Origin of the sequence: Chryseobacterium sp. JM1 (assembly GCF_000737715.1) — a bacterium.
In the GTDB taxonomy this organism is placed as follows: domain Bacteria; phylum Bacteroidota; class Bacteroidia; order Flavobacteriales; family Weeksellaceae; genus Chryseobacterium.
Genome location: NZ_JPRN01000002.1, coordinates 230,686 through 288,356, shown reverse-complemented (window position 1 = coordinate 288,356; position 57,671 = coordinate 230,686). Strand labels below are relative to the sequence as shown.

49 protein-coding genes (2 of these 49 only partly in view) are annotated in these 57,671 nt (G+C 38.7%); 21 read left to right on the top strand and 28 right to left on the bottom strand.

From position 1 onward, the window contains the following. The 7 genes from IW22_RS03490 to IW22_RS03460 all read left to right on the top strand — a co-directional run. Positions 1-1,002 carry the 3' portion of an OmpP1/FadL family transporter gene (locus IW22_RS03490; protein ID WP_034724174.1) on the top strand. Its footprint begins 237 nt before the window's first position, so the window shows 1,002 of its 1,239 coding nt (coding positions 238-1,239); the start codon falls outside the window, past its left edge; its stop codon occupies positions 1,000-1,002. A gap of 10 nt (positions 1,003-1,012) precedes the next feature. Beyond that, a complete protein-coding gene (locus IW22_RS03485) occupies positions 1,013-2,575 on the top strand; it encodes a lipase (RefSeq protein ID WP_034724172.1) in 1,563 nt (520 codons plus the stop codon). Positions 2,576-2,659: 84 nt separating this feature from the next. Then, the gene (locus IW22_RS03480) at positions 2,660-3,598 is read left to right on the top strand and encodes a ribose-phosphate pyrophosphokinase (protein ID WP_034724171.1); all 939 of its coding nucleotides are present in this window, start codon (positions 2,660-2,662) and stop codon (positions 3,596-3,598) included. 56 nt (positions 3,599-3,654) lie between these two features. After that, positions 3,655-4,296, top strand: coding sequence for a 50S ribosomal protein L25/general stress protein Ctc (locus IW22_RS03475; protein ID WP_034724170.1), 642 nt, complete (start codon positions 3,655-3,657; stop codon positions 4,294-4,296). A 227-nt stretch (positions 4,297-4,523) separates the two neighbouring features. After that, positions 4,524-5,744 carry a cysteine desulfurase gene (locus IW22_RS03470; RefSeq protein ID WP_034724169.1) on the top strand — a complete coding sequence of 407 codons (1,221 nt, stop codon included), beginning with the start codon at positions 4,524-4,526 and terminating at the stop codon, positions 5,742-5,744. 133 nt (positions 5,745-5,877) lie between these two features. Further along, positions 5,878-6,696, top strand: a complete 819-nt coding sequence (locus tag IW22_RS03465) for a T9SS-dependent choice-of-anchor J family protein (protein WP_034724168.1) — start codon at positions 5,878-5,880, stop codon at positions 6,694-6,696. A 156-nt stretch (positions 6,697-6,852) separates the two neighbouring features. Then, on the top strand, positions 6,853-7,485 hold the full coding sequence (locus IW22_RS03460; protein ID WP_034724167.1) for an NAD(P)H-dependent oxidoreductase: 633 nt from the start codon (positions 6,853-6,855) through the stop codon (positions 7,483-7,485). A 137-nt stretch (positions 7,486-7,622) separates the two neighbouring features. On the opposite strand, the gene hemE is transcribed toward IW22_RS03460, so the two are convergent. The 6 genes from hemE to hemA form a co-directional block, all read right to left on the bottom strand. Continuing rightward, complete coding sequence (hemE, locus tag IW22_RS03455; RefSeq protein ID WP_034724166.1) at positions 7,623-8,654, bottom strand: uroporphyrinogen decarboxylase; 1,032 nt, start codon at positions 8,652-8,654, stop codon at positions 7,623-7,625. Between the two features lie 67 nt (positions 8,655-8,721). After that, complete coding sequence (locus IW22_RS03450) at positions 8,722-9,393, bottom strand: uroporphyrinogen-III synthase (protein ID WP_034724164.1); 672 nt, start codon at positions 9,391-9,393, stop codon at positions 8,722-8,724. Then, the gene (locus IW22_RS03445; RefSeq protein WP_034724162.1) at positions 9,393-10,049 is read right to left on the bottom strand and encodes an N-acetylmuramoyl-L-alanine amidase; all 657 of its coding nucleotides are present in this window, start codon (positions 10,047-10,049) and stop codon (positions 9,393-9,395) included. Before IW22_RS03445 ends, IW22_RS03450 begins: the two co-directional genes overlap by 1 nt. A gap of 10 nt (positions 10,050-10,059) precedes the next feature. Continuing rightward, the gene (locus IW22_RS03440; protein WP_034724160.1) at positions 10,060-10,641 is read right to left on the bottom strand and encodes a DUF1287 domain-containing protein; all 582 of its coding nucleotides are present in this window, start codon (positions 10,639-10,641) and stop codon (positions 10,060-10,062) included. Positions 10,642-10,779: 138 nt separating this feature from the next. After that, the gene (gene hemC, locus IW22_RS03435) at positions 10,780-11,688 is read right to left on the bottom strand and encodes a hydroxymethylbilane synthase (RefSeq protein ID WP_034724158.1); all 909 of its coding nucleotides are present in this window, start codon (positions 11,686-11,688) and stop codon (positions 10,780-10,782) included. Continuing rightward, positions 11,675-12,949, bottom strand: coding sequence for a glutamyl-tRNA reductase (gene hemA / locus IW22_RS03430; RefSeq protein WP_034724156.1), 1,275 nt, complete (start codon positions 12,947-12,949; stop codon positions 11,675-11,677). Before hemA ends, hemC begins: the two co-directional genes overlap by 14 nt. A 399-nt stretch (positions 12,950-13,348) precedes the next feature. Between hemA and IW22_RS03425 the strand changes: the two genes are divergently transcribed. The 6 genes from IW22_RS03425 to IW22_RS03400 all read left to right on the top strand — a co-directional run bounded on the left by IW22_RS03425 (position 13,349) and on the right by IW22_RS03400 (position 19,637). Next, positions 13,349-14,374: a rod shape-determining protein gene (locus IW22_RS03425; protein ID WP_034700899.1), complete on the top strand. Its 1,026-nt coding sequence runs from the start codon at positions 13,349-13,351 to the stop codon at positions 14,372-14,374. Positions 14,375-14,402: 28 nt separating this feature from the next. Further along, positions 14,403-15,257, top strand: a complete 855-nt coding sequence (mreC, locus tag IW22_RS03420; RefSeq protein ID WP_034724154.1) for a rod shape-determining protein MreC — start codon at positions 14,403-14,405, stop codon at positions 15,255-15,257. After that, complete coding sequence (locus IW22_RS03415) at positions 15,250-15,756, top strand: hypothetical protein (RefSeq protein WP_034724152.1); 507 nt, start codon at positions 15,250-15,252, stop codon at positions 15,754-15,756. Before mreC ends, IW22_RS03415 begins: the two co-directional genes overlap by 8 nt. Next, positions 15,753-17,759 (top strand): penicillin-binding transpeptidase domain-containing protein, encoded by a 2,007-nt coding sequence (locus IW22_RS03410; protein WP_034724151.1) that lies wholly within the window; start codon positions 15,753-15,755, stop codon positions 17,757-17,759. Before IW22_RS03415 ends, IW22_RS03410 begins: the two co-directional genes overlap by 4 nt. Then, positions 17,756-18,985, top strand: coding sequence for a rod shape-determining protein RodA (gene rodA, locus IW22_RS03405; protein WP_034724149.1), 1,230 nt, complete (start codon positions 17,756-17,758; stop codon positions 18,983-18,985). Before IW22_RS03410 ends, rodA begins: the two co-directional genes overlap by 4 nt. 73 nt (positions 18,986-19,058) lie before the next feature. Beyond that, positions 19,059-19,637: a pentapeptide repeat-containing protein gene (locus tag IW22_RS03400; RefSeq protein WP_034724148.1), complete on the top strand. Its 579-nt coding sequence runs from the start codon at positions 19,059-19,061 to the stop codon at positions 19,635-19,637. Positions 19,638-20,095: 458 nt separating this feature from the next. Here the strand turns inward: IW22_RS03400 and IW22_RS03395 are convergent, their stop codons facing one another. The 7 genes from IW22_RS03395 to IW22_RS03365 form a co-directional block, all read right to left on the bottom strand. Then, the gene (locus tag IW22_RS03395) at positions 20,096-20,806 is read right to left on the bottom strand and encodes a C40 family peptidase (RefSeq protein ID WP_034724147.1); all 711 of its coding nucleotides are present in this window, start codon (positions 20,804-20,806) and stop codon (positions 20,096-20,098) included. A gap of 294 nt (positions 20,807-21,100) precedes the next feature. Further along, on the bottom strand, positions 21,101-22,207 hold the full coding sequence (locus IW22_RS03390) for an efflux RND transporter periplasmic adaptor subunit (protein ID WP_034724146.1): 1,107 nt from the start codon (positions 22,205-22,207) through the stop codon (positions 21,101-21,103). A 30-nt stretch (positions 22,208-22,237) separates the two neighbouring features. Further along, positions 22,238-25,507, bottom strand: coding sequence for an efflux RND transporter permease subunit (locus IW22_RS03385; RefSeq protein ID WP_034724144.1), 3,270 nt, complete (start codon positions 25,505-25,507; stop codon positions 22,238-22,240). 31 nt (positions 25,508-25,538) lie between these two features. Beyond that, positions 25,539-26,930: a TolC family protein gene (locus IW22_RS03380; RefSeq protein ID WP_034724143.1), complete on the bottom strand. Its 1,392-nt coding sequence runs from the start codon at positions 26,928-26,930 to the stop codon at positions 25,539-25,541. An 81-nt stretch (positions 26,931-27,011) separates the two neighbouring features. Then, positions 27,012-28,367, bottom strand: coding sequence for a sensor histidine kinase (locus IW22_RS03375; RefSeq protein WP_081873881.1), 1,356 nt, complete (start codon positions 28,365-28,367; stop codon positions 27,012-27,014). Next, the gene (locus IW22_RS03370; RefSeq protein WP_034724141.1) at positions 28,364-29,056 is read right to left on the bottom strand and encodes a response regulator transcription factor; all 693 of its coding nucleotides are present in this window, start codon (positions 29,054-29,056) and stop codon (positions 28,364-28,366) included. Before IW22_RS03370 ends, IW22_RS03375 begins: the two co-directional genes overlap by 4 nt. A 188-nt stretch (positions 29,057-29,244) precedes the next feature. Continuing rightward, entirely contained in the window at positions 29,245-31,440 is a 2,196-nt protein-coding gene (locus tag IW22_RS03365) for a glutamine synthetase III (protein ID WP_034724140.1), read from the bottom strand. A 292-nt stretch (positions 31,441-31,732) separates the two neighbouring features. Here IW22_RS03365 and IW22_RS03360 point away from each other — a divergent pair, with 292 nt between their 5' ends. The 3 genes from IW22_RS03360 (at position 31,733) to IW22_RS03350 (ending at position 36,260) form a co-directional block, all read left to right on the top strand. Continuing rightward, positions 31,733-33,424 carry a DUF6909 family protein gene (locus IW22_RS03360; RefSeq protein WP_034724139.1) on the top strand — a complete coding sequence of 564 codons (1,692 nt, stop codon included), beginning with the start codon at positions 31,733-31,735 and terminating at the stop codon, positions 33,422-33,424. 240 nt (positions 33,425-33,664) lie between these two features. Beyond that, positions 33,665-34,135: a hypothetical protein gene (locus IW22_RS03355; RefSeq protein ID WP_034724138.1), complete on the top strand. Its 471-nt coding sequence runs from the start codon at positions 33,665-33,667 to the stop codon at positions 34,133-34,135. Between the two features lie 283 nt (positions 34,136-34,418). Beyond that, the gene (locus IW22_RS03350) at positions 34,419-36,260 is read left to right on the top strand and encodes a M1 family metallopeptidase (RefSeq protein WP_034724135.1); all 1,842 of its coding nucleotides are present in this window, start codon (positions 34,419-34,421) and stop codon (positions 36,258-36,260) included. A 173-nt stretch (positions 36,261-36,433) separates the two neighbouring features. Here the strand turns inward: IW22_RS03350 and IW22_RS03345 are convergent, their stop codons facing one another. Next, positions 36,434-37,036 (bottom strand): hypothetical protein, encoded by a 603-nt coding sequence (locus IW22_RS03345; RefSeq protein WP_034724133.1) that lies wholly within the window; start codon positions 37,034-37,036, stop codon positions 36,434-36,436. Positions 37,037-37,265: 229 nt separating this feature from the next. Here IW22_RS03345 and IW22_RS03340 point away from each other — a divergent pair, with 229 nt between their 5' ends. From IW22_RS03340 to IW22_RS03325, 4 genes are all read left to right on the top strand, one after another. Further along, positions 37,266-38,024, top strand: coding sequence for a type III pantothenate kinase (locus IW22_RS03340; protein ID WP_034724131.1), 759 nt, complete (start codon positions 37,266-37,268; stop codon positions 38,022-38,024). A gap of 76 nt (positions 38,025-38,100) precedes the next feature. Further along, complete coding sequence (locus IW22_RS03335; RefSeq protein WP_034724128.1) at positions 38,101-38,640, top strand: GNAT family N-acetyltransferase; 540 nt, start codon at positions 38,101-38,103, stop codon at positions 38,638-38,640. Positions 38,641-38,687: 47 nt separating this feature from the next. After that, positions 38,688-39,266: a hypothetical protein gene (locus tag IW22_RS03330; protein WP_131401680.1), complete on the top strand. Its 579-nt coding sequence runs from the start codon at positions 38,688-38,690 to the stop codon at positions 39,264-39,266. Continuing rightward, positions 39,256-40,407: a hypothetical protein gene (locus tag IW22_RS03325; RefSeq protein ID WP_034724124.1), complete on the top strand. Its 1,152-nt coding sequence runs from the start codon at positions 39,256-39,258 to the stop codon at positions 40,405-40,407. Before IW22_RS03330 ends, IW22_RS03325 begins: the two co-directional genes overlap by 11 nt. A 146-nt stretch (positions 40,408-40,553) precedes the next feature. Here the strand turns inward: IW22_RS03325 and IW22_RS03320 are convergent, their stop codons facing one another. From IW22_RS03320 to IW22_RS03255, 14 genes are all read right to left on the bottom strand, one after another. Further along, positions 40,554-40,985: a nucleoside deaminase gene (locus tag IW22_RS03320; protein ID WP_034724123.1), complete on the bottom strand. Its 432-nt coding sequence runs from the start codon at positions 40,983-40,985 to the stop codon at positions 40,554-40,556. After that, entirely contained in the window at positions 40,985-41,611 is a 627-nt protein-coding gene (locus IW22_RS03315; protein ID WP_228383989.1) for an energy transducer TonB, read from the bottom strand. Before IW22_RS03315 ends, IW22_RS03320 begins: the two co-directional genes overlap by 1 nt. Positions 41,612-41,666: 55 nt before the next feature. Further along, a complete protein-coding gene (locus IW22_RS03310; RefSeq protein ID WP_034724122.1) occupies positions 41,667-42,587 on the bottom strand; it encodes a helix-turn-helix transcriptional regulator in 921 nt (306 codons plus the stop codon). Positions 42,588-42,696: 109 nt separating this feature from the next. Beyond that, positions 42,697-43,251: a hypothetical protein gene (locus tag IW22_RS03305; protein ID WP_131401679.1), complete on the bottom strand. Its 555-nt coding sequence runs from the start codon at positions 43,249-43,251 to the stop codon at positions 42,697-42,699. A 1-nt stretch (position 43,252) separates the two neighbouring features. After that, positions 43,253-45,436: a hypothetical protein gene (locus IW22_RS03300; RefSeq protein WP_051891009.1), complete on the bottom strand. Its 2,184-nt coding sequence runs from the start codon at positions 45,434-45,436 to the stop codon at positions 43,253-43,255. 86 nt (positions 45,437-45,522) lie between these two features. Continuing rightward, positions 45,523-47,127 (bottom strand): hypothetical protein, encoded by a 1,605-nt coding sequence (locus IW22_RS03295; protein ID WP_034724120.1) that lies wholly within the window; start codon positions 47,125-47,127, stop codon positions 45,523-45,525. A 33-nt stretch (positions 47,128-47,160) separates the two neighbouring features. Then, positions 47,161-50,814: a hypothetical protein gene (locus IW22_RS24585; RefSeq protein WP_228383988.1), complete on the bottom strand. Its 3,654-nt coding sequence runs from the start codon at positions 50,812-50,814 to the stop codon at positions 47,161-47,163. A 26-nt stretch (positions 50,815-50,840) separates the two neighbouring features. Next, entirely contained in the window at positions 50,841-52,538 is a 1,698-nt protein-coding gene (locus IW22_RS03285) for a hypothetical protein (RefSeq protein WP_034724119.1), read from the bottom strand. Between the two features lie 25 nt (positions 52,539-52,563). Next, positions 52,564-53,205, bottom strand: coding sequence for a leucine-rich repeat domain-containing protein (locus IW22_RS03280; protein WP_034724118.1), 642 nt, complete (start codon positions 53,203-53,205; stop codon positions 52,564-52,566). Then, positions 53,202-53,846 carry a leucine-rich repeat domain-containing protein gene (locus IW22_RS03275; RefSeq protein ID WP_034724117.1) on the bottom strand — a complete coding sequence of 215 codons (645 nt, stop codon included), beginning with the start codon at positions 53,844-53,846 and terminating at the stop codon, positions 53,202-53,204. Before IW22_RS03275 ends, IW22_RS03280 begins: the two co-directional genes overlap by 4 nt. Beyond that, positions 53,846-54,487: a leucine-rich repeat domain-containing protein gene (locus IW22_RS03270; RefSeq protein WP_034724116.1), complete on the bottom strand. Its 642-nt coding sequence runs from the start codon at positions 54,485-54,487 to the stop codon at positions 53,846-53,848. Before IW22_RS03270 ends, IW22_RS03275 begins: the two co-directional genes overlap by 1 nt. A gap of 305 nt (positions 54,488-54,792) precedes the next feature. Further along, positions 54,793-54,963 carry a hypothetical protein gene (locus IW22_RS24310; protein WP_165571862.1) on the bottom strand — a complete coding sequence of 57 codons (171 nt, stop codon included), beginning with the start codon at positions 54,961-54,963 and terminating at the stop codon, positions 54,793-54,795. A gap of 232 nt (positions 54,964-55,195) precedes the next feature. Continuing rightward, positions 55,196-56,233 carry a patatin-like phospholipase family protein gene (locus IW22_RS03260; RefSeq protein ID WP_034724114.1) on the bottom strand — a complete coding sequence of 346 codons (1,038 nt, stop codon included), beginning with the start codon at positions 56,231-56,233 and terminating at the stop codon, positions 55,196-55,198. 191 nt (positions 56,234-56,424) lie between these two features. Continuing rightward, positions 56,425-56,925, bottom strand: coding sequence for a M15 family metallopeptidase (locus tag IW22_RS03255; protein WP_034724112.1), 501 nt, complete (start codon positions 56,923-56,925; stop codon positions 56,425-56,427). 267 nt (positions 56,926-57,192) lie between these two features. On the opposite strand from IW22_RS03255, the gene IW22_RS03250 reads away from it, so the two are divergent. Continuing rightward, a protein-coding gene (locus tag IW22_RS03250) for a Na+/H+ antiporter (RefSeq protein ID WP_034724110.1) crosses the window boundary here: on the top strand, positions 57,193-57,671 show its beginning. Its footprint extends 1,105 nt past the window's final position; the window shows 479 of its 1,584 coding nt (coding positions 1-479); it begins with the start codon at positions 57,193-57,195; the stop codon falls past the right edge of the window.

Below are 57,671 nucleotides of genomic sequence, written 5' to 3'. Positions count from 1 at the left end.
ACACTACAGAGTACATCCACAGATAATCCTATAGGGACTCCGTTATATGCTGCAGTGGCTTATAGACCTATAGAGAACCTTTCCGTTGGTTTCAGTTTCAGTACCCCTTTCGGAAGTACGATTGAGTGGCCAAGCGACTGGGAAGGAAGAGAACTGGTGCAGAAGCTGGAACTGAAAAGTTTCTATTTCCAACCGATGGTCTCTGTAAAACTGGCTCCTTGGGTGTCTTTTGGGGCAAGTTATATTTATGCTAAAGGTAAAGTAGACTGGGACAAAGCCGTAACACAGTTTGGCGGCGAGTTGAACATTAAAGACGAAAAAGCCAGCGGAAGCGGGTATGGATTCGGTTTCTATTTCAGACCAGATCCAAAATTAGATGTAAGTATCGCTTACCGTTCCCCTATAGATATGAAGGCGAAAAAAGGAACCGCTACGTTCCAGTTCCCTTCAGCAGCTATTTATCCTCTGTTAGGTCTTGATCCAAGTACAGGACAGGATAAATTTACAGCAACACTTCCTTTGGTAGAAGAATATACAATTGGTTTAACGTATAAAGTGACCCCAAAATGGTTGATTTCAGCTGACTTTAACTACCATGGATGGGAGAGATACAGCAAACTTACTTTAGATTTTGCTAATGCCCCAGTAGGGAATCAGCCAGATCCTACCGTATTGGTTGCTCCTAAAAACTTCAGAAATTCCAAAACATTCAGATTGGGTACTCAGTATGCATTCACAGATATGATCTTCGGACGTTTGGGTGCTTATTATGATGAGTCTCCCTATACGGATGATCACTTTATTCCGGAAACTCCTTCATTCAATACCTATGTAATTACAGGAGGTGTTGGGTTTAAATTGAAGCAGTTTGGAGTGGATTTAGCAGGTGGATATGCACTGCCTCAAGCCAGAGATGTAAGAAATGCAGCCATTGGATTTAACGGACAGGCAAAAGCTCAGGCATTCTACTTTGGTTTAGGTTTATCGTACAACCCTTTTTAATTGAAAGACTATGAAAAAAATTATAATATCAACACTTGCCGTTTCCGCACTTCTTTTGACAACAAGCTGTGAGAATGATTTTGATACTGATGTAAAAGATATCCAGGTGACAAGCGGAGAAGCCAACTTTTCCAATTATGTTGCTTTGGGGAACTCTTTAACTTCCGGTTACAGAGATGGAGCACTTTACAGCAGTGGACAAAATGAATCCTATCCAAGTATCATCGCTATGCAGATGAAACTGGCTGGCGGTGGTGCATTTAAGCAACCTTTGATGCCTAATGATGTAGGTGGATTTATTGGACTGCCAGGTTTTCCTGGTAAACTGAATCTTACGGTGACTTCCAGCGGAAGTTTAAGTCCGGTTCCAAGCAGCCCTGCTGCGGCGTTGGATGATGTGAGCGCCGGCAGACCTTACCAGAATATGGGGGTTCCGGGAGCGAAGTCTTTCCACTTGGTCGCGCCAGGTTACGGAAGTTTGGCTAATGTTCCTTTAGGAGCTGCCAATCCATATTTTGTGAGATTTGCTTCTTCTGCAGGAACTTCTGTTTTAGAGGATGCCAAAGCTCAAAAACCAACATTCTTCTCTCTTTGGATTGGAAATAATGATGTATTATCTTATGCTACGAACGGAGGAACGAATTCTCAGACTGTAGGAACCGTTACGACTTATACGCCGGCGGTAGTTCAGACTGGAAATGTAAATCCATTAACTTATAAATCAAACGATATTTCTGATCCTAATCTTGTAGCAGGATCTATTAAAGGTGTGCTGGATGGTCTTAAAAGTGTAGGAACCACAAAAGGAGTGATTGGAAATATTCCTTACGTTACTTCTATTCCTTTCTTTACAACAGTTCCTTACAATCCTTTAACACCTACAACATTAGGAGCGAATTTAGCGACACTTAACGCAAGTTTATACGGGCCATTGAAGCAGGCGCTTACGGCTTTCGGAGCTGGAGACAGAATTAATTTACTTTCTTCTACTTCTTCCAACCCTGTTTTAATCAAGGATGTTGCACTTACGGATCTGGGGGCACAGCTTACTGCTGCTTTGACTCCTTCTTTAGGAGCGCCTACAGCAGCGGCGTTTGGGCTAATCTTCGGACAGGCGAGACAGGCTACAGCAGATGATTATGTCCTTCTTACAACAAGTTCTTTAATTGGAACTGTTGCGCCAGGAGCACCGGCACCTGTGAATGTGTATGGAATTTCTTATCCACTGCAAAATCAGCATGTATTAACAAAAACAGAAGCTTCTTATGTGAAGACGGCAGTAGATGCTTACAATGCATCTATCAAATCACTGGCTGATTCTTATGGACTGGCTTTTGTAGACGGTAATGCTAAAATGATTGAGCTTAATGGAAAGTCTGGAATTACCTTCGATGGGGTAAAGTATACGGCTAAATTTGTAACCGGAGGAGCTTTCTCTCTTGATGGGGTTCACCTTACAGGAAGAGGCTACGCAGTGATTGCGAATGAATTTATCAAATCGATCAACGCGAAGTATAAATCTACGTTACCACAGGTAGATCCTAATAAATATTCAGGAGTGAAATTCCCGTAATCATACAGGAAAATAAAAACTTAGAAACCACAAGAGTAATTCTTGTGGTTTTTTTTTAAATTTGCAAATCTTTAAAAAGTAAAAATGGCCGATCAGTTAAGTTATCTATTTTGTACAAGAACCAGTAAGGACTTGGCAGAAAAAATTGCCCAACATTATGGGAAAGAGTTAGGAAAAATCAACTTTCAGGAGTTCAGCGACGGGGAATTCGAGCCTGTTCTGGATGAATCTGTAAGAGGAGGAAGAGTTTTCCTAATCGGATCTACCTTCCCGCCAGCAGACAATCTTTTAGAACTTCTATTGATGATTGATGCAGCGAAAAGAGCTTCCGCAAAAAGCATTACTGTTGTAATCCCTTATTTCGGACTTGCAAGACAGGACAGAAAAGACAAGCCAAGAGCTCCGATAGGTGCAAAACTGGTTGCTAATCTATTGACAGCAGCTGGAGCAACAAGAATCATGACGATGGATCTTCACGCAGATCAGATTCAGGGATTCTTTGAAATTCCGGTAGATCACCTTTATGCTTCTAGTATTTTCGTAGATTATATTAGAGCATTAAACCTGGATAATCTTACCATCGCTTCTCCGGATATGGGAGGTGCGAAAAGAGCGAAAAACTATGCAGGTCACCTAGGGGCTGAAGTAGTAATTGCGTACAAAGAAAGAAAAAAAGCAAATGTGGTAGAAGAGATGTTCCTTATCGGAGATGTAGAAGGGAAAAATGTAATCCTTATCGATGACATGATCGATACAGCGGGAACACTTTGCAAAGCTGCAGATATTTTAGTGGAAAAAGGAGCGAAATCAGTAAGAGCGATGGCTACTCACGGAGTACTTTCCGGAAAAGCATACGAGAATATTGAGAACTCTAAATTGCTGGAAGTTATTGTAACTGACTCAATTCCTGTTAAAAATAATTTGTCATCTAAAATAAAAGTGCTATCTTGCGCCCCATTATTTGCGGACGTTATGAAGATGGTTCATGAGCATCAATCAATCAGTAGTAAGTTTATTATCTAATTGATTTTTAGCGGGTTGCAAAATTAAACTGAACAAATTTTTAAATTTTTTATAAAATGAAATCTATTACAATTCAAGGTACAAAAAGAGAAAGCGTGGGCAAAAAGTCTACAAAAGCTTTACGTGATGCTGAATTAGTTCCTTGTGTTGTTTATGGAGGTGAAACACCATTGAACTTCTCTGCAGAAGAAAGAGCGTTCAAAGGTTTAGTATATACTCCTGAAGCACACACGGTATCTATTGAACTAGACGGAAAAACAATTCCAGCGGTTCTTCAGGATATTCAGTTCCACCCAATTACGGACAAAATTTTACACGCAGACTTCTACCAATTATCTGACGATAAGCCAGTAGTTATGGAAGTTCCTGTAAGAATTACCGGACGTTCTAAAGGTGTTGTGGCTGGTGGTGTTTTACGTCAGTCTTTCAGAAAATTAAAAGTGAAAGCTATTCCTGCTAACTTACCGGACGAGATCGTTGTAGATGTAACTCCATTAAGAATTGGTAACAAACTTTATGTAGGAGGAATCAAAGCTGAAGGATATTCTTTTGTACACCCTGACAATGCAGTTGTAGTAGCTGTTAAGATGTCTAGAAATGCAATGAAAGGTGGTGCAGCAGTAGAAGATGATGAAGATGAAGAAGTTGCAACTGAAGAAGGTGCAGCTCCGGCAGCAGAAGAAGCTACAGCAGAATAATATTTGCTTACTCAACAAACCATATAAAACCTGTCAATTTATTGGCAGGTTTTTTTTATGTACAGAGGATAAAGAGCAAAAGAAATAAACCTTCTTTGCGATCTTATCCATCGAATCTTTCTATCACCTGACAAGTATCACCCGCTCATCCGATACTTCCTTTCAGAAAAAAAGCCGTAAATTTGAAGTGTTCTAAATAAGAGCCATCTAATTTAAAATTTTAATAAATGTTTGACATTCAAGAAATAAGAAGTCAGTTTACGATATTAAACCGCGAAGTGAATGGTAAGCCTTTGGTTTACTTAGATAATGCAGCAACATCTCAGAAACCTGATTCTGTTTTGAAGATATGGAATGAATATTATACGCAGCTTAATGCCAATGTTCACAGAGGAATCCATACATTAAGTCAGCTGGCTACTGAAGAAATGGAGCTTTCCAGAAGGAAAATCCAGAAGTTCATCAATGCCAAGCATGATTTTGAAGTTATTTTTACAAAAGGAACTACAGAAGGTCTGAACCTCATCGCCTATATTTTAACACAGAAGCTTAAAAAAGACGACGAGATCATTATTTCCTATCTGGAACATCACTCCAACATCGTTCCATGGCAGCTGCTTTGCGAAAGAACCGGAGCAAAACTGAGAGTGATCCCAATAGATGAAAATGGTATCCTTCAACTGAACTACCTGGATGAGTTTTTAAGCGAAAAAACCAAAGTGGTGGCTGTAAACCAGGTTTCCAATGCTTTGGGAATTGTAAATCCTATTGAAGAAATCATCGCAAAAACAAGAAAGAATTCAGATGCTTATATTGTGATCGACGGGGCGCAGTCTGCTCCTCACTTCGAGATCGATGTACAGAAAATGGACTGTGATTTCTTTGTGTTTTCAGGTCATAAAATGTATGCACCGATGGGAACCGGTATTCTTTACGGAAAACAGGAGCTTCTGGAGGAACTTCCGCCTTTCCATGGAGGAGGAGAGATGATCGCAACCTGCTCTTTCGATGGAACTACTTACGCAGGACTTCCTTTTAAATACGAAGCCGGAACCCCGAATGTAGGAGGGAATATTGCACTGGGTGCTGCCGTAGATTTTATTGAAAAAATCGGAAGACAGAATATTCAGAATCATGAAAATGCTTTGCTTGAATATGCTCAGAGACAGTTATTAGAACTGGAAAATATAAAAATCTACGGAGAAAAAGCCAAAAGAGTAGGCGTGGTTTCCTTTAATTTAGAAGGAACAGGTATTTCTTCCGATGTAGGAATGATCCTGGATAAAATGGGTATCGCTGTAAGAACCGGACATCACTGTACACAGCCGATCATGGACTTCTTCAATATAGCAGGAACCGTAAGAGCGAGTTTTGCCGTTTACAATACTTTTGATGAAGTTGACAAGCTTGTGGAAGGTGTCAAAAAAGCTCAGAAAATGTTGGGATAAAAAACATAAAAAGCAGTTAATCAACTGCTTTTTTTAATTTAATACAGCGTTTAACGGTAAAATATTATGTTAAATGTTTATTTTGTGATGAATATTAATTAGTAATTTTATTGAAACTAATAATTAATATATCATGAAAAAACAAATACTCTTTTTTCTGATCGCCTGTGGATTTTATCATGCACAGGTATTTTCTGAGAACTTTAACGGAGTGGGATTGCCTCCGGGATGGACAACAAATAACCCAAATACAGTATACAATTGGGGCGTAGGGACAACGAGTGGTTTTGCTTCATTTCCCAACGGGGCCGCTTTTTTTGATGATGATGATGCGGGGCCCAGCGGGGTCAACAGCAATGCGAGATTAGTATCTCCTGTTATCAATCTTTCCGGCGTTTCAAACCCCAGACTTTCATTTAAATATGCTAATAAGATTTATACCCTTAATACGACGTTAAAGGTTGAAGTTTTTAATGGCACTTCATGGATACAGGTATTTACAGCTTCGGGAGAATCAGGAACCTGGACGATTGACTTAAATACCCTGACTTACATTATTACAGGGTATAGTGTAGCAACCAGTATCAATTTGACTCCGTATGCCAATGCCAACTTTCAGATGAGATTTGTATATGATGATGCAGGAGATTATTCATTTGGAGTGGTAGTGGATGATGTTGCCATTACAGCAGGAGTGTTGGGAACTTCCGAAGTTGCTCTTGCAGATGCAATGCAGGTCTATCCAAATCCGGTAAAAGATGATTTGTATATTCAATCGGATCTAATGAAATCTGATGCTGAGGTCACCATACTTGATATTTCTGGCAGAAAGGTCAAAAGCTTCACTGGAAAGTATGAAAAATACGATCTCTCCGATCTGCCAAAAGGAAACTATCTCATTCAGATCAATAACAAAAGGGAAATCATAAATAAAAAGATTAGAAAAGAATAAACCTTTCTGTAAATTTTAATTCACTAGTAACTTCCAGCTTCCCTCTCCGACCTTCCATTCTTAGTTCTATAGATTCTGCCAATTGCTTAAATAGCAATTTTTGTGTACCAGCGTCTTGCTTCTTGAAGTAATTTTGTCTGGTCTAAATTTAACGTAATGGAATTAATAGAAAAATTGAACTGGAGATTTGCTACCAAAGCAATGAACGGTCAGAAAGTACCACAGGAAAAAGTGGATAAAATATTAGAAGCCGCAAGACTGGCACCTACATCCAGCGGACTTCAACCTTTTGAGATCATTGTGATCACGAATCAGGAGGTGAAGGAGCAGATCAAGCCTCATGCATGGAATCAGCCGCAGATCACAGACTGTTCGCATCTTTTGGTGTTTGCAGCATGGGATAATTATACGGAAGAAAGAATCAATGCAATGTTTGATCTGACCAACAAAATCAGGGGTTTTGAAAACGAAGGCTGGGAAAACTACAGACAGATGCTGTTGGGAACTTATCCTCAGAGATCTGCTGAAGAAAACTTTACGCATGCCGCAAAACAGGCTTATATTTCATTCGGTGCAGCCATTATCGCAGCAGCGTTTGAAGAAGTAGATTCTACACCAATGGAAGGTTTTTCTCCTGACGCGGTAGATGAAATTTTAAACTTAAAAGAAAAAGGCTTAAAGAGTGTCCTGCTTCTGCCTATCGGTTACAGAAACTCTGAATCAGACTGGTTGGTGAATCTTACGAAAGTGAGAAAATCTAAAGAAGATTTTATTACCGAAGTGAATTAATGACTCAGTTTTTTCTTATAAAAAATCCCTTTCAAAACAATTGAAAGGGATTTTGTTTTTTGATTAATTACTTAATCATATTTCTGTCTAAACCTCATAGGTTTCAAAAACCTATGAGGTTTAATGTCATTTAATTATTAGTTATTCGGTTTCCAGTCCACAACTGCTCTGATGAACGCCTCTGCATTTTCCACAGGAATATTAGGTAAGATTCCATGACCAAGATTCGCGATATATCTGTCTTTTCCGAAACGGTTGATCATTTCAGTCACCATCTTCTTGATGGTTTCCGGTGTAGAATGTAATCTTGCAGGGTCAAAATTCCCCTGAAGCGTCATGGTATGATTCGTTAATGTTCTTGCGAATTCAGGAGTAATGGTCCAGTCCACACCCAAAGCAGATGCTTTAGACATCGTCATATCTTCCAGCGCAAACCAGCATCCTTTCCCGAATACCACCACATGGGTAAGAGGGCTTAAAGCTTCAACGATCTGGTTGATGTACTGCCATGAGAATTCCTGATAATCTGTAGGAGAAAGCATTCCACCCCATGAATCAAAAACCTGTACTGCAGAAACTCCTTTTTCCACTTTTCTTTTTAAATAGGCGATCGTAGTATCCGTGATCTTCTGAAGCAGTAAATGAGCCGCTTCAGGCTGCTGGAAACAGAATGATTTTGCAATATCAAAAGCTTTACTTCCTTTCCCTTCAATACAGTAACATAGGATCGTCCATGGAGAACCCGCGAAACCGATCAACGGAATTTCGTTGTCTAATTTAATTAAGGTAAGTTCAATGGCATCAAAAACGTATCCTAAAGTATCATCCACATCAGGAACAATCACATTCTGAACCTGTTCCATTGTTCTGATCGGATTGTCCAGCCACGGACCTACATTTTCTTTCATTTTAAAATCAATTCCCATGGCTTGAGGAACCACTAAAATGTCAGAAAACAGGATGGCTGCATCCAAAGGAAACCTACGGATAGGCTGTACAGTAATCTCAGAAGCCAGCTCAGGCGTCTGACATCTTGTAAAGAAGTCATATTTATCCCTAAGAGCTATGAATTCAGGTAGATATCTTCCGGCCTGTCTCATCATCCATACCGGTGGTCTTTCTACCGTTTCTCCGCGGAGTGCTTTTAAATATAAGTCGTTTTTAATCATAATTTATTTAAACTAATATGTCCGTTCCCGGCACTTATTATTTTTACCAGCCAAACTTGCGGCTGCTTCAAAGTTCTTTTTTTATCAGCTCAAAGATAGAAGCCAGATTATTTTCTTCCGAGGTGAAGATTTCCGCTGTGGTGTGCTTTCGCAGTTCATTGGACGTGGTTTCACCAATGGAAAAAATCTTCATTCCTTCTAAAGAGTTGAGTTTTGCAAAACTACGAACTCCGCTTGGACTAAAAAAAACTGTAGCATGATATTTTTCAGGTACCAAAGGATGGAGTTCTTCAGTGTTGTAAACCGTGATCTTTTTGTAGCGGATATTCTGCAGCGGAAGATCTTTATCCAGAACATCGATGGCCAGATTGCCACAGAAGTGAAGGAACTGTTCGTGCTGGCAGTTTCCGATGATAAATCTCGAAAGTGTTTCTGCATTTTTCAGAACCTTGAAAGTCCCGAAACCGTATTTTCTAAGTTCACGTTTCGTTTTTTCACCGACACAATATATTTTGTTATAATTTTTTGCGGTAAAATCTTCGTTAGGTTTAAACTGATTGGTGAAGAAAGACCTCACGCCATTTACACTGGTAAAGATCAGTGAATGGTTCTTTAAATCGAATGCGGAAATTCTTATAGGTTCTGTTCTGATCACCTCAATACATTCAGCCGAAATATCCGATCCTAATTCTTTGGACAGCAATGTGGCATCTATGGTTTTGGTGAATAGAATGTTCATTAGGGTTTATCTTTTAAATGTAAATCATCAACAAGCAATCGTACTTTCTTCATAAAATCATTACCCGGATCTTCTTTTGCAGTGAAATAATTCGGGTCGGTTTCTTTCCAGAGTTTAGATCCTCTAAAGATACCATATTCTGAATGACCTATCAGATATTCTATATTGTATTTTTTAGTTAAGTGCTTAATTAATTGTGCGTTCGCCAAAACCTGCTTTTCTGTCAGCGGCTGTTTTTTGCTTCCTATGTTTTCAATACCGATGGCGCAGTAATTAAGTCCGATGGTATGTCTTGCAAACATATTAGGCTCCATAAGCTGATAAATCGTACCGTCTCTGTCTACAATATACTGGGAGGAAACATTCAATGTGCTTTGTTTTTTTAAAACATTTCGGGCAGATTCCAGATGAGTCTTGTTGAAATATTTGTAATTCGTTTCTACAGTTCCGCCTGCGGTATAGTGAAGAACAATGATTTTGGGCGAGATGACGGGCGAATTCTGAGTGATGTTATAATGACTTTTAAGATACTCAAGGCTTAGTTTTACTCTTTCAGGAGAATAATCAATAGGTTTATTGATGATTTTAAATTCACCGGTCTGCGCTTTCGTATAGCACGCGATCAATACAAAGAAAGCATAAATAAGGTTTTTCATACAATGGTACTTATTTCTGGTATTGATAATGTCCTGTAATGGTATATTTAAAAAGGACATCTTCCACAACCTGTCCGCCTCCTATATTATGCACAATCAGAAACCTTTTTCCGTCGGCAGATTTTTTATTGACAACAATTCCGATGTGTGTTAAATTTCCCGGTAGAAGCCATGTAACAATATCTCCCGGAACATATAATGCAGGATTGGTTTCAATAGATTTTGCTGTCCCGAATTTAGAAAAGAACACAGCAAGATTCGGAACCCTGCGGTGATCAATATTCGTGTCAGGCTTTTTTAAGCCCCAGATTTTAGGATATTTTGAGAAATTTTTCGCCATATCTTCATGCACTTCCTTTTGAAGATCGATCCCCATTTTTCTGTAAGCTCTTATCACGACATCTGTGCAGACACCTTTATCTGCTGGTACATCTCCATTAGGATATTTAAGGACAAAGTAAGTGGGATCATAGGTAACCGTTTTATCGACCAATCCCAAAGCGGAATCGGATAGCTGAAGTGCAAATTTATTCTGTGCACTTGCCATACACGTGCAACAGGTGAATGCCAATAAAAACAGATACTTTTTCATAGTTCCGCACTTAAGAATTTTATCATCATTATGACAGTGTTATGATTGCTGTCATGCTTAAATATCAAAGATATTCTTAAACCTTCTTTAAACTGAATAGTCTAAATGCCTTAATGTTAAAAAAAATGTAAATAGGTTTTAATAGGAATTCTTGATTTCAGTCATCAGCTCTTTTCCTCCGTTTTCAAGAACGATCTTAGCGAATTTTTCTCCAAAATTCTCAGTTTCGTTGTACTCGAAGTTTTCGTCGGTAGCGATGCAGTTTTTACCATCAAGAGAACATAAAGCCGCTTTGAAACGAACCTGGTTTTCGATGATCTCTGCATAAGCGCCGATTGGAGCGGTACATCCGCCTTCCAGTGTGCTCAGGAAGTTTCTTTCGATTTCTACACAGATCTGGGTTTTCTTATGGTTGATCTGGCTCAGGATTTCGTTGATTTCCGGTTTGTCAGAATGTCCTGCCACGGCGATTACTCCCTGGGAAGCTGCCGGGATCATTAGCGGAAGCATCTCATAATCGATGTCCATTTTCATTCTTTTAATTCCTGCCAGAGATAAAATCGTAGCATCAAAATCTCCGTCCTCCAGTTTCTGAAGGCGGGTCTGGATATTTCCACGGATGTCTGAAAATTCAGCATGAGGATAATTCTTCAGCCAGAATGCTCTTCTTCTCAGACTGCTGGTCGCCAGTTTCAGTTCGTGGAATTCTTTATTTCTTGAAGATTCTTTTCTGATCAGTACGTCCTGCGGGAAATCTCTTTCCAGATAAGCAATGATCTCAATGTTTTGAGGAAGCTGCGTAGGGACGTCTTTTAAAGAGTGTACAGCGATGTCAATCTCGTCATTCAGTAAAGCCACATCAAGGTCTCTTGTGAAAACCCCGGTGATTCCTAAAGAATAAAGCGGTTGATTTAAATTCTTATCGCCCGAAGATACGATAGGAACGATTTCCGTTAAATAATTACGGTTTTGAAGGTGCCTCGCAACCTCTCTTGCCTGCCAAAGTGCAAGTGCGGAATTTCTTGTTCCGATTCTAATGCTTTTCATTGAATTCGTTGTTTGGTTGTTCAACTAATATTTCGTGCATTAATTTACTAATTTCTTCGGCTTTTAAAGGATTGTCGATGATAAATTTTGCAAAACGGTTGGTGATTTTCTGGATCATTTTGTCAGAAAGCTCCATGTCCGTGATGTTTATGTATTTATTTTTTCTGTAAAATTGATGCATTTCATTGCGTTCCATATTCTTTAGAACCGCTTTGAAATGGTGAATATTGGGTGCCAGCTTTCTCTTTTTTTCCCATTCCAGAAACTCTTTCATCAGTTCTTTGATGATTTTTTCAGCTTTCGGGATCTCTTTTTCCCGCTGCTGAATCGTTTCCTGGATCTGTTTTGAAAGTTCATCCACATCAATCAGCGTTACGTTTTCGTTCTCGGTAACATTCTTTTCAACGTTATGCGGAATGGAAAGGTCGATCACGAGTGTTTCCTTTCCGTTCGGGAAGTGAGACTTGTTGATGATGGGATGTTTGGCTCCGGTGGCAACAATCAGGATGTCTGTATTTTTTATTTCCTTGTCAAAATCAGAATAATCAACATGAGGAATATTATATTTCTCGGAAATTTTTTCAGCTTTCTCCTGAGTTCTGTTCGCGATTTTAATTTTAGGCTGGTAAACGTGCTTCACCAGATTTTCAACCGTATTCTGCCCGATTTCACCTACACCCAAAAGAAGAATGTTCTTCTCCGTTATTTTTTTCTGGCTGTTTAAGATATAATGTACAGCAGCGTAAGACACAGAAGCGGCTCCGTTGGAAATTCCGGTTTCGTTTTTAATTCTTTTCGAAATCTGGATTGCGGCGTTGATTGCTCTTTCCAGGTAAGGATTTGAATTCTGTCTTTCTTTTTTAAAGCGGCTGTATGCTTTTTTGATCTGTCCGATGATCTCAAAATCCCCGATAATCTGGCTTTCCAGTCCTGCAGCTACTCTGAACAGGTGGATCAGTGCCTCTTCTTTGGTCAGAATATTCGCAAACTGAAGGAAATCCGTAAGATGTACCCCGATGGTTTTGCAATATTCCTCTGCAACCAGAAGATAATTCGGTGAAGTGGTATAGATTTCGGTTCTGTTACATGTGGAAACCACAAATGCATCCCCTAAATCCACGTTATGGATCCGGGTGACAAAGTTTTTGATGTTGTCATCAAAGAATGCAAATTTCCCTCTCGTTTCTACATCAGCCTTCTCGTAGCTGATGGAAAGTACAGCAAAATTCGATGTTTGATGGATGTTGGAATACTGTAACATAAGCACGGCAAATTTACGGTTTTTTTAATTAATCAACCTCTGATAATGTATATGATAATTATCGTGAAAAACTATGGTGGGGAAGGAGTGAAACAGATGTTGAAAGAAGGTAGATTGAAGTTGGATGATGGTGTGGCTGGTTGGAAAATAATTTATAATCAGTATTTTATCATTTTTTAAGAGAGAGATTTCTTTGTATTTGACTCAAAGATTCGTACCTTACGTGTTCAGGCCCCATTGCCATTAATTTTAGTTTAAATCAGACTCCGTAAATGATTAAAGCAAAAGTTAATATAAGATTATAAATTTTAATAAAATTTTAACCAAATTATATGCAGGTTAAATTTCTTTAGTAGTGTTAAATTTATATCTTTGTAAACTTAAAATCAGAAGAAAAATATGAGTTTATTCGATATGTTTACGCAAGAAATTGCGATAGACCTTGGTACTGCCAATACCCTTATCATCCATAATAATAAAATTGTTATAGATCAGCCGTCAATTGTTGCAATTGAACGTTCTACGGGTAGGCCCATTGCGGTCGGCGAGCAGGCCAAGCATATGCAGGGTAAAACTCACGAGGATATCAAGACCATCCGTCCGTTGAAAGATGGGGTGATTGCAGATTTCCACGCTTCTGAACACATGATCAAAGAATTTATCAAAAAAATTCCTGGAATTAAAGGTAGATTCATACAGCCGGCACTGAGAATCGTGATCTGTATCCCTTCTGGCATTACTGAAGTTGAAAAAAGAGCGGTAAGAGATTCTGCTCAGAAAGTAAACGCTAAAGAAGTAAGACTGATTTACGAACCAATGGCTGCGGCAATAGGGGTGGGTATAGACGTACAGAAACCTGAAGGAAATATGATCATCGACATAGGTGGTGGTACTACGGAAATTGCAGTGGTAGCTTTAGGAGGTATCGTATGTGACAAATCTGTGAAAATTGCAGGTGACGTATTTACCAACGATATCGCTTATTACTTAAGAACTCACCATAACCTTTACATCGGAGAGAGAACGGCTGAAAGAATCAAAATTGAAGTAGGTTCTGCAGTGGAAGATCTTGATGTAGACATTGAAGATATCCCGGTACAGGGTAGAGACCTTATTACAGGGAAGCCGAAAGAAATTATGGTAGGCTACAAAGAAATTGCGCGTGCATTAGACAAATCCATTATCAGAATTGAGGATGCGGTAATGGAAACGCTTTCTCTTACGCCACCGGAACTGGCTGCTGATATTTATAAAACAGGTATCTATCTTGCTGGAGGAGGTGCTTTATTAAGAGGTCTTGCAGACAGATTGCACAAAAAGACTGGTCTTCCTGTATTTGTAGCAGAAGATCCGTTGAGAGCTGTTGTTCGCGGAACCGGTATTGCCCTTAAGAATATGGATAAATTCAATTTCTTAATTAAATAATTTTAACTTTTTACGACAATACATCTGAATGGGATTTTTGCTGAGACTATTTTCGAAGAACGCTCTTTTTGTCTTCTTTATATTCCTGCAGATTGTTGCTCTGGTTCTTATATTCTCTAAAAACGCCATGCAGAAATCATGGGTAGCTGGCCAGTCGGCTGCGCTGAATTCATGGATTTCGGGGTATATAGATGAAGGGGTTTCATATCTGAAACTGAAACAGATCAATGAAGATCTTGTAGCTCAGAATAAATCTCTGATGCTCCAGCTTTATGGAAAAGAGGGAGCCAAGAATCCTGTATTCAAAAAAGTACATGATACGTTAGGCGGTGGGCAGATCTATACTTTTGTAGACGGTGAAATCGTGTTTAACAGCATCAACAGAAGAAACAACTATTTTACGATCAACCGTGGCCGCAGAGACGGTGTTTTTCCTCAAATGGGCGTTATGGCTCCTAAAGGAATTGCGGGGATCGTTATCAATTCTACAGACAGCTACGCTTTGGTACAGTCTGTTCTTAGTGTTAATAAAATCAGAATCAACGCATCGTTGAAAAATTCCGGATATTTTGGAACTTTAACGTGGAATGGTGATAATTCCAGAGTAATGCACCTTGCTGATATTCCTAAATATGTAGCCTTAAAAGTGGGAGATACTGTTGTTACAGACGGTAAATCTGCTATTTTTCCTAAAGGCGTCATGATCGGAACCATCGCAGGATATTCTGTAGACAATAAAACAGGTTTCTGGGATATCTCAGTGGAGCTGAGTGAAAAAATGGGTGCTTTGAGTAAAGTATTCGTTGTGAAAAATCTTAAGAAAGCCGAAGTACAGAGAATTCAGGATACATTGCAGACCGTAATAAAAAAAGAAAATGATTAGCAGGACTTTATTTACCGATATATTGATCATGATCTTCCTGGTTGCATTACAGATTTTTGTACTCAACAGGATCACTATTTTCGGAAAGTACACACCGGTTCTTTATCCGGTTTTCGTCATGTTTTATCCTTTCTTCAGAAATAAATATCAGTTTTTAGCTTTAAGCTTTTTAATAGGACTTTCTGTAGATGCATTCCTCTATTCATGGGGAATCAATGCATTTGCAACCACGTTGATCGCGTATTTCAGAACGTTGATCTTCAGAACTTCCACAGATACTTCCACAGACTTTTTCTCTTTTCAGTCCCTCCAGTGGGCGCAGTTTTTGCTGTTTCTGTTCTCGAGTATCTTCCTGCATCAGCTTTTAGTGCAGTATATAGAATTTTTTAAATTTAGCCGTTTTTTTGAAATATTACTTAATGTAGTGATCACAAGTATAATTTCCTTTATATTTATCGTTGTTTACGCATTAATATTTAAAATCAAACAAAAAGTTTGAACACACGTTATTTAAAAATCTTTTCTGCCTTAGTCGTAATCGCTCTTATTTTTGTGGCGAGGCTTGCATATTTGCAGATGTTTACAGACCGTTATGCCTTAAATGCGGCTAACACTTCCATTAAAATTGAATACGTCATTCCACAAAGGGGTGTCGTTTTCGACAGAAACGGAAAGATCCTGGTAGGAAATCAGCCTGCTTACGAAATATCCTTTACACAGGCACTCATGAAGCCTGATTTTGATACATTGGGATTCTGTAATCTGATGCAGATCAGCAAACCCGATTTTATCAAAAGAATCGACATCATCAAAAAAGAAAAATATTATTCCAAGCTGACCCCGATGACCTTTCTGAAGGACCTCAGCAGAGAAGATATTGCCAGAGTACAGGAGATTATTTTCAAATATCCTGCATTCAGTATTGTGTCCAGACCTCAGCGTCAGTATGAAGTGGGAACTTCCGGAAACCTTTTGGGATACACCAGTGAAGTGAATGAAAGAGAAATCAAGAAAGACTCAGTTTATTATCTTCCGGGAGATTTTATCGGAAAAACCGGGGTTGAGAAATCTTACGAAAAAGAACTTCGCGGCGTAAAAGGGATGAAGTATATCCAGAAAGATATTAAACTTCGAAATATTGGTTCTTACAAAAACGGAACCTTAGATAAAGACGTTATTACCGGAAAAGATATCACGCTGACCATTGATTACGATCTTCAGAGAATGGCAGAAGAAATGCTGGTGGGAAAACACGGAGCTATTGTAGCCATTGATCCTAATAACGGAGAGATTCTGACTATGGCGACCGGCCCGGATATTGATCCGAATTTATTTACAGGTCCTTATAAATCAAAAAATCTTTACGCATTATCGAAAGATACATTATACGAAAATAAACCTACGTTTGACCGATCTGTTCAGGCGGCTTATCCTCCGGGATCTACCTTCAAATTGCTGACTGCTCTGGCAGGAATGCAGATGGGTGTAATGGATGAAAATACCGTTTTCCCATGTGGCGGCGGATTTTTCTACAGAGGTTTGAGAATTAAAGGTCACGGAGGCGCAGATCCTTTGATTCCTTCTATTCAGGTGTCCAGTAACTGTTATTTCTCGCATGCCTTTATTGCGATCATGAATAAATATCCGAAAGATCCTTCCAGAGGAGTGGATGAGTGGAAAAAGATCATGAGCAGCTTTGGGGTAGGAGAATATCTGAACAATGATATTGCCGTTGGTTCACCGGGAAGAATTCCTACCGGGAAGTTTTACGAAAAGAGAAGCGGTAAAAAAGACTGGACGGGTGACTATACCATGAATGGTTCTATTTTTAACGGAATGGGACAGGGAGATGTCTTGGTGACACCTCTTCAGTTAGCCAATTATGTCGCGGCCATTGCCAATAAAGGCTGGTTCTACACTCCTCATATCGTTAAATCTATTGACGGAAAACCTAATCCGGATAAAAGATTTAAAACAAAACATCAGACCCTTGTAGACCCAAAACACTTCGAACCTGTACTGAAAGGGATGGAGGCCGTAGTATTAAGAGGTACCGCAAGAAGTTTGAAATCCAACGACTTCACTCAGCTGGCCAAAACAGGTACGGCACAGGTACCTCAGGGAAAAGATAACTCGATTTTCGTTTTAATTGCTCCTGCAGACAAGCCAAGAATTGTGGTGGCGGCAGTAATGGAACATGCCGGATTTGGTGCCACATGGGCAGGTCCAGCCTGTACGGTGATCGCTGAAAAATATATTACGGGAGATCTGAAGAGAGAAAACCTTTACAAGAAGATGACCGGTGCCACCTTTATGCCTGAGTACAAAAGACAATGGGTAGCGGATCTGAAGCGTAAAGGTTTATACAAAGATCCTAAAGCAGATTCTGTTAAGCTGAAAAGAAAACAGGACAGTCTGAATTTTATCAAGGAGCAGAAAATAAAACTGCAGAAGAAAATAGACGAAGAAACAAAAAACAACGCTAAAAAAGTAAAGCAATGAAGTGGGCAGAAGGAATAGATAAACTAGGACTGGGGCTGTATTTCCTGCTTTGCATTTTTGCCATTGCCAATATCTACAGTGTTGACCAGAAATTAGGAGAAAAACAGTTGGTATTCTTCTGTATTTCTTTATTCGTCGGGTTAATTATATTCGTGGGAAGAAGTAAGTTCTTCGAGAATATGTCAGGTATTATCTATATCGGAGGAGTCTTACTTTTGATAGGACTTTTTCCTTTCGGTAAAGAAATCCTGGGTCAGAAAAACTGGTACAAATTCGGAAGCTTTACCATGCAGCCTGTTGAATTTGCAAAAATAGGAACAGCACTTATGTTGGCGAACTATGTTTCCGGGCCGGATTTTAATCTAAAGGTTAAAAAATCACTCTGGACTGTTTTAGCCATTATCGGAATTCCCGCAGCAGTGGTTCTGATGATTCCCGATGTAGGTTCCATGCTTGTATTTATTGCATTCTTTATCGCTTTATACAGAGAAGGACTGAACGGTCTTTTGTTTGGGGTAGGATTTATATTTGCAGGAGTCTTTTTGATTTCTCTTGCTGTCCCTCCTTTATATGTGGCATTGGCCGTGGTTATCATTGCCGGAGTTCTGATTGCTATGAATTATCATAGAATGTCCTGGGATGTGATCTCTATTTCAGGAATTGCCGGGTCAATTATATTACTATGCGGACTGGCTTTCGGATCGCCATACATTTTAGAAAAACTACCAAAGCACCAGAGAGAAAGAATTGAGGTTCTTTATAAAGGAGAAAAAGCATTTAGAGATACCTCCGGGTACAACTTATTATATTCAAAAACAGCCATCGGATCCGGTGGGCTTTTAGGAAAAGGATACCGTGAAGGATCTGTAACCCAGGGGAAATTCGTTCCGGAACAGGAAACCGATTATATTTTCTGTACAGTAGGCGAGGAATGGGGCTTTGTAGGAAGTGCCGTTCTGGTCTTATGTTACATGGTGTACATTGGAAGAATCTACTATCTCGCGGAACAGCAGAAATCAGCCTTTAACCGTGTATTCGGGTATTGCTTTGCTTCCATCCTCATGATGCACTTTACCATCAATTTAGGAATGGTTATGGGGCTTTTCCCGACCGTGGGTATTCCGCTCCCTTATTTCAGTTATGGAGGAAGCTCACTGCTTGCCTTTTCTATGATGACTTTTATTTTCTTTAAACTTAATTATTCGGATAAGAACAGCTTGGTGTAAGCTTTATTCTTTCTCAAAATCTTTATAATTAGTGCGAAAGGCTAATAAGGATTACTTATGAATTAATACCAAAATGAAACAGGCATATATCTCAGATCAGGATTTCCAAAACATCAATTTTGCAGATCAACCCTTATCAACTGGCGAATACGAAAACTGTACCTTCAGGAACTACGGTTTTGAATACGCAGATCTTTCAGATTTCAGTTTCACAGACTGTGAGTTCATCGGTTGTAATCTGAGTATGGCCAAACTGGTTAAAACAGCTTTCCGTACCGTTACTTTCAAAGAATGCAAAATGTTTGGGCTCCAGTTCAATGACTGCAATGGCTTTGGACTTTCATTTACTTTTGATGGATGCGCTCTCAACAATGCTGTGTTTTATAATACTTCAGTTAAAAAGACCCTATTCATAAATTCCAAATTAATAGAAACCGATTTTGCTGAATGTGACCTGTCCAATTCAGTATTTAAAAACTGTGATTTGTCCGGCGCCATATTCGATCGTACAAACCTTGAAAAAGCAGATTTCAGAACCTCCTTCAATTATTCCATAGATCCTGCCGTAAACAGGCTTAAAAAAGCGAAATTTTCACTTTCCGAAGTACACGGACTTCTTTATAAACTGGATATTGAAATCGATAGGGATTAGAAGCTAGAAGCTAGAGATTAGAAGTTAGAGAATGAAGGTCGTAAAAACCTCCTATGGCTTATATAATTAAAAATTCAATGGAGGCGGGCTTTAGCCCGCCTTCTGTATTTATTTGCATCGGTTATGTTGAGAAAAAGAGTCATTCCATGGGTTCACCTATTCTGAAGCCTATCCTCAAATTATTCAATAGCGACGGGTTTTAACCCGTCAGAGGATTACAATAAAGACTTTAGCCAAAACCTATTCTTCATACAGACCCTCATCTGGAAAATTAAATAACCCTTTGTAGATACCCCGAAAATTCATTTCCCGTCCACCATCATTCCCATTCTCTGAAGGGGTGGATTTTTGCAAAGCAAAAAGACGGGGTAGTAAAAAACATTCAAAGATCATTTGCTCCAAAATAAAAAAGCCATCAGATATCTGATGGCTTCATTATTTAAATCAATTATTTAATATTAAAAACTTGTCGCTGTGGATGGAGTAGAAGAAGCTAAGTTGTTATAAGCATCTCCGTTCTCGTTGATCACTCTTTTGGCAAACCTGAATTTTGGTCCCCAGTAAGAATCATTCAGCGATGAGATCATTACCCCTTTAGAAGTGGCTGCGTGGATGAATTTGATTTCTCCTTCTTCAGTTACACTTTCTACGATACCTACGTGAGAAATTCTTCTTCCGTGTGAAAAGAAGATTAAGTCCCCTTTCTGAAGGTCTCCTTTTTCAATACTTTCCCCTTCCTGAGCCTGAGAAGCTGCTACTCTTGGTAAGCTAAGCCCCGCTGCTGCTCCGAATACAGAAAGAACGAAAGCTGAACAATCAATACCCCTTCTGGTCATTCCTCCGTATCTGTATGGAGTTCCAAGGTATGTTTCAGCTTCTGTTAGGATATTATCGATCGTTTTATTGTATTTGACTGCTTTTGCAATCTCAGAATTCTTAATGGCTTTTTTCGCGTTGGCGATAGATGCGGCCTTTTCGGCTAGAAAAGAATCAATAAGCCTTTGCTTATCCTGCTCCATTTTCTTGTTATCGATAGAAGCTAGTTTGGCATCTGTTTTGTATTCTTTAGCGTAAGTTGCTGGCTGTGAAACTACATAATTTGTAGCGCAAGATTGAACTGATACTGTAGACACTAAAGCAACTAAATAAAACAAAACTCTTTTCTTCATATATATTTGATTATCCGTGTTAAAAGGAATATTTATTTTCACAAAGCATTACAAAAGTAGAGATTCCGAGCAAAAGAGCCCTGATATGATTATTGTCAGGTTCTTTATTTAACACATTTTAACATATTATTTAAGTATGTTAAAGAAAAACAAACCGCAACCGCCTGTTTTTGGTGGGTCTGCGGTTTTTTTTATTATGATTCTTTAACAAAATAATTCTACTTTCCTTTAAATATGCAGCTTTTGTAAAATTCAGGGAGAAAAGCCGATCAAATATTCTTTACCAAAAAGAGCTTATTTTAAAAGCTTAATTTTGATGCCTTGCCCGTCTCTGATCTCCTCTGAGGCACTTTTAACAATTATATCATCCGGAGTGACAGAACCTATGATGGTAGTCGTGTCACCATTTGAAATTCCTGATGTTACCGGAACCCATTGAGCTGTATTTTTTTCAACCCGGATCACAAAGACACCTAAAGAGGAATTTAAAACCGCAGACGTAGGAACAGATAATGTCTTATTATTTTCGCTTAAAGGAAGGATCACATTAGCCACCATTCCCGGAAGCAGTCTTTTATCTTTATTGTACACATCCATCTCTACAGATTGTGAGCGTAAACGGCTGTCAAGAGCACCTGCCGATCTGGATATCTTTGCGGTAAAGGTTTCGCCCGGAAGAGACTGTACAGAGAATTTGATGTCACCTTCTTTATTAAGGCTGCCTGTATAAAATTCAGGAACATTGACGATCAGACGCAGCCTGTCCTGCTGTACCAGATTGAACATCGGAAGTTCAGATCCTTTTCCTGAAGGGCCTACATAAGCTCCTGCACTTACATTTCTCACCGCAATATTCCCACTGAAAGGCGCTCTGATCTGAAGATAATTTTTAACATCTATCACCTCTCTGTAAGAAGCTTTTGCGGATTCCAGCTGGGCGATGTCTGATCTTTGGGCTGCCAGAGCCTGTTCCAGATCGAGGGCAGAAATCGTTCCCGGAGTTTTACTGGTTTCTTTTAAACGGTCGTACTTGGCTTTACTGGCAATATAAATCGCTTCTTTAGATTTTAAAGCAGAGGCGGCGGCACTTTGCTGGGCATTAAGTTCCGGAGCTTCCAGAGTCGCGAGAAGTTGTCCCGCTTTCACTTCATTACCGACATCTACATACAGTTTTTTCACAAAGCTGCTTATTTTAGCATAAACGTCAACCTTCTGGTAAGGCTGAAGTTCACCGGGAATGGTTCTGGAAGATGCAAAATCTCCCTGTTTGGGATTAATGGCTTCAATTTCCGGAGTTGCTGAAGCAGCCGTCTTTTTTTGCTCGGGTTTGTCACTGTGCCCGCAGCTTTGGAGGCTTAAAAACAGAATTGCGGAAATTAAATATTTAGAAAATGAGTTCATAATGTTAAGGTTTAGTAGCGGTTGATCAATCTATTTTGTCAGTTCAGGGATAAAATGAATACTTTCTTCATCTTCAGGATCCAGGGAAACACTTTGAGTGGTTGTTTTACCCTGTCCCCATGCAAAAGCAAGCGGAAGAATAAACAGAGCTGCAAAGGTGGAAGCTGCCAGTCCGCCAATCACGGCGCGTCCCAGCGGGGAAACCTGATCTCCGGCTTCTCCCAGCCCTAAAGCCATCGGAACCATTCCTACGACCATGGCTAAGGCAGTCATCACAATAGGTCTTAGCCTTAATGCAGCAGCTTCTCTGGCAGAAAGTAAAGCATCACCATTATGTTTTCTAAGCTGTTCGGCATTCGTAATCAACAGGACCGCATTGGAAATGGAAACGCCCACAGACATGATGATTCCCATATAAGACTGAAGATTAAGAGTAGATCCACTTACAATTAACAAGGCCAACGCTCCAAGCAGTACGGCTGGTACAGTTACCAGAACCACTCCGGACACTTTAAACGATTGGAAATTGGCGGCCAGCATCAGAAAGATGACCATAATGGCAATCACAAGGCTGCTTTGCAAACTGCTCAGGGTTTCGTTAAGCGTTTCACTCAATCCGATAAGTTTAATATTCAGTCCTCTTGGTAGGTCATCAAGATGGTCAATTACTTTCTGTACGTCTTTCGTAGCAGTCCCAAGGTCTGTATGATTCAGGTTTGCAGTGACAGTCAGCATCGGCATTGCTCCCAGGTTATCTGTTTCTCCATAGGTGAATCCATCTTTAATGGTGGCTACATCACCCAGATTCGGTCTGTTGGAGTTTTTCTGCAATGGAATAGCGGCGATTTCCGCTTTGCTGTTCATTTTATTTTCCGGAATCTGAACCTGTACGTTATAGCTGTATCCTGCCTTTTCATCGGTCCAAATATTTTTTTCGGTATATCTTGAAGAAGAAGTGGAAGCCACCAGTGAGCGTGAAATTTCTGAAACATCTACCCCTAGTTGAGCAGCACGGATCCGGTCTATGGTAATATCTACGGTAGGATATTTGATAGACTGGCCGATTTGAACATCACGCAGATATGGAATTTTTTTAAGCTCGGCTTCTATTTTCTTAGCGTAAGCTTCATTAACTCCTTTATCTCTACCAGAAAGTCTGACTTCAATCGGGGTAGGAGAACCCTGGCTGAGGATTTTCTCAGTCAGTTCAATAGGTTCAAATGAAAGTTTCATTTCAGGATTAATGCTTTTCGCTTTTTCTCTGATCTTATCTTTAAGGTCATCCATATTGGTATGGAAGCCTTCTTTTAACGCAACCTGAACTACCGTTTCATGAGATCCGGCCATCCAAAGATAAATAGGACTTACTGAAAACAGGTTTGGGTGGTTTCCTACATACGCTGAGGTAATGGAAATATTGTCTTTTCCCACAATGCTTTCGATTCCTTTCAGTAATTGTAATGCTTGTAACTCGGTTTTCTCAATCCTTGTCCCGTCGGGAATTCGCATTCGTAACTGGAATTGAGATCCGTTGACCTGAGGAAGAACATCTCTTCCTATACTATTAAGAAGCAGAGCGACCAATCCTATACTTAAAATCATATAACCTAGCACAACCGTTTTCCGGTACGGCATAATCCTATCCAGAAATTTCAGGTATCGGAATCTTACTTTTTCAAACAAACTGACTTTCCCGTCTCTGTTGCTGTCTTCCTGCTGCAGGAGGATTTCTTTCTGGCTCCAGGTGTCATTTTCATTGCTTAAACCGGCGGCCTGAAACTCTTCTGCTTCGGTCATGGTATGTCCGTCTTTTGCCTTATGATGTTTCACTTTCATAATCCAGTTGGCCATAACGGGAACAAAGGTCTGAGCAAGGAAATAAGAAATAATCATACTGAATCCAATGGATAATGCTAATGGAAGGAAAAGAGATCCCGGAATACCACTCATCGTAAACGCCGGCGCAAAAACGGCCAGAATACAGAACAGGATCAGTAGTTTTGGGAATGCTATTTCTTTACAAGCATCCCATATGGCCAGAGCTTTTGGCTTTCCCATATCAAAATGCTGATGTATGTTTTCTATGGTTACGGTACTTTCATCCACGAGAATTCCGATCGCCAAGGCAAGTCCGCTCAACGTCATGATATTAATAGTCTGACCAAAAAGGTTGAGAAATAAGACCGCTGAAATAATGGAAATAGGGATGGTAAGGATCACAATAATCGCTCCCCGGATATCTCCAAGAAAGAGGATCACCATTAATCCTGTGAGGAGGGCGCCGATCGTTCCTTCACTAAGTAAACTTTTAACGGAATTAATTACATACGTAGACTGATCAAATTCAAAACTAACTTTTACATCATCCGGAAGGTTAGACTGGATCTGTGGAAGCTGTTTTTTTAGATTCTGAACCACATCCCAGGTAGAAGCATCAGCACTTTTAGCGATACTCAAATAGACAGAACGACGGCCGTTTACCAATGCATAGCCGGAAGTAACATCTGCGCCATCGCTCACAGTTGCCACGTCTCTTAAATAAAGATTCTGCACACCCCCTTTGAATAAAGGAATATTCTCAAAATCTTTTACATTCTTAATCATTGTATTGGTTGGAGTAATGTAATATTTATCCCCGATACGAACGTTTCCTGACGGAGCTGTCTGGTTATTGAGACGAAGAGCTTCCACCAATTGATCCGGTGTCAGATTATGCTGGCGGAGAAGATCCGGATTTGCATTAATCACTACCGTGCGGATATTTCCTCCGAATGGCGGTGAAGAAACAATACCCGGAATAGAAGTGAATGTAGAACGCACATACACGTTGGCTAAATCCAGCAATTCATTGTTGGTTCTTTTGTCACTGCTTAAAACCAGTTGGCCCACCGGAAGGGTAGAGGCATCAAAACGGATGATAAACGGCGGGTTGGATCCCGGCGGAAAGGCAGCCTGAATTCTGGTAGAGAATGAATTCAACTCTGCGGCGGCCTGAGCCATATCGGTTCCCGGATAAAAGTTGATCTTCATCAGCGTAAGACCCTGAATATTTTTAGTCTCAATGCTTTTAATCCCGTTGACGAAAAGGAAAATATTGATATACTGCTTGGCAAAAAAGGCTTCCATCTGCTGTGGAGTATAGCCACTGAAAGGGTGAGAAACGTAGATGACAGGCAGTTCCAGTTTAGGGAAAATGTCGACCTTGACAGAATCTACAGAACGCAGTCCGAAGAAAAACAGTCCTGCTACAATCACCAGGATCGTAATGGGTTTTCTTAATGCAAATCTTATTAAGTTCATTTATATAATATTGATATCGTTTATAGGTATTTTACAGTTTGCTTTCAAATACGGAGAAATCTCCGGAGGCGGCAGCTTTCAGCAGTAAGGCATTCCAGACGTTGCTTACCGCAATATCCCGGTCGGTTTCTGCTCTGATCAAAGCGTAAATGGCCTGGGATAAATCAACCAGATCTGTAAGTCCGTTTTTGTACAGAACAGATCTTTGGATGTAGGCATCATTGGCAGATTTTAACTGAACCGGAACCTGATCATAAACAGTCAGTGAGTTTTTCCATTTGGTTTCTGACAGGTCCATTTGAGCTTTAAGCTGTTGTTCGGCGAGATCGTATTCGTGTTTCAGTCCCTGGCTGGTGTAATCCTGAGCACTGATTTCTTTTGAAAGCCTGAAAGTCTGGGTAAGATTCCAGGAAATTCCGACACCGATCAGATAGTTGGTTCGTGTGGGATTAATTCCATCCCAGTAAGACGTGGTGAAATCATTTTGATTCTGCGCATAGCCGTTACCAAATCCTGAAGCCCGCGTCTGTATAATGCCAACCATTGAAAAAGACGGGTAATACTGGGTTTTGAGCAATTGCTTCTCCTGCTCACTGACTTCTATCCGGCTTTTGTATAGGGTGAGAAGCGGATGATTTTCAATTGAAATCTCTGCCCCTGAAGGTAAATCTGTAGGAATCCGTTGAAGTAACGTATTATCCAGAACAAATTCCTGAGATGGAATTCCCATAAGCTGAGCCAGTTTATTTTCCTGTTCCTGCTCATTGTCTTTTGCTTTGGTATAAGTGATCATCGCATTGGCGTAATCCGCTTTTGCCAGAGAAAGGTCTACGCCGGGGACGAGACCGTTTCTTTCTTTGACCTCAACGATTCTTCTGATGGTATCTGTTCTGTTGAGGTTTTTTTCGTACGAAAGTTTTAGTTCTTTAGCCGCGAGTACATTGATGTAGGCTGCGGCTACTTTTACTTTATGCTGGAAAACCTCATCGGAAAGGTCTCTGGTGTCGCGTTGTGTTTTGGATTCTGCTACTTTTATCCTCTGTTTGGCTTTTCCGAACGAGAAAAATTCCCAGTTTGCATTCGCCAGATAGAGAGATCCGAAAGCGGCATTCCAGTTTTGTTCGGGTAGAGGAAGTCCGGAAGACGCTGTTCCATATCCTCCGAATCCGTACAGCGGACCGTTCTGTCCGTTTACAGTTCCGAAATCCTGCTGAATACTGAAATTAAGATTGGGTAAACTCTGTCGCCTGGCCAATTCTACAGATTCCTGAGAAGAAAGTCTGTAAGATTCTTTGGCCTTAATGGATCCGTAATTGTGGACGGCAGTTTCCAGTGCGGACTGCAGGGAAAGGACTTCCTGCGCATGAGCGGTACTGTAAAATACTACAGAAAATACTGCTGCAATAAAAGCTCTTGAAAGCATCGGTTATATATTTTTTCTTTGGTCAAAGTAAAAAATACAATTTGTAGCAATCTTGAAGTTTGAATGAAAAATGGATAAATTTTAAACCGGAGAATTCATAATCTGTTCTACGTTTTCGAACGCAGAGTCAAGGGTTTCCGGATTCTGCTCCGGAACAAACGGCTGGTGATGGTGGTCTTTGTCAAAATACACGGTAATGGTATGCCATCCTTTTGAAAAATCATAATAAACAGGGAATTCATTCACCTCGCAAATTTGTTTTACAATGGACAGTCCGAGTCCGATGCTGTCCTGTGACTGATTGCTTTTTTTGAAACGTTTGAAAAGCTCCTGCGTAGGGACGTCCGGTTCCTGACCGGTATTGCTGATCTGATAGAAATGACGGGTAAGATTGACTTCTATTCTGCCTTCTTCAAGATTATGGCGGATCGCATTGGATAAAAGGTTGCTGAGGAGAATTTCTGTAAGCGCGGGATGTATTTTTACATACACTCCTTTCTCGCACTGGCGGTTCAGGGTAATGCTTTTCAATGCCAGATGATCCGAGTACGTAAAGAGGGTTTCCTTTTCAACAGTGCAGAACTTAACCTTTTGATGCGCTGAAAATTCGTGATTATTAAGTTTGGTTAAAAGCATGAGTGAACGGTTGATTCGGCTCAGTTTATCAATGGAATTCTGAATATCGTTGAGAAGGGCAGCCTGTGTTCCGTTGATGTCAGTTTCCGCGAGCAGCTCTATTTTGCTCTGAATAACGGCCAGCGGCGTCTGCACTTCATGTGAGGCATTTTCACTGAACTCTTTGACTGAGGCATAATCTTCAAGCGCCTTGTCTGTCATATTCTGGAGAAATTCATTCAGCTTTTTGAATTCTTTGGTGCTGGTAGGAATCAGTTGAAGGCGTTCTTTCTTTTGAATGCTGAACTGTTGCAGTCCGTCTATTGCGTGATGAAATGGTTTGAGGATAAATTTGGATAGAATTCTCGCCGTGATCAGGACCAATGCGGTGATCAGAATCATTTTAAAGAAGAGTGCATTCAGCATGCCACCTATGATTTCTTCCGTTGCCGTCACATAAGTATAAGAGGAAATTCTGTATACTTTCTGATCAAGCGCCATATAAGTATTGATCCGGATTTTACATTCATTCAGTGAAAATCCATTGTTTTTAAGACAGGTGTGGATAACCTCAGGATTTTTGGAAGGAAGTGTATTTCCTTTTAATAAGGTAACGGAAATGGGAAGTCCCTGTGTTTTTTTTTCGGGCGTTTCACCTACTCTTAATTGGTAGGTGACATGTTGATTTACTGATTTTAAACGCTCAATTTCTACATTGTCCAGTCTTTTTTTTGTGCTGTTGTAGGAAATATACATGCTCACTGGCGTAACCAATAAGACAATAGCAATGAACCAGAGCGATATTTTATTTAATAGATTCATGAACCCTTATACTTTAATGCATTGAACTTATATCCCAGGCCATAAATGGTTTCGATATAGTCGTTGCCCTTTGCCGTTCCTATCTTTTTTCTGAGGTTTTTAACGTGCTGATAAACAAAGTCAAAATTAGCTAAATTATCGGTATAATCGCCCCAAAGATGATTGGCGATGGATTGCTTGGATAGTACCCGGTTTTTGTTGACCAGAAAATAAAGGAGCAACTCAAATTCTTTTTGGGTGACTTCCAGTCTTGCTTCACCCACAGAAACTTCGTAAGTGTCTGTATTTAAAATAATCTCATTGAACCTTACTTCATTATAGCCATCCATTTTTTTTCTGCGGAATACGGCTCTCAATCTGGCATGGAGCTCAGGAAGGTGAAAAGGTTTTGTGATATAGTCATCAGCTCCTTTTTCCAGTCCGTGGATTTTGTCATCTAAGGCATCTTTAGCTGAAATAATCAGGACTCCGCTGTTGATCTTTTCTTTTTTGAGGTGATTCAGCAGCTGCAGACCATTACCATCCGGAAGCATAATGTCCAGGAGTATACAGTCATAAGAGTTAAAGCTCAGCCGTTCCAGTGCTTCGTGATACTGGTACACGCATTCGCAGATATAATGCTCCCGCTCCAGATAGCACGACATGCTTTGGGCTAAATCTTTGTTATCTTCAATGATCAGAATTTTCATAACGCAACAAAATTAAAACTAAATCTTATACCAATTTTGAAGTTGACTAAAATATTGATGCTGAGGTTGATATTTAAGAATGAAGGAGGAGAGGTGGATGTCTGAAGATGACCACCGGAAAAGGTTTTAGATCAAAAAAATTCCCCGGAAAAACCGGGGAACTTAACTAATATGGAACTTTACAGATGTTATTTTGTAAATAACATTTCTCTATATTTAGTCATTGGCCAAAGCTCGTCATCCACCATCATTTCAAGATCATCAGAAGCTTCTCTGATTACATCAAATAAAGGAATTACTTTGGTGCAGTACGTTTCTGCCTGCTTTTGACTATTAGATACAGCCTTCGCTGCTTCTCTTGCTTTAATAAGATCTTCAACGCCCAGTTTGATTTTGGAAACGTTTTCAGAGATATTGGTGATTAAGCTCATTTGCTCTTTCGCCAATGTTTTGAATTCTTTGTCAGGGAATATTTCCTTAAGACCTTTTACGTTCTCGATCAGTCTGTTCTGATAATTTAAAGCTGAAGGAATGATGTGGTTTCTTGCGATATCACTTAAAACTCTTGCTTCAATATCAATAACCGTAGAATATTTTTCTAATTTGATTTCGTTTCTTGCCTCAACTTCTCTGTGTGTAAATACTCCGATTTCTTCGTAAAGAGCAACGAATTTTTTATCCATTTCCTGTTTAAGTGCTTCAGGAGTGGTTTTTAAGTTATTCAAACCTCTCTTTTTAGCTTCTTTCGCCCAGTCGTCAGAATATCCGTCACCTTCAAACATAATGCTCTTGCACTGCTTGATGTATTCTCTCAATACGTTGAAGATCGCTTCGTCTTTCTTAAGACCTGTTTCAATAAGAGCATCAACTTCTTTTTTGAAATCGATTAATTGTTTTGCAGCGATCGTGTTCATTACGGTCATAGACTCTGCACAGTTTGCAGAAGATCCTACCGCTCTGATCTCGAATTTATTTCCTGTAAATGCAAATGGAGACGTTCTGTTTCTATCCGTGTTATCTAAAAGAATTTCAGGGATTTTTCCAACTACATTTAATTTAAGATCTGTTTTTTCGTCCGGAGAAAGTTTCCCTTCCGTTACTTTTTCCAATTCTTCCAATACTCTGAACAGCTGGCTTCCGATGAACACGGAAATAATTGCTGGTGGAGCTTCGTTGGCACCTAATCTGTGGTCGTTACTTGCAGAAGCGATACTTGCTCTTAAAAGGTCAGCGTATTCGTAAACCGCTTTGATGGTATTAACGAAGAATGTAAGGAACTGTAAGTTTTTCTTAGGGTTTTTTCCCGGGCTTAATAGGTTTTCACCTGTATCTGTTGCTAAAGACCAGTTGTTGTGCTTACCGCTTCCGTTTACTCCTGCAAATGGTTTTTCATGGAATAAAATATGGAAATGGTGCTTGTGAGCAATTCTTGCCATGATGTCCATCAACAGAGAGTTGTGGTCTACGGCAACGTTTACTTCTTCAAACATTGGAGCCAGCTCAAACTGGTTTGGAGCCACCTCGTTATGTCTTGTCGTTACAGGAATTCCCAGCTTCATACATTCGATCTCCAGCTCTTTCATGAAGTTCATTACCCTTGTCGGGATAGAACCGAAATAGTGGTCATCCAGCTGCTGTCCTTTAGCAGGAGAGTGACCTAATAAAGTCTTACCTGTTAAAACAAGATCCGGACGCGATTGGTATAATGCGGAGTCAACTAAGAAATATTCCTGCTCCCAACCTAAAGTAGGAGTTACTTTTGTTACGTTTTTGTCAAAATACTGCATAACGTTGGTTGCAGCTTCGTCCACAGCATTCAACGCTCTTAAAAGAGGTGCTTTATAATCTAAAGTTTCTCCTGTGTAAGAGATAAAGATAGAAGGAATACATAAAGTAGTTCCCATGATGAATGCAGGAGAAGTAGGATCCCACGCGGTATAACCTCTTGCTTCGAAAGTGTTTCTGATTCCTCCGTTCGGGAAAGAAGAAGCATCAGGCTCCTGCTGGATCAGTAGATTTCCGCTGAATCTTTCGATTGCTCTTCCTCCTTCAATTGGAGTAAAGAAAGAATCGTGCTTTTCTGCAGTAGTTCCTGTCAATGGCTGAAACCAGTGCGTGTAGTGAGTTGCTCCTTTGCTCATTGCCCAGTCTTTCATAGCTACGGCTACCTGGTCTGCAATGTGTCTCTGGATCTTTGTTCCTTTTTTAATAGCATCCATAATAGACTGGAATGCTTCCTTTGTCAGGTATTCTCTCATCGTCTCTTCTGAGAAAACATTCTGGCAGAATAATTCTGACAGTTTTCCGGGAACCTCAACAGAATTATCTCTTCTGAAGTCCTTAAATGGTAAAGTTTCTAACGCTTTGAATCTTAAAGTTGACATATTAAGGTTGTATTTTGTGGGGCAAATTTACAAAAAAAATGAATTCAAAATGATTTTACCCTAAAAAATACAGGGGTGTCTCTGAAATTTTTAAAATATAAACTGTGGTTTAACTTTTTATTATGGGGGGTGCTGGATTAATGTGTTCTAAATTTATCCTTTATAGAAGCCTCATCAATACATTTTAGATCAAACATTTTAGAATGATAAAGATACAAATTTAAACTGCTTGTTAAAAGATACTTAAAATAAGTTGAGCCGATATTTTGTATATTTGTGTGAAATTTATTTTATGACAAATTCTAGAGCTAGAGAAACAACGGAAGCAATTGAAAGATTGTATATTTCTATGAGACACCTCTTTTACAGAGGTTTTTTTAAACCTGCCGGTGTTTCTGGAGAAAGTATCAGAAGTTTGTTAAAGACTATCAATCCAGAGATTTATGGTACCATGAATATTCCTAATAAATTGGAATTAAATGGTTTGATGTACGTTTTAGACAGACTTCCGGAAGGAATTGAAGAATGTGCTTTTATTCATCTTACATCGGATGAGGGTTTTGATAAAGGAAGTTTCGAACCTATTGTACCTAAAAAGAGAAGAAGAAACTGTTACAGGATAGACGAGCACCAGATGAACATTGAAGTTCTTTTGGGACGTTCGGAAATTTATGATATTCTTACCCACCTTACCTTCTTATTTATAGAAGCAGACAAAGTGAGAAATCTGGCTTTCATTCAGGATGAAAACTGGAAACCGACACGTGCTTTTAAAATCATCGAAGAAGTAGTAAAAGGGGAAAAGAAATTCAGCAGAAAAGAAAAAGAAGTGGCTTTGATTCATTTGTCTTCTTTAATAGGAAGAACTTTTGAAGAGACATTGAACGCTTATAACTCTTTCGGGGATGATGAAAATCCGGACCGTTTATTCAAAATCATCTACAACTTAGGAAAAGTAAGTCTTGAAGATGCAAAGCAGACCAGAGAAAGAGAAATTCATTTCAGTGCGATATTAAAGGAAAGAGTAGGGCACCACTATTTCGGTGAAAAATGGGCCAACAAAGTGAAAGAAGTTTTATTTGAAAACAATCTTCACATGCGTCCGCTTCACATCATTTCAGCCAACATGCACTCCGTGAAAAATATGCTGTATGGAAATGATGCCTTAAAGAAAAAAGACAACAAAGAAGTAGATTATAAACTGTACGGAGATATCTCTGATAAAAAAGAACTTCGCGACAAAGTTTCAAAATATGCTTTGGAAGAAGGTTTGATTTATATTAATGATAAGAGCGGAAGTAATATTGACGTTCAGATCATCGATTTAAGCAAGACAGATCTTAAAAACACCCCATTCAGCGGTATAAAATATGGAGGAGACGATGTGATCATGGTTTTCGACTACGCTTTCGGAGAGCAGGCATTTGAGGTAATGGATGAATTGTTAAGACCTTTCGAACACAAAGGAGAGGTGTATATGATGAAGGTGAAATCTGTTTCCATCATGGGTAAAGCCGGAATTCTGGATGGAGGAAAAGGAGATATCATGATTCCTACTTCTCATATCTTTGAAGGAACGGCAGACAACTATCCATTTGAAAATGCCCTGAAACTGGATGATTTCAAAGATGATGAGCTGAAAGCATTTGAAGGTCCGATGATCACCGTATTAGGAACATCGCTTCAGAACAGAGATATCCTCTCTTACTTTATGAACACTTCATGGAAAGCCATCGGTCTTGAAATGGAAGGAGCGCATTATCAGAAAGCCATTCAGGTAGCTTCCAAAATCAGACATCATATTGCACCGGATCTGTTTGTGTGTTACGCTTATTATGCTTCGGATAATCCATTGGAAACAGGAAGTACACTTTCTTCAGGAGGTCTAGGTCTTACAGGGGTAAAACCTACCTATCTGATCACTTTAAGAATCCTTGAAAAGATCTTACAAAGCGGAAAAAAAGAAATTCCGGCTAAAAAATAATTTGATTTTAAATCATAACTTCAACCTCAGGTGTATTTTGCACTTGAGGTTTTTTTGTTTTTTGAAACACGAATGCCACGAATGTTTTTCACGAATATCACGAATCACCCATGTCAAGGTTCAAAACCTTGAAATGGCTCACAGGAAAATGTTTTTCATGAATGTCATTTGTGGTTAAATAAGTCTGTAGCATGGCTCAAGAAAAAATAATTATCTTTAAGAATCATAAAATGTCAAACAATGAGCTCAGCTTCACAATTAGCAAAAAGATTCAGGGAAGTCTTGCTGGATGGCCTGTGGATCGCCAATACAAATTTTAAAGATCAGCTTTCAGACGTAACCTGGGAACAGGCTGTCACCAAAATAGATTCTTTAAATACCATTGCCATGCTCACCTTTCATATTCATTATTATATAGCGGGAGTTCTCAATGTACTGGAAGGAGGTGATCTTGAAATAAAGGATCAGTTCAGTTTTGATCTTCCACCCATTGAATCTGAAGAACAGTGGAAGGATTTGTTGAACAGACTTTGGACGGATTCAGAAAAGTTTGCCTCATTGGTAGAGCAAATCCCTGATGATAAACTGGATGAGGTTTTTGTGGATCAGAAATACGATACCTACAGAAGAAATATAGACGGAATGATTGAGCATAGCTACTATCATTTGGGACAGATCACTTTAATAAAGAAGATGTTGACTCATTCATAATTTTAAACACAAATGGCACCAATGTTTTTCACGAATATCACTAATAAGTCATATCATCTTTCTAAACCTTGATATGGCTTCCAAGAAAATATCTTCACGAATTATTTGTGTTTAAAATTGTGCAATAATTTGTGCCATTTGTGTTTTAAAAAAATATGCACAATCAAACTTAACCATCAGAATAAAACCTCATCTAATCCAGAACAGATCAAAAAGCCCTAAAATACCTCCGTATTTGAGGGTTTTACATAAATTACCTACCTTTAAAAAAAATAAATTTTAAATGAGAAAATCGGCTGCAATCCTTTTTGCGTTTATCATTTCACAATTTCAGGCTCAGCAGGGGGCTTATTATCAGCAGGCTGCGAAGTACAAGATGGATATTGATGTTAATGCTGAAAAATTTACCTACCAGGGAAATCAAACCTTAGAATATACCAATAACTCACCGGATGAGTTGAATGTCGTGTATTTTCATCTGTACTGGAATGCTTTTAAGCCTAATTCGATGATGGACCAGAGAATTGCCGGTCAGGGGAAAAACGGAGATTCCAGGCTGCAGAAAGAGGGTATTTCGAGACTGGCTTCTATTCCAAAAGATCAGGAAGGCGCTCAAAATATTCACTGGATCAAGCAAAACGGAAAAGATTTGAAATTTGAAGTCCAGGAAACCATTATGAAGGTATATCTGGCAGAGCCTATCCAACCTAATTCTACCACGACTTTTACCATGGATTGGGATGCTGTAATCCCTCAGCAGATCAGAAGAAGTGGAAGAAACAACAGAGAAGGAGTCGACATGACCATGACTCAGTGGTATCCTAAAATTGCAGAATACGATTATGACGGTTGGGCCACTTTTGATTATATCGGAAGAGAGTTTCATGCGCCGTTCTCGGATTTTGATGTTACCATTAAAATCAATAAAGATTACGTGATTGGAGCAGGAGGAATTCTTGAAAATCCGGCAGACGTAAAAGGATATGATGCCGCTGCAAAAATTAAAGCAGATAAAAGCAAAAAAGCAGTCTGGAAATGGAAAGCCAATAATATCCTGGACTTTGCATGGAGTGCAGACAGAGATTATATCATTAAAAGTTTTGATGTTCCTGAAGGACCGAAAGTATTCCTTGTGTATCAGCAGAATGACAAAACTAAGGTTTGGGAAGAAGCTCAGCCTTATGTGACCAAATATTTCCAGCTGATGAATGCTCACTTCGGAAAATATGTATACCCGACCTACGCTTTTATACAAGGTGGTGACGGCGGTATGGAATACGGAATGTGTACCATGATCCTGGGAGAAGCTAAAGATATGAAAGGACTGATGGGCTTGATGGCTCACGAAGGCGCACACTCATGGTATCAGCAGATGCTGGCGACTAACGAATCTGTACGTCCATGGATGGATGAAGGGTTTACAAGCTATGCAGAAGGCTATGTGATGCATCAGTTATTCCCGGAAGAACTTCCGAATCCTTTTGTGCATACCGTGGAAGCTTACAGGAATTTTATTAAAAAAGGAATTGAAGAGCCTGCCGTATGGTTAGGCGATCATCACGATAACGGAACGGCTTACACGTATGCTTCTTACGTAAAAGGGGAGCTGTATCTTGTAGAGCTGGGCTATATTATGGGTGAGCAGAAACTTGCAGAAACCTTAAAGCAGTATTACGACCAATGGCATATGAAACATCCGTCTGACAGGGATTTCCTTCATATTGCTCAGAAAGTATCAGGAATGGATCTGAAATGGTTCCATAACTATTGGATCAACACGACAAAGACCATTGATTACGGGATTAAAGATGTGAAGTACGATGCAAAATCTACCACCATTACCCTTGTTAATAACGGTCAGGTTCCAATGCCTGTGGATTTCAGTGTACTGACAACAGATAAAAAAGTGGTTACCTATCAGATTCCTTTGAATATGACCCATACATGGAAGGATAAAGATATCTATGGCGACTTTAAGACGATGCCTTACTGGCCATGGACCCAAAAAGAATATACATTGACGATTCCTTATACAAAATCTCAGCTGTCTGTTTTAGGGATAGATTTCAGCCAGAGATTGGCAGATGTCAATATGGATGATAATATTGTTGAAGTAAAACAATAAATCCATAAAATTAAAAACCAATCCCGCAGAACTTTTCCGCGGGATTTTTATTTGTATTGAAATCTTCTAGTTTTCAGGTCTGAAATCTGACGTCTTAGGAAGCTTCACCATTCACTTGCGAAGCAAAATTCACCATTGACGATCTGACATCTCATATCTGGAAATCTATCTCCCTATTTTATCTCAAACTGCTGCACCATCCAGTGATTGGAATGATTTTTTACAAGATCGTTTTTTAGGGCTGCATCTTTTGTATTCAGGTAGCTGTATACTTTTAAAGGAACTGAATCAGGATATTCTTTTAATCCCTGATCAACGGTTGCTTTGGCTTCATTTTTCTTTCCGCCTCCGTCCAGTGCTTCAGCTTTGTAGATGTAAATGATCGCGGGTACTTTGCCGTACACATCCTTTGTTTCCTTTTCAAGCAAAGTCATTGCTTCGATCTGGAATTCTGTATCAGATGGTTTTCCAACCATTGCTGTACGGCTGATATGTTGCTGATACATCAGAAAAAGCATAAGGATATGAAGGTTTTTTGTATCTGGATTTGAGGCCATTTTTTCAATTCTCTCCACTGTTTCCGGTGTCATTTCATCTTTTTCGGACTGAAGGTTTTTGTTGTAAAATTCATCCAGAAGATCATAGACAGCCCGGTCATTCTTATCAATCTTTGCCCCTTCTTTTATTTTCTGAAATACGCTGTTTACCTGAGATGCACTCTGCGCAAAAGTATTCAGGCCGATACAAAAGAAAAATAAGAAGATCAGGTTTTTCATGGAAGATGAGGTTTAAAATATTTTGAGTTTTAAAGGTAATTAATTGTTTTCAATTTTCTAAATCTCAGGTTCAAATTTTACATAATGGAAATAAAATATTCAGATAACGTATTCCTGTCATCAAAAGAGATTCATGAATTCATCTAAATAACACCGATATTGCTTATTTTTGAGGATAAAGCCTTATTTTTACACCTGTTTTTTAACCCAGACTAGCTTAAAAAATCAAATGAATTCAATCGTAATCAACGTAGGGAACAGCAATATCAGATTCGGACTTTTCAATGGAGACAACTGTGATATTTCATGGGTGATCAATACCAAGCCGTACAGAACGGTAGATGAACTGTATGTTCAGATGCTGATGCTGTATCAGACCTACAAAATAGAACCGGAAGAGATCAGTAAAGTCATTATCGGATCTGTGGTCCCTCAGCTTACCAAAGTGATCAGCTCGGCCATTAAAAAGATCCATAAAATTTCACCGGTGATCGTCGACAGATCTACACCTTCCGGGGTTCAGGCGAAATCCAAACAGATGGGAACCGATATTTATGCTAACCTTGTCGCTGCCCACAATCTGTATCCCAACCGTAAGAAAATCGTTATTGATTTTGGAACGGCTCTTACCGCAAGTTGTGTGACGGAAACAGGAGAAACATTAGGTGTGATCATCGCTCCGGGAATCGTAACTTCTTTGAACTCACTGATCAGCCAGACGGCGCAGCTTCCTGACATCGAACTGAAAAAGCCTAAAACAGTTCTTGGGCTGGATACTGTAACCTGTATGCAAAGCGGGATGGTTTACGGATTTTTGGGAATGGTAGAAGGTTTTATAGACCGTATCAACGATGAGGTGAATGATGATTGTTTTGTAGTCGCTACAGGTGGGGTTTCCCATGTGTATAAGCCATTGACAGAAAAAATCCATGTGATGGACAGATTGCATACGCTGAAAGGTCTTTATTTCTTAGGAAAAGATTTATAGCAGTAAGGTTTAGGATGAAACTGATTTTGAGATAATCGGGCTTTGCAAATACAGTTATATTGTAAAAAAATAGGTTATGAGAAAACTAGAAGAACTTCCGGTCATAGAAACAGAGAGGCTGATTCTTTCACAGTTGAAGGAGGAGGATATTCCTCTGGTGAAGGTATATCTTCAGGAGAAAATTTTCTCAGATCTTACTTCCAATATTCCTTATCCGTATATGCTGGAACACGCGGCATTCTGGATAAAAATCTCTAAGGAAGCCTTTGAAAACAATACAGGGTATACTTTTGCTGTCCGCAATAAAGAAGGACAAATTATAGGAGCTATCGGACTTCACGACAGAGATGATGATAAAGCCGAACTGGGCTACTGGATGGGAAAACCGTTCTGGAACAAAGGATACATCACAGAAGCGGCTATCGCTCTGATTGATTTTGGATTCCGTGAGCTTGAAGTTAATAAAATCTACGCGACCTATTTTCTGCATAATCCTGCTTCCGGAAGAATCATGGAAAAAGCCGGGATGGAAGAAGAAGCACTGCTGAAACAGCATCTCAAGAAAGATGATGAATACTTTGATGTGATGATGTATTCTGTCTTTAAAAATAAATAATGATTTAACCTTTCGTGGAATACGCTATCAAATCTGCAAATACTTCCATGAAAACAATTTATATTCTCTTTGCTCTAAGCATCAACAATTTTCTTTTTTCGCAAACTAAACTGATCGCTTTCAAAAGTCATAGCGGGAATTCAGCAGATTTCAATACCGCTGTTTCTGAAGATCTTTTCGATGCCAATGCATCAAACCTTGGTATTGTTCCAAAAAGATACGTAAGAGATGCCAGGCTGGATTCCGTGATCATTCTTAACGATGAAGAAAGTGTTTTGGTGACCAGTTCTGCACGAAAAATAGTTCCGGACGGGACTAAAAAAGTATGGGAACCGGGAAGGGAAATAGTAAGAAATCATGCCCTTTTCTCCAGAAAGAATATTGACAGTGTAAAAAGTGTTTTGAAGAGAGATTATTACTTCGTCAATGATATGGACAGCGTTGTCTTTGTAGAATATGATCAAAAAAATAACTCCTATAAACAAGTCAAACCTGTAAAAGAAGCTAAACCAAATAAAGAAAAATCAGAAAAAATACCCAGAGGTCTCCTTTTAGGCATACTAATGTTTTCCGGAGCTTCAGGATTTTACAGCTGGAAAAAGAATAAGAAGAAAAATGAGAAGTAAATTTCTTCCAGGAACAGGAATATTTTTTCTGCTGTTTGTACTTTTCTTTCCATTAACTTTTCTGGGTGATTTTCAGCAAAGTTGGTCACTGTTTTTATGGGGTGACCTCACAGAGTTGATCGTGAAAAATATTTTTAAGATCAATCAGTCAAGAATAGATTTTTCTTCGGATAGCAGTTCTATGTTTGCATTGGTCATGATTCTTGCGACTGTATCAGGTCTGGCTGTTGTGATGATCAAAAAGAAATACCAGCAGAGAATTCTTGATTTGTCTAAAGAAATCATAGTTTTATACCTGGCTGTAGTTCTGATGAAATATGGTTTTGATAAAATTTTTAAAGCCCAGTTCTACCTTCCTGAACCTAATATTTTGTACTCACGCTTCGGAAATCTGGACAGAGATATTCTTTTTTGGAGTACGATGGGAACTTCCCGGCTGTATTCCGTATCTGCCGGAATTTTGGAGATTTTGACCGCGCTCCTGATTCTTTTCCGTAAAACACGTGTGCTCGGACTGTTGATTTCCATTGGTATCCTGATTAATATTTTTCTCATCAATATCGGATTTGATATCTCGGTTAAATTCTTTTCTCTGATTTTACTTTTTATGGCTGTTTTTGCATTAAAAGATGATTGGATTCCACTATACCGTTTTTTGATTTTAAAACAGGAAGTTAAGCCGGAAGAAAAAAGAGAAATCAATCCAAAGTTTCAGCCTGTCTGGGTGTTTTTCAGGACAGCTTTTGTAGGACTTTCACTGGCTGTCATCATATTTCCATTCATTGATTCCGGGAATTTTAATGATGATACAGCAGACAGACCTTTTCTTCATGGTGCTTTTAAAAATTTAGATACCGATTCGGATATTCAATATGTTTTCTTTCATCGGAACAGTTATCTTATCCTAATGGACAAAAATGAAAAGATGGTGGATTTTCATTATCTGCAGGGCTCAAAGAATCAAATTATTATCGAAGATTACAAAAATAGAAAGACAAAGGTTAATTATTTGTATCAGAAAAAAGACAGCCTTCTTACGCTCAATTTTGGAAAATACATGATAAAGACCAAAAAATTGAACTGGAGAAAGATGAATGCTTTACAACCTCTTTTCCATGCGGCTATAGAAGACGCAGAATAGATTTCAGATGGCAGACATCATATTTAAGATCGTCAATGGTGAATTTTGCTACGCAAGTGAAAAGTGAATCTTTTGGGTAAATATGAGATTTCAGTTATCAGACCCAAAGTCCGCATCTCGAATCCGGTAATTCTTCCAGGAGTTAATTATCTTTTACTTTTAAAGAATTCCTTAACGATCGTTGAGCATTCATGTTCCATAATGCCGGTGACGATTTCTGTTTTTGGATGCAGAGAAAGGTGTTTGTTGATAAATCCTCTCTGTTCATCTCTTGCGCCGATCACAACTTTGGAAATCTGCGACCAGGAAAGTGCTCCTGAGCACATCACGCATGGTTCCAGTGTCACATAAAGCGTACAGTTGATCAGGTATTTGCCACCCAGAAAATTGGCAGCTGAGGTGATCGCCTGCATTTCTGCGTGGGCCGTCACATCATTCAGTGTTTCTGTAAGGTTATGGGCTCTTGCAATGATGCGGTTATTAGAAACTACGATACATCCGATAGGAACCTCATCTTTTTCTAATGCGGCTTCTGCTTCCTGCAGAGCCATTTTCATGTAATATTCGTCGGTAAACATTAATCTTCAATCGTTAAAGTTAAAGGAAGTCTCAGATGATATCTTACCGGATCTCCTTTGATAACCGCAGGTGAGAATTTCTCTGAAATGGAATACAGTGCAATCTCAGCCTGCCGGTTGAATGTGAAATTATCCCCTTTTGCATGGACATTGCTAATAGTTCCGTCTTTCTCTACGATAAAAGCTACATCTGTTTTTACGGTTTTGGCTTCGGTATAAACAGCCGGCGTGTAAAAAAGATTGGCCACTTCCTGTCTCAGCGTACCAAAGCCCCCGGGATAATCGGCTGGTTTTTCAAAAACACCGGGTTTCTCGGTATGATTTCCTGATATGCCTTTTGGATTTTTTAATGACTGAAGATCTTCGAGGTTTCTCACTTTTAGTAAAGCACCAATCATTGCTACATTTTCAATGCTGTCCATCTTTTTCATGAAAAGGACAAAGTCAATTTTTATATTGGCTTTCATGTAGGAGTCCCGTTCCAGATCAAATTTCTTTTTAAACTCAGTATTCAGCATACTCCGGTGTTGGTTGTAAAAACTTTTTACATTCCGGAATTCTTCCTTCTGCTGTGAAAAGCAAAATGAAGAAATAAGGCAAAACAGATAGAGAAATAAAGCTTTCAAAAGAGTATATTTATGTAAATATAATCAAAATAAATGAGCTTTTTATTCTTGTGTATCAGCTTTCAAAATAACGGTTCAGGGACTCCTGGAGATGGGTGCGGATGTCATCAACTAAACCTTTAGGTTCCAGAACGGTGACTTCTTTTCCATATGAAAGAATCTCCTGCATAAAATCGTAAGTAGGGTGGAGGAAGAACTCAAAATAGATCTCTTCGGGAGTTTCTTTAGTTTCTGTTTGAGACTGGTGAAGCGGGAAACTTCTGATGTATTCTCCCTGATGTCTGCTGCATTTCATCACAATCTTCTCAGGATTCTGTTCTGCCAGATTCATCACGCCGAAAGCATTTTTGAAATGTTCCCTGAAATTGTAATTATATTTTTCGCGGAATTTATTGTCGCTCACGTCCAGGTAATTCACTCTGTCCAAACCAAAAGATTTCAGGACCTTGTCTTTGGTATCAATGGCGATGAGGTACCATCTGTCCTTGGATTCCTTTAAAGCCAGGGGATGAACCTTCCGGGAAGTCATTATTTTGTTTTTGTAGTTGTAATGTTCAAAGCTTACGACTCTTTTATTACGGATGGCGAAGAAAAGATCATAGAAGTGCTCTATTCCGGTGGGTTTTCTGCTTTCAAAAAAGATAAAGTCTGAAAAATCCGGATGAAGATTTAATGCGTTGCTTACCTGAAAAGATTCCAATAATTTCTGGTTGTATTCATCCACTTCCATGATGGGACGGCTTTCAATATAATAACGATTGTCGCCCTTCTTTTTGTTGTGAATGGAAAGATTAAAAAGATCGGAAATCTCCCGGATATCCCTTTGCAATGTACGGATCGAGTAGCTCTTGATCCCTGCATCCTGAAATTCGAAAGAGTTAAGAAGATAGTCCTCCAGCTGGGAATAAGTAGCCGGAGAACTTTCTAATCTTTTGATAATTAAGGCATATCTTGTCAGATAAAAATCTTTTTTCATTCGTCTATAATTTATGCGGCAGCAAGCTGCGTTTCATGGTGAAATTTTATAAGACAAATATATAGGCTTAATGCGACAAAACGTGTCGTGTTTTATTTTTTGTGGAAATTTATTGCCCGTAATCTATGAAAGAACTCTTATTGATGAATAGGTGAAATGTAGAGGGTGTAACTTCTATTTTTGAAATAGGACTATTGGAAATAACAAAAGTAGTTTTGTTATTGTGTTCATTTTCTGTAAATGTTTTCCCCTGTAGATTATTTTTTACAATATCTTTAAAAGCCTGAGAAGGACTTGAGAATTCCATAAATAGGTTGTCTAAATATTCAGTATTTGCTCCGAAGTCAGTTTTTACACCATATTTAAATTCGAATTGTATTTTTTTAATATCTTTTCTTTTAGAATTCTCTTTTTTTGTGTTTATCTCATAGTCAACAATTCCTGTCCATATAGGTAAAGGATTTGCATACTTTTCCTTGAAAATTATTATTAAAGTAGAAATTAATTCAGAGAGAGCGCATTTTAATAATAATTCTTCCAATGCCTCTTCTTTATCTAAATTCTCCATCGCTTTGGGATCGTACTCTTGCTGATCTAATGCAGTCGCTCTGTATTGTTTCGGTGTTACATAATATAACACTTCATAGTTTTTTTTTGTAATCATTTTATAATTTTTTATAATGAATATATTCAACCCTGTTTTTTAATTTCATAAGTTGCTCTATATAAAGGTCTGCCACTTCTAAAGAATTATCAAAAAGAGTTGCCGAAAACATTTTTTTCTCATTTTTGGCTTTTACTATTTCCTTTATAAGAAGCCTGATCTCTGTTGTTGTTAATGGTTCTCCTATATATCTTAATACAAATACACTTTTGTCAGTTGCTGCTATAGCTCTAAGTTCTTTTATCTGATTAAATAAGAATGCTCTAATATCTCCAGTACTTAAACTACTGCCAAGGGGATGGTTATGTGTAACTATTGACCCTGGTAAATGTTCAGAATGAGAAGTCAAATCTACTTCTTTACGTTTCCCACTGGTAATGCCTTCAATCATTTCTCCTGTGGCTTTCTTAATTCCTGCATATTCATCTGCGAATTCAAAGATTTTCTTTTCGTATTCAAGAATTTCAGCAGGAGCTATATCAGAGGCTATATCCACCACTTTTACTAAAATACTCCTAATCTCACTGCCTGCTCCTTCATACAGAAGCAGCTTTTTATTACTTAAAAACCAATCTGCAATTTTTTTCCAGAGATTATTGACAAAATCATGTAATTTCTTTCCTCCTTCTTTGAACAAGAGCACTAAATCTTCTAATGCTTTGCTTACTTTTTGATAAGCTTCAGCAGTTTGTATTTTTACAAATTTAGCAGTTTGGGAAATTGTTTTACCTATTTCAGAATTAATTTTAGCTAAAAGTTCACCCATCTTTCCTACTTCAGCTACTTTCGCAATATCCGCTATGGGAATAAAGAATGTACCAATAAATGAAATTGTAAAACCTGCTGCATAATTGATTCTTACCCAATTGAACTCTTCATTATCTTTACTGCTTAGATAATCTTTAATATTTTTTACCCCTTCTTTTATGGCTTCCCATAGATTTTCAAAAAAAGTAATATCAAGCATATCCCAAAAATTATCAATCATCTCTAAAGTATGTTGAAAATCTTTACTGATATCAAATGGGGCCTCAAGCAAACTTCCAAAAAATTTAAATATTGATACAACAAAGTCCACAAGTCCATTCCAGATGCCAGATAACAAAGCGATATCTTCAGTTAAATTATTTTTAATTTCGTTAATACCGGGATTAAATGGTTTAAAGAAAAATTCTATTTTCTCTTTTATATAACTGTTATAGTTTTCTATAAATGCTTCTACTAAATTCAATTGAGATAAAATAATATCATCTAAAAATTTCGGGGTAAAATCTGAAAAATCAATTCCTTTTTTATCATTAAACAGATCTTTTATGAACTTTAATTTTTCCGGAGAAATTGTAAGAATTTGTATTAGATTTTCTTTTTGGAAAAGATACCCTTCAATCTCAGTATCCCAAAATGTATCAGGAATTTTTAAAAATTCTAATCCCTCTCCAATCTTTTTTAAGATCCATCCTATTGCCTTGGTGGGAGCAGAGATTCCTATCATTACGTATTTAAGAACTGTAAAAAAGCCTTTTTTTATTTTACTTTGCTCCACATAGCCTTTTTTCATAAGTTCTTCAACAATTTGCTGATTAATATTATCTGTATTTTTCAGTACAGCTTTCATAATCTCATTGTCAAAAAGATTGCTTTTAAGGTTGCCTTTTTCATCAGTAAACTGCTTACGGACTTCTTCAGACATTTTTCCATATAAAACATCGTTGCTCAACTCACCAGAATCGCTTTCCAGGAATAGAATTACTTCATCAGCTTTAGGTTGGACAACTTCGTAACACTCCTTTACTTTATTTCCGTCATTCGAAACAAATAATAATAATTTAAAAGCCAATAAATCACCCTCATCTCCGTAACTGGAATTTCTGTTGTTGTCAAAATAATAATTGTAAGTGTTAAACTTATATTTGTTTTTAACAGTAAGGTTAACTTCTTCAATGACATTTATGTTTCCATTGCCGGAAATGTCTCCATTCGGATAATATTTTTTTTGAATATCTTCTGCAGTCTGGTTGAAAAGTTTTACAGTTGCCAGCGGGCTTAGATTATTCATTCCTCTCATATTTTCTCCAACTGTAAATGGATTTTTTAAGGAAGGGAATGTGGGAAGAACAAATTTATTGTCCATCGACAGAACTTCTTCTCCTATGTCAAAAACACCTTTATATTCTGTATTTTTCATTTTTCATATTTTTTTAGAGATTAAAAAAGGGCAGAATGTTTAAATTCTGCCCAATTTCACTAATTGCTTTCTCCTACACAGAAGAGTTAATTAGTTAAATAACAGTTGATGATATTAATGCTGCATTTGTGGAGTTTCAATCTGTTCTGGATCTGTAAACTCAGACTTAATGCATCGGTAGAACCGTCAAATGTCTGTGTGTATAGAGCATTGGAACTGTTGTCTATGACAATGAATGTGTATAGCGAGCCTACTCTCTGAAGGATAAAATCGTAAGATTTACTTCCTGTTGTAGAAAATGAAGGAAAATTCACGCCACTCAAAAGTGAAGCTCTCTGGTAAATCTGCATGGCGGGACCATGGTCTCCATTGCTTGCCTGCCAACGGGAGAAATTATGAAATCTCATAAACGCAAACGAATTGCTAATCAGTTGGTTGGAGTTTGAACTCAAAGTCAGACCAGCGTATATACTTCCTCCGGATACATCAGGACTAGCATTGGAATTGGCAATGTTTTCAATTTGAAACTGCAGATAGAAATCTTTATTGGCAGGAATCAGCTCAGAACTTTTTAATGAAGCAATCATATTATAGTTATTGGCTAAGGCTTCAATTGAAGAGTCTGTACTCACCTGTGCTGAACCTCCACTTCCAAAGTTTTCAGTGGAAGCATTATTGTTGAATGTTTTAAGATCCCAGGTCAATGCGCCGGTATTAACCATTTGCATATTATTGGTTACTGTTACTGTTTTTCCGGTCACGTAATTGGCAACACCATTCCATATTTTTATTTTATAACTTCCTATAGGTAAAACGTGGAAATTAAAATAGAAAATAAGGTCAGTGCCATTGGCAGAAAGCTGTACCTGGGAATTGGGCACGAGCGCGATGGGTGTATTGCCATCATTGGCCATGATTTCAACAGAGAAACTCGTAGGATTAATATTAAGATTTGCCCCCTTAAGTAATATCCACGTGTTGTTATTATTATTAACATTTACCACGGTTGGGGAAATCAATCCTACACTCATACTTGCGGTAGTCCAGCCGCCGTTCATTTTGGTTTTCCATGCTGTTTTTTCTGCTTCTGTCATTTGATTGGGCATATCAACTAAAAAGCTTTTGCTGTCTACGACAGCATTTAAACCACTGGTATTCTGTACTACAATTTTCTGGAAATTGCCGATGTCCGTATTTTTGTTTGGCAAGCCCGATACGGTATAAGGATTTCCCAGCGTATTAATTGTAAATGGAGCATTGACCGTATGATTTCTGGCGGAGGTACTTGACAGGTCTGTATTCATCATGTTTTTTCCTAAATCTCCAGCGGGTAGTTTTGCTGTATTGCCATTGCCGTCTATACCGACAACTTTTGAAAAGTTCTGGGTATTTCCATCCGTTACAGGAGCGTTGAGTTTATGATCAAGATCTGTTAAAGTGCTTTTGTTAAACTGCGCCTGAGTAAAAATTCCTTCTGCCTGAAGATCAGGATCAGAAATTTTGATGATATTATCCTTAAGATCTTCAGTGGAAAGGCCTGTAGCAGGGTTTTTCATATCACCATTTTCATCAATGGCGTAGTCTGTATAAGTAGCTGCACCTGGTGCAGCTACTTGGTAAATTACATTGGTTTCTCTTTCTCCTTCAGGAGGTAATGCATTTACCCTAATAATTTTTCCTATATTGGACATATTATTGTTTTTTTTAATTAATTGTGATGAACTTTATTTCCAGTCTCCGGAAATTACTTTCTCAGAAGAGGTTCCTGTTTCCTTAACCCCAAGAAGGTTGTCATTCTTTACAAAATCTGTATCTTCCGTAACGACATCTGAAGGAACTTCAAATTCTTCAGGATTTTCCTTAGTAAATGGAAGGGCATTAAGAGTACGTAACCCCGCGGAACCTTCCTGTAAAATATTTAGTGAGGTAGGAAGGGTAGTGATCCATGGCTTTCCTTGTTTTACACCTACCGGCTCACGCATTTCATCTACAATACTCAGATACATAGGATCTCCAATTACAGGGACTTCACCTCCGTTCCAGATTTTTCCTGTAGACATAAAGAACTGAACTGCATCTTCAAATCCTGGTTTTACGGTTACAATTACTCTGGCCATACCTGCCTGTAAAAAGCTTCGGAATAAAGGATCTGTATTCTGTGAAAGATACATTTCCTGCCATCTCTGGCTTGAAGCCCAATAGTAAGGGTAGAATGTATAGTCCATAATGTTCCATTCAAATGCCTGTTCCATAAACTTGGCCAATGCGGTGTACTGCTCAAGCTCTTCACCAAGGATTACTTTGAAGTTACTCATCTGTGTTCCGGAAGTGAACTCTTTTCCCAAAGCAAGATAATCCTGCAATAGATAAGCAATACAGTTATGTTTAAGGATTACAGCTTCCATATCACGGTAGAAGTTTCCAAGGCTGTCTTTTTTCTCTTTGGCTGCTTCGGCTGCTTCTTTAGCTTTTTCTTCAAGTTCTTTCTGTTTGGCAAGGAAGTTTGCATAGGCTTCTTCATAAGCTTTAATGATGGCGTCAAAGTTTTCTTTTCTCCAGCCTTCCATAAATTCCTCAGAAAGGGTACAGTATTTTGTTACTTTAAGGGAAACAAGGTCCATATAGTAAATATGGAATGTAAGGGTGAATTTCACAGTAGCATTGGCAGGGAATCCAAGATCTCCTTCATGGTTCGTAAGATCGCCGCTATTATTGATTCTGATCTTTCCTTTTTTACGTTTTTCTTTATAAGAATAATGGACATTGTAGTTTGTACATTTATAATTTTGAGGAACAGAAATGTCGATATTTCTCATTTCCCAGTCTGAAGCTCCTGAGCTGTCATCGTGGAATTGGTCTTCAGTAATATTGGCCTGAGGAAGAGTTGTTAACGTTACTCCATAGATCTGTGACCAGTATTGAAGCTGTTCTTTCGTGGCTGCTTTTGATGTTTCCATTTTCCATTCTCCTTCTGCTTTTCTAGGGTCAACAGGAGCTTTTAAAATATCAACATTAGCGGAAGGTGTTGCCAGATTGTGAAGTCTTGCAGGTTCAGGGATCATGAATTCAAACATGGAACGTTTGCCGTAGTTAAAGATCTGGTTCTTCATTTTTTTGTCAACCCATCTGTATACGCCTACTACATGCTTGTTTCCTTCTCTGTTGTCAAATCCGTGAGCATTGTTTTCTTCAAATTCCTCAATGATTTTTTCTATTCTTTCCTCAGCTACTTTTGTAAGAATTCTTTCCGTAGCTTTTGCCGTAATTTCCTGAGATTTTTCTACAGCCTGTCTGGTACTGTTTTCTTTAGAATTATGTGCGGCAAAACTGCCTCCCACTTCATAAGTTTTTCCGAGACCTCCATATCTGAAATGCGCTTCAGTACTTACATCCTGTTGTATAACATTGGCTACTTCAGACTGCATATCATTTCTGGTCGTGGTCGTTGTGTCGCTTAATGTTTCTCTTTCTGTAGATTTTGATGTTGTTGTTTGAATTTCGCTTCTTCTTAATCTTCTTGTAGATTTCTGCTTAAATTCTTTGGCCATTACGTTTTCGATATGAGTAACCTCTCCCGGAACATAGGCCTGTGTAGATTGAACTACTTTCAAATAGTCGGCAACTCCCAATCTTTTTACTCCAAAATGCTTAGGAACAAATGTTCCTGGTGTAACGGTGCCTCCGCCTTCTCCCGGGGTTCCACCGTCATCTTTAGTTTTGAATGAGAACTTTCCGGTGTACACTTCATTAAAAGACAGGTCGTGCTCTACAACCGTATATTCGCCATTTTTGAAATACAGTTTGATCTTTGCTTTTGAAATACTTCTCAAAGTGATGTATATCAATGGGAAAGCTACCTTTCCGTCTACTACTTCAGTTGCCGGAATAGTCTGTTGCTGAGTTCCTGTTCCTGAAAGTTCAACTTCGGCAGAAAGCAGCCCTAAAGCAGTACTGTCTGTATTGTAATAGAATGATACATAGTTTCTTCTAAACCCGTTGGTTGAACTGGTGTAACTCAGGTAATAAGTGCCTGAAATATCTATTTTGGCTGTATTGCCTACAGGAAGCAAAACACCTCCAATGCTTGCATATCTTTGCTCGTTAAGAGGAGATTTGGCAAAAAGATCATGAGTTCTTGAGCTCACATCTTCATCCAGCTTCTCAAATACCTCTACGAATGTATCATACTCATCCGTAATAACAGCCGGAACTTTATTGATAAGAATTTTCTTGTCAGATACCATTTCGATTAATGAAAAATCAAGGTCTGTTTCCAGCGGCTTGCCATCATTTACAAGGGTAAACTGTTCAACAAATACTTTGAAGAGATCCTCAGACAGTTTAGCTTTAAGATCAGCAAAATTAAGCTCATTTTTATATTCGAATTTGAATGGAGCAACATTCAGTCTCTCCAATGCTGCATACAGGGCATCAATCTCTTCCTGAGATAAACCGCCTTTGTCAATTTGGGCATTGATTTTTTCAAGCATTGCATTATACTCATTGATAGCAGATTGATTTGTTTCCAAATATTGTCTGTAAGAAGCATCATATGCTTTTGCTCTTAGATTGAAGAACGTTTTTTGAATTTTTTCAAGCTCAGTCTTTAATTGGGCAAGGCTTTCTTTTTCATCACTAAGAACCGAAAGTTCTGAGATTCTTTTTCCTTCAGTCTTTAACTGTTGTTGAATAGCTGCAGGAATAGGGGTGCCATTAATTACTCCGCTTCCGATCTCTGAAACATTTACCTGGAAGGCATTGCCACCTGGGTTTGCTGGTGAAGTCTCTCCTTCATATCCATCACCGAAAAGTTTGAGTGGAAGTACAACTTTAGCTTCCAAAGCTTTAGTTTTTAAATCAGCCCCGTTGATTTTTATAAGCTCCGGCGTTACAGGCAGATCACATACATATCCGAAATGCAGAGTCTTTAGAATATGCACCAGTGCTTCTTTTACATAAAAATTATCCTGTGTGACAGTCTGATAAATTAAATTATCCCATACCTGTCCCAGTTTATTCTGAATAGAAGAGCTGTTATACAGACTTTTTGCCGCATTTTCGTCGGTGGTAGAGAGCTTTTCTTTTTTCGCAATTTTTCTTCCTATTTTCAAAGCTTCGGCAAGACTGCCTTCTTCGATCTGAAGTTCACTTTCATATCCGGCTGGATCAAAAGTCTTTACGGCGCGTTCCAGAGCCTTGAATTTTTCCAAAGCTGTAGCATTTGGGTCCACGGCTGCATCAAAGGAGCCTAAAAGGCCGGCAGGTCTTTGAATGAAACCTAAATTTTGCTTTTTAGTTTCAGTCAGTTGTGGGTTTCTTAAACTTACAAATCTGAAAAGAGTTTGTGATGTGTTGTTTGTTGTGTTTTCTGTTGCCATTTTAATATTTTGTATTGATTATTGATTTATTTTTTGGTGTATTCAAGAGTCAGGGTAAATGAGTTGATGACGGAGTAGTCGTAATCAGAGACACCCACAAGTTCAATGGTGGCCAGCTTTCTTTCTATAGTGATGTAAGCTTTGGTTCGCCATTGGTTGCCTGCAAATGCAGCATCTATTGCATACCATTCTGTAAACATCTCGTTGGAAATAATGGTTTCAATATCCGGAAACTCGGTTTTGAATTCAACTAAACCTGTTCTTGGAATCTGATTGAAAACCACTGTTTTTTTGTAAACGGGTTTACCATTGATCCACTTTCCGCCGGTTTTTTCTTCTTTTGTAGTATAAGAATGTTGCTTATCTGCGTATTGCTTTTGGATATAACTTTCATCTACATAATAGTCGCCATAGTAACTTGTTCCCCGTAAGCCTGAGAAAGCCGGATTACTGGATCCTATCGTGACATCACTATGATAAACACTTAATGTGGATACTACATTGTCACCTCCCATCCAGTACATAAGTGGGGTTAGGGTACCATCATCCTGAATATCAAACCCAGATTTCTCATTATTGGGAAGTTTGCTATAGAAGCCGAAGGAATTATAACCTGTTGTATCGCTGCCTTTATATTGGATAGAGCCTGTTAAGGGTCTTGCGTCAACGGTACCGGAAAGTGGTATTGCGTCAGTTTTATCTTCCCATCCGAAAGTTCCGTCTGGATTAGCTACAATATTTTTGGTATAGCTGCTGTCTGCGGAAGGAATTTTACCAGGAGTTACTGAAAACTTACCATTGATATTGACGTATTTGTCTACAAAGTCCCCGGAGATTAATGCATTAGATATTGATGCACTTCTGCCACCATTAAAATTTTGAATATAGAGTTTGTTTTTAATTGGGAAATTATTAAAATTAGAATCCCCGCCGATAATGACATTATTTGCAGAACCGGTACCAAGAGCAGTTCCTCCTCTATAACCCAAAATAATATTCTGGCTGTTATCACCTCCTCCTGAGTTTCCGGCATAGGCTCCAAGTATGGTATTGCCCTGTGAACCTTTACCATTGTTGAAACTGGAGTATCCTACCACCGTATTTTCATTCGAACTAAACCCATCTTCCAAACTGAAGTTACCAATGACAGTATTTCCTAAAGTACCGAAATCTGTATTGCCCGACCTGTGTCCAATTGATACATTGTCATTACCAAAAGTCTTTGATTTATTACCAATCGAGATTGTGTAATTGGCCTGGCTGCTTAAGTCATCCGTCTCTTCACCTATGATGATATTGTCCAGCTGAGAAGAGCCGCCATAACTTATTCCCTGTACTTTGATGTTTTTGTTGGTTTCATTTCCCCTGTCTGTTACAGTCTGAAGGCTTCCTACATCTCCCTGAGTAATATCCACGTATCTCGTACCGGTCCATCTGTACAGTTTATTGGTGTCTGCAGTAATATAAATTTTGCCCGATTCACCCTGCTGTGGCAGATTGGATAATGATGGAAATTCCAGTACGTCATCTACATAACTGGGTAATTGTGATGCGGGAACTTTACCGCTTACAAGATCTGCCTTCTTTGAAAAATCATATTCTAATTTTTCTGATGGAATTTTTTCATCTTTGTGCCAGTAAGATTCCTGCCACTCCCAGAACTGTTCCTGGTTGGGAATATCTCCGTTTTCGAAGAATTGTTTTATTTCTTGTTTTGATTTCATTTTGTTCTATTTTTCTTTATTTTAATTACATGTCGCTCACCAGAGTTCCGCCAGCAACCCTTGTTTTAGGATCGAATGAGTCGGGATAGTATTCTGTATGTCTTTCCAGCCTTACTGTTGAGATATTCGGATTGAAGTTGAATGCATTGGGTCCGATCTTTAAGACACTTGGCGGAATGTATAATGCATTAATGCTGTTATAGATAAAAGCAGAATCCTTAATTTCCTTTACGCTTTCAGGAAGGACTACGGAGGTCAGCAGATTGTATGCAAAAGCACCTGCTCCAATGATTGATACATTTTCCGGGATCGTTATGGTTTTTAGTGCATTACTGCGGAAAGCATCAGTTCCGATGGTGAGTAAACTGCTGGCAAGAGTTAATTCGGATATGCCTATCCCAGTTGCAAACATATCGGGAATATGCAGTGTTCCTGGTTTTATAAATATCCTTCTGACCTGTAAGTAAGCCAGAGAGGCATTTCCCTTTTCATCTGTATCTGCGTAAAAGTCATTGAGACGGGGAAGACCATTTTCCAGACCCGCAATTTTGGTCATTTCTATCTTCTCGTCTTTGTGCCAGTAAGAGTCTTGCCATTCCCAGAACTGTTCCTGTGTAGGCTTGTCTCCGTTTTCGAAGTAGAGCCTTAATTCTTGTTTTGTTTTCATGTTGCTGGTGTAAAATCGAAATAGCGCATTATTTTAGCTGTTTCCGGAATACCGGCATTGCTTAAGTCCAGTCCGTTGAGTGCTGTTACGGTTTTAAGAGCTGGAATATTGAATGCATTTTGTCCTACAGATTTCACTGATTTAGGAATGTGTAATTGAGTTAAATTTTTACTTCCGGCAAGCTGAAATGCGTTACCTCCAATTTCTTCTATTCCGTTTTCCAGAATTAATTCGGACAGGTAATCATTTGAGGAAAGAAAAGCGTTGGCCTCAATAACCTTACAAGATCCCGGAATTTTCAAGGTACCTCTAAGGTGCTGGTGGGCAAAAGCTAAAGATTTTAACCTTTCTAAAGTGCCGGGGAATCTTACCTCAGAAATATGATTTTTCGATGCAGCGGCATATGTAAAGCCTCCGATGATTTTAGCGCCTTCAGGAAATTTAATTTTTTTCCCAATTCCAATAATTTCTGTATTATCTGTATTTGAGTAAGCAAAATCTTCATAAGAGATTAAATTCAATGAATTGCTGCTTATTTTCTCATCCTTATGCCAGTACGAATCCAGCCAGGCCCAAAAATGCTCCTGTGTAGGCTTATCTCCGTTCTCGAAGTACAGCCTTAGTTCTTCTTTTGTTTTCATTAGTTTTCGAATCTGAATGTTATTGTAGCTGATTCCGGAATACCGGCATTGCTCAGGTCCAGCCCTCTTAGTGCTGAAACTGTTTTGAGCGAAGGAATGGCAAATGCATTTTGCCCCACAGATCTTACTGAATTAGGAATGAATAAATCTTCAATAATGGTTGCTTTTGGGCAGTAAAATGCATTTGCGCCAATAACTGTTAAGCCATTATTAAGGATGATTTCTTCCAGGGAATCTGACCCGTTTATACTGTTTCCCAGCCCGCCAAAGGCAGAATCACCGATACTTTTTAATGTTGAAGGAGTTTTAATCTTTTTTATATTTTGACCCTGAAATGCTCCTATTCCAATTTCCTCGAGTCCTTCATTAAAATTTGTTTCAATGATCTGATAGCTCATTCCCATATATTGAAAAGCCATCTGTTTGATTTTTTTGACATTTTTAGGTATAGAAATAGATAATGAATGTCCAAGCTGTGTGTCATCAATAATTTGTGGAATTACCTTTTCCACTGAATCAATAGAATCTGGCGAAATCTTTTCATCCTTATGCCAGTACGAATCCAGCCAGGCCCAAAAATGCTCCTGTGTAGGCTTATCTCCATTTTCGAAATAGAGCTTTAAGTCTTCTTTTGTTTTCATAATAATTGTGTGATTTTAATTTGGTTAACGGTTGTGTTATAATTTGAAGAGTCTTTTTAAAGAAGCTCTTAAATGGTTTTAATTTTTAAGTGGTAGAATTGATGCCCACTTGTGCATTACATTTTGTGATTCATTTTTTATTGTTTTTTTGTTTATTTTCAGACATAGTTCCGGCTGTCCGGCATTTTGTGAAATGATGGATTCAAAGGTGTTTTTGAATGATGATGGGGTGATGTCGGGTGTCTTGATTTGGTGTTTCAAAGATAATTCCGGACAGCGTCAGAACTTGTTGTGTTAGAATGTATTTAGTAAATATTTTCTTCAGGAAGACCATCTGTGAAATCTTCCCTGAAAAAGTTTTCAATGTCGTTGAGATAGTTCTCATAGTCCATCTCTGCATGTTCGATGTCGCTCCATTCAATAGTATAGAGATCTTCATCGAAAAGTATATCTGGATTGTGATCTGGTGTTTCCATGTTTTGTGTTTTAAGGTTGAGGTTATGTTTTAAACATATTTCTGGCTGTCCAGCATTGATAAATGGTGAATTCAAAGGCTTTTTAAAATTTTAATGATTGTTTTTTTGTGTCTTTATTTATACTTCAAAAGTAGTGGGAGAAGACGACAAAACTTGACGTGTTTTAAAAACTTTTTATATTTTTTAAATATTATCTTTTAAGCTTATATTGAGTCATTATAAGGTTAAAGGCTTATATTTTATTTCTGATCAGTTTCTGTACAATCTGATTCAGTGTTTCTCTGTTATCATCAATATAGCTCAGTCCCGCCTGGATCAGATTTTCAATATTGGACCTTCTTACATTGTCCATGCCCGGAGATGCATTTTTTAAAGATGGATTCAACCGGTAATAATTTTTCTGATTCCGTTGGCCTAAAGTCTGGAACATCTGACAAAGCTGATAATCTACCGTTTCAGCATTCGCAGACATCAGAATATCAATGATGGGATTTACCCAGCCGATCTTTCCCGACTTCTGTAACTTTTTAAAAGAATATGGTCTCGCTTCAATCCCCGTTCCGATAGAAACAATGATCATATCGTTCACGCCGGGATGATTGGCCTTCTGATGATTTTTCAATACTTCTGCAAAAGGGATTTTTCTTGCCTCCGCATAAGCACAAAGTGTAGGATTGTTGGCAAACATACCGCCGTCTATCAGGCTGAAAATCTGTCCGTACATAGATTTGATCTGTACCGGGCTGAAGTAAGTAGGTGCTGCCGATGTCGCTCTGCAGATATCCTTTACATAAAAATTATCTGTGCTCAGATTGGCTTCCCACGAATTGAAAAGCTTGGCTCTTCTGTTTTCTATATCATAACTGGTGATTAAGCATGGTTTTATAAATTCTTTAAGTTCTAAGTGTCCAAAAAAGTCATTCAAGTTTTTTTCAAGTGATTCCTGGGGAATTTTTTCATTCAGAAGGCCAAACGGATTGACCAGCTTTTCCCAGAAAGAAACCTGGAAGATGTCGCCGCCCCTTTCAGCGTATAATTCCAGCCCTTTCTGGATAGAATATTTCGCTTTTCGGTGTTCATCGGGACATAGAATAATAGAAGCAATCAGTCCTCCTGTGCTGCTTCCGGCTACCAGATCAAAATAATCACCGAGTTTGGCTCCCGGATTATCATGATACTGAAGCTGTTCTTCTATGTAGCGGAGAATAATACAGGTAATAATGCCCCTTATTCCGCCCCCGTCCAAAGAAAGAATGGTTGTCTTTTTCATGTGATGTTTTGTTGGTTTTTAAAAGATAAACTAAGGTCCTGAGACAACTAAAACCAACGTTCTGCCCTTGAAAACAGATGCTGGTTTTAGTATTGAGATCTCAGTTTACTAACGTTTTTCTTATAAAACAAAGGTAGGCCTGGGAAGCGACAGAACTTGTCGTATTATAATTATTTTCAAATAAAAGGGAATTAAAATAGAATATAATTCTGCTTATCCCTCGGCATCTTTGATAGCGTTCGCCAACTCGTTTTCACAAGGCCTTTTTTAGTCTGGATATTCTTTTTTTCGAAGTGAGGAAGGTCTTTGAAGGTCTTCCAGTTCCCGCCCCAGTCCCAGCCGTGTCTGGCAAAAATCTTGACGCACTCATACCAGTCGGCTACCTGATCATTATCCCAGTCTTTTGCCGTATCCCAGCTTGCTGTTTTTCCATCGATCATCAGGCAGATATCCACAGCAAGTCCATAGTTGTGAATGCTCTGTCCCGCTTTGGCATTGGTAACCTTTTTGCCTGCCGTAATTCTTCCGATGGCATATAGTTTTTCCTGCTCTTCAAAAGATCTCAGGCCTTGTGTAATTCTGATTTTTGCTCTTCCGGTAAGGGCTTCATCGCATTCTTTAATGATTTGTTTTACTTCATCTCTTACGGAAGGGTGGAGCTTGTTGATTCTCTCTGTAGTTACTTTGTCCATGATGTATATTGTTATAATGCAAAAGTATAGATCAGAGGCGACGAAACTTGACGTGTTTAATTAAATTTTAAATAAAAAGTTTTATTATTTGTTAATAAATTACAGCTGTAAGAGGGATGATACAAGGTTTTGTGATTATTTTAAATTAAGTTCATATAGGGTCGGAAAAATGAATACAAGAAAAGATAATTGACTGTATATTTGTAAAAAACTTGCTCATTAAGATTGAAAATTGAAATGAGAAACTGATAAAAACACAATATTTCAATGCATACTATTTTACCTTTTTTTCTGGCCATGATAGCCGCTATCGTATTGCTGAATATGTGGGCCACCAAGCTGAAAATCGCTTACCCGATTCTGCTGGTTGTCTTCGGTCTTCTGGTAAGCTTTGTACCGGGACTTCCCGTTGTAAAGGTAGATCCGGATCTTATTTTCTTTATATTTTTACCCCCTTTACTTTTTGAAGCTTCCTGGGCTATTTCCTTCAAGGAGATGAGAAGGTGGTGGCGTATTATCGGCAGTTTTGCTTTTTTGGTGGTATTTTTTACAGCGTTGTCAGTAGCTGTGGCTGCCAATTATTTTATTCCCGGATTTACCATTGCTTTAGGATTTTTGCTGGGAGGAATTGTTTCTCCGCCGGATGCTGTAAGTACCGGAGCCATTATGAAATTTGTAAAGATTCCAAAAACCACTTCCGCTATTCTGGAAGGGGAAAGTTTATTAAATGATGCCTCTTCCCTGAT

Excerpts from the sequence above, each read along its gene's own strand:
- IW22_RS03485 (WP_034724172.1), top strand. The coding sequence starts at position 1,013 with ATGAAAAAAATTATAATATCAACACTTGCCGTTTCCGCACTTCTTTTG.
- IW22_RS03480 (WP_034724171.1), top strand. The coding sequence starts at position 2,660 with ATGGCCGATCAGTTAAGTTATCTATTTTGTACAAGAACCAGTAAGGAC.
- IW22_RS03475 (WP_034724170.1), top strand. The coding sequence starts at position 3,655 with ATGAAATCTATTACAATTCAAGGTACAAAAAGAGAAAGCGTGGGCAAA.
- IW22_RS03470 (WP_034724169.1), top strand. The coding sequence starts at position 4,524 with ATGTTTGACATTCAAGAAATAAGAAGTCAGTTTACGATATTAAACCGC.
- IW22_RS03465 (WP_034724168.1), top strand. The coding sequence starts at position 5,878 with ATGAAAAAACAAATACTCTTTTTTCTGATCGCCTGTGGATTTTATCAT.
- IW22_RS03460 (WP_034724167.1), top strand. The coding sequence starts at position 6,853 with ATGGAATTAATAGAAAAATTGAACTGGAGATTTGCTACCAAAGCAATG.
- hemE (WP_034724166.1), bottom strand. The coding sequence starts at position 8,654 with ATGATTAAAAACGACTTATATTTAAAAGCACTCCGCGGAGAAACGGTA.
- IW22_RS03450 (WP_034724164.1), bottom strand. The coding sequence starts at position 9,393 with ATGAACATTCTATTCACCAAAACCATAGATGCCACATTGCTGTCCAAA.
- IW22_RS03445 (WP_034724162.1), bottom strand. The coding sequence starts at position 10,049 with ATGAAAAACCTTATTTATGCTTTCTTTGTATTGATCGCGTGCTATACG.
- IW22_RS03440 (WP_034724160.1), bottom strand. The coding sequence starts at position 10,641 with ATGAAAAAGTATCTGTTTTTATTGGCATTCACCTGTTGCACGTGTATG.
- hemC (WP_034724158.1), bottom strand. The coding sequence starts at position 11,688 with ATGAAAAGCATTAGAATCGGAACAAGAAATTCCGCACTTGCACTTTGG.
- hemA (WP_034724156.1), bottom strand. The coding sequence starts at position 12,949 with ATGTTACAGTATTCCAACATCCATCAAACATCGAATTTTGCTGTACTT.
- IW22_RS03425 (WP_034700899.1), top strand. The coding sequence starts at position 13,349 with ATGAGTTTATTCGATATGTTTACGCAAGAAATTGCGATAGACCTTGGT.
- mreC (WP_034724154.1), top strand. The coding sequence starts at position 14,403 with ATGGGATTTTTGCTGAGACTATTTTCGAAGAACGCTCTTTTTGTCTTC.
- IW22_RS03415 (WP_034724152.1), top strand. The coding sequence starts at position 15,250 with ATGATTAGCAGGACTTTATTTACCGATATATTGATCATGATCTTCCTG.
- rodA (WP_034724149.1), top strand. The coding sequence starts at position 17,756 with ATGAAGTGGGCAGAAGGAATAGATAAACTAGGACTGGGGCTGTATTTC.
- IW22_RS03400 (WP_034724148.1), top strand. The coding sequence starts at position 19,059 with ATGAAACAGGCATATATCTCAGATCAGGATTTCCAAAACATCAATTTT.
- IW22_RS03395 (WP_034724147.1), bottom strand. The coding sequence starts at position 20,806 with ATGAAGAAAAGAGTTTTGTTTTATTTAGTTGCTTTAGTGTCTACAGTA.
- IW22_RS03390 (WP_034724146.1), bottom strand. The coding sequence starts at position 22,207 with ATGAACTCATTTTCTAAATATTTAATTTCCGCAATTCTGTTTTTAAGC.
- IW22_RS03385 (WP_034724144.1), bottom strand. The coding sequence starts at position 25,507 with ATGAACTTAATAAGATTTGCATTAAGAAAACCCATTACGATCCTGGTG.
- IW22_RS03380 (WP_034724143.1), bottom strand. The coding sequence starts at position 26,930 with ATGCTTTCAAGAGCTTTTATTGCAGCAGTATTTTCTGTAGTATTTTAC.
- IW22_RS03375 (WP_081873881.1), bottom strand. The coding sequence starts at position 28,367 with ATGAATCTATTAAATAAAATATCGCTCTGGTTCATTGCTATTGTCTTA.
- IW22_RS03370 (WP_034724141.1), bottom strand. The coding sequence starts at position 29,056 with ATGAAAATTCTGATCATTGAAGATAACAAAGATTTAGCCCAAAGCATG.
- IW22_RS03365 (WP_034724140.1), bottom strand. The coding sequence starts at position 31,440 with ATGTCAACTTTAAGATTCAAAGCGTTAGAAACTTTACCATTTAAGGAC.
- IW22_RS03360 (WP_034724139.1), top strand. The coding sequence starts at position 31,733 with ATGACAAATTCTAGAGCTAGAGAAACAACGGAAGCAATTGAAAGATTG.
- IW22_RS03355 (WP_034724138.1), top strand. The coding sequence starts at position 33,665 with ATGAGCTCAGCTTCACAATTAGCAAAAAGATTCAGGGAAGTCTTGCTG.
- IW22_RS03350 (WP_034724135.1), top strand. The coding sequence starts at position 34,419 with ATGAGAAAATCGGCTGCAATCCTTTTTGCGTTTATCATTTCACAATTT.
- IW22_RS03345 (WP_034724133.1), bottom strand. The coding sequence starts at position 37,036 with ATGAAAAACCTGATCTTCTTATTTTTCTTTTGTATCGGCCTGAATACT.
- IW22_RS03340 (WP_034724131.1), top strand. The coding sequence starts at position 37,266 with ATGAATTCAATCGTAATCAACGTAGGGAACAGCAATATCAGATTCGGA.
- IW22_RS03335 (WP_034724128.1), top strand. The coding sequence starts at position 38,101 with ATGAGAAAACTAGAAGAACTTCCGGTCATAGAAACAGAGAGGCTGATT.
- IW22_RS03330 (WP_131401680.1), top strand. The coding sequence starts at position 38,688 with ATGAAAACAATTTATATTCTCTTTGCTCTAAGCATCAACAATTTTCTT.
- IW22_RS03325 (WP_034724124.1), top strand. The coding sequence starts at position 39,256 with ATGAGAAGTAAATTTCTTCCAGGAACAGGAATATTTTTTCTGCTGTTT.
- IW22_RS03320 (WP_034724123.1), bottom strand. The coding sequence starts at position 40,985 with ATGTTTACCGACGAATATTACATGAAAATGGCTCTGCAGGAAGCAGAA.
- IW22_RS03310 (WP_034724122.1), bottom strand. The coding sequence starts at position 42,587 with ATGAAAAAAGATTTTTATCTGACAAGATATGCCTTAATTATCAAAAGA.
- IW22_RS03305 (WP_131401679.1), bottom strand. The coding sequence starts at position 43,251 with ATGATTACAAAAAAAAACTATGAAGTGTTATATTATGTAACACCGAAA.
- IW22_RS03300 (WP_051891009.1), bottom strand. The coding sequence starts at position 45,436 with ATGAAAAATACAGAATATAAAGGTGTTTTTGACATAGGAGAAGAAGTT.
- IW22_RS03295 (WP_034724120.1), bottom strand. The coding sequence starts at position 47,127 with ATGTCCAATATAGGAAAAATTATTAGGGTAAATGCATTACCTCCTGAA.
- IW22_RS24585 (WP_228383988.1), bottom strand. The coding sequence starts at position 50,814 with ATGGCAACAGAAAACACAACAAACAACACATCACAAACTCTTTTCAGA.
- IW22_RS03285 (WP_034724119.1), bottom strand. The coding sequence starts at position 52,538 with ATGAAATCAAAACAAGAAATAAAACAATTCTTCGAAAACGGAGATATT.
- IW22_RS03280 (WP_034724118.1), bottom strand. The coding sequence starts at position 53,205 with ATGAAAACAAAACAAGAATTAAGGCTCTACTTCGAAAACGGAGACAAG.
- IW22_RS03275 (WP_034724117.1), bottom strand. The coding sequence starts at position 53,846 with ATGAAAACAAAAGAAGAACTAAGGCTGTACTTCGAGAACGGAGATAAG.
- IW22_RS03270 (WP_034724116.1), bottom strand. The coding sequence starts at position 54,487 with ATGAAAACAAAAGAAGACTTAAAGCTCTATTTCGAAAATGGAGATAAG.
- IW22_RS24310 (WP_165571862.1), bottom strand. The coding sequence starts at position 54,963 with ATGGAAACACCAGATCACAATCCAGATATACTTTTCGATGAAGATCTC.
- IW22_RS03260 (WP_034724114.1), bottom strand. The coding sequence starts at position 56,233 with ATGAAAAAGACAACCATTCTTTCTTTGGACGGGGGCGGAATAAGGGGC.
- IW22_RS03255 (WP_034724112.1), bottom strand. The coding sequence starts at position 56,925 with ATGGACAAAGTAACTACAGAGAGAATCAACAAGCTCCACCCTTCCGTA.